Annotated in this window: 42 protein-coding genes and 1 pseudogene (1 of these 43 running past the window's edge); 16 read left to right on the top strand and 27 right to left on the bottom strand. The window is 73.4% G+C overall.

Going from position 1 to position 57,671, the window contains the following annotated elements:
* The 14 genes from ACGF5T_RS29645 to ACGF5T_RS29580 form a co-directional block, all read right to left on the bottom strand.
* Positions 1-363, bottom strand: partial view of a lytic murein transglycosylase gene (locus ACGF5T_RS29645; RefSeq protein WP_361018896.1) — the start only. The gene continues 894 nt to the left of window position 1, outside the view; only the first 363 of its 1,257 coding nucleotides appear in the window; the start codon lies at positions 361-363; its stop codon lies off the left edge, out of view.
* Between the two features lie 37 nt (positions 364-400).
* The gene (locus ACGF5T_RS29640; protein ID WP_366767829.1) at positions 401-1,243 is read right to left on the bottom strand and encodes a hypothetical protein; all 843 of its coding nucleotides are present in this window, start codon (positions 1,241-1,243) and stop codon (positions 401-403) included.
* Between the two features lie 26 nt (positions 1,244-1,269).
* Positions 1,270-1,818, bottom strand: a complete 549-nt coding sequence (locus ACGF5T_RS29635) for a hypothetical protein (protein ID WP_356610355.1) — start codon at positions 1,816-1,818, stop codon at positions 1,270-1,272.
* Positions 1,819-1,844: 26 nt separating this feature from the next.
* On the bottom strand, positions 1,845-2,639 hold the full coding sequence (locus tag ACGF5T_RS29630) for a hypothetical protein (protein WP_366767830.1): 795 nt from the start codon (positions 2,637-2,639) through the stop codon (positions 1,845-1,847).
* Entirely contained in the window at positions 2,636-3,154 is a 519-nt protein-coding gene (locus tag ACGF5T_RS29625; RefSeq protein WP_366767831.1) for a hypothetical protein, read from the bottom strand. Before ACGF5T_RS29625 ends, ACGF5T_RS29630 begins: the two co-directional genes overlap by 4 nt.
* Positions 3,151-4,440, bottom strand: coding sequence for an MCE family protein (locus tag ACGF5T_RS29620; RefSeq protein WP_366767832.1), 1,290 nt, complete (start codon positions 4,438-4,440; stop codon positions 3,151-3,153). The genes ACGF5T_RS29625 and ACGF5T_RS29620 overlap by 4 nt, the downstream gene beginning before the upstream one ends.
* Positions 4,437-5,621, bottom strand: coding sequence for an MCE family protein (locus ACGF5T_RS29615; RefSeq protein WP_392889809.1), 1,185 nt, complete (start codon positions 5,619-5,621; stop codon positions 4,437-4,439). The genes ACGF5T_RS29620 and ACGF5T_RS29615 overlap by 4 nt, the downstream gene beginning before the upstream one ends.
* Positions 5,622-5,725: 104 nt before the next feature.
* Positions 5,726-6,745 (bottom strand): MCE family protein, encoded by a 1,020-nt coding sequence (locus ACGF5T_RS29610; RefSeq protein WP_356610350.1) that lies wholly within the window; start codon positions 6,743-6,745, stop codon positions 5,726-5,728.
* Complete coding sequence (locus ACGF5T_RS29605; RefSeq protein WP_356610349.1) at positions 6,742-7,845, bottom strand: MCE family protein; 1,104 nt, start codon at positions 7,843-7,845, stop codon at positions 6,742-6,744. The genes ACGF5T_RS29610 and ACGF5T_RS29605 overlap by 4 nt, the downstream gene beginning before the upstream one ends.
* Positions 7,842-8,900, bottom strand: a complete 1,059-nt coding sequence (locus ACGF5T_RS29600) for an MlaD family protein (protein ID WP_356610348.1) — start codon at positions 8,898-8,900, stop codon at positions 7,842-7,844. Before ACGF5T_RS29600 ends, ACGF5T_RS29605 begins: the two co-directional genes overlap by 4 nt.
* Positions 8,897-10,159 carry an MCE family protein gene (locus ACGF5T_RS29595; RefSeq protein ID WP_356610347.1) on the bottom strand — a complete coding sequence of 421 codons (1,263 nt, stop codon included), beginning with the start codon at positions 10,157-10,159 and terminating at the stop codon, positions 8,897-8,899. The genes ACGF5T_RS29600 and ACGF5T_RS29595 overlap by 4 nt, the downstream gene beginning before the upstream one ends.
* 1 nt (position 10,160) lies before the next feature.
* Positions 10,161-10,967, bottom strand: a complete 807-nt coding sequence (locus tag ACGF5T_RS29590) for an ABC transporter permease (protein WP_356610346.1) — start codon at positions 10,965-10,967, stop codon at positions 10,161-10,163.
* Positions 10,968-10,972: 5 nt separating this feature from the next.
* Entirely contained in the window at positions 10,973-11,737 is a 765-nt protein-coding gene (locus ACGF5T_RS29585; RefSeq protein WP_053141558.1) for an ABC transporter permease, read from the bottom strand.
* A complete protein-coding gene (locus ACGF5T_RS29580) occupies positions 11,734-12,777 on the bottom strand; it encodes an ATP-binding cassette domain-containing protein (protein ID WP_356610345.1) in 1,044 nt (347 codons plus the stop codon). The genes ACGF5T_RS29585 and ACGF5T_RS29580 overlap by 4 nt, the downstream gene beginning before the upstream one ends.
* A gap of 730 nt (positions 12,778-13,507) precedes the next feature.
* On the opposite strand from ACGF5T_RS29580, the gene ACGF5T_RS29575 reads away from it, so the two are divergent.
* The 9 genes from ACGF5T_RS29575 to ACGF5T_RS29535 all read left to right on the top strand — a co-directional run bounded on the left by ACGF5T_RS29575 (position 13,508) and on the right by ACGF5T_RS29535 (position 22,513).
* Positions 13,508-14,140 carry a hypothetical protein gene (locus tag ACGF5T_RS29575; RefSeq protein ID WP_356610344.1) on the top strand — a complete coding sequence of 211 codons (633 nt, stop codon included), beginning with the start codon at positions 13,508-13,510 and terminating at the stop codon, positions 14,138-14,140.
* 114 nt (positions 14,141-14,254) lie between these two features.
* On the top strand, positions 14,255-15,835 hold the full coding sequence (locus ACGF5T_RS29570) for a DUF6801 domain-containing protein (RefSeq protein ID WP_366767834.1): 1,581 nt from the start codon (positions 14,255-14,257) through the stop codon (positions 15,833-15,835).
* A gap of 102 nt (positions 15,836-15,937) precedes the next feature.
* Positions 15,938-16,888, top strand: coding sequence for a hypothetical protein (locus tag ACGF5T_RS29565; RefSeq protein ID WP_356610342.1), 951 nt, complete (start codon positions 15,938-15,940; stop codon positions 16,886-16,888).
* A gap of 213 nt (positions 16,889-17,101) precedes the next feature.
* Positions 17,102-18,310: a helix-turn-helix domain-containing protein gene (locus tag ACGF5T_RS29560; RefSeq protein ID WP_356610341.1), complete on the top strand. Its 1,209-nt coding sequence runs from the start codon at positions 17,102-17,104 to the stop codon at positions 18,308-18,310.
* 327 nt (positions 18,311-18,637) lie between these two features.
* Entirely contained in the window at positions 18,638-19,144 is a 507-nt protein-coding gene (locus ACGF5T_RS29555; protein ID WP_366767835.1) for a DUF2617 family protein, read from the top strand.
* Positions 19,141-19,542, top strand: a complete 402-nt coding sequence (locus ACGF5T_RS29550; RefSeq protein ID WP_356610339.1) for a DUF4247 domain-containing protein — start codon at positions 19,141-19,143, stop codon at positions 19,540-19,542. Before ACGF5T_RS29555 ends, ACGF5T_RS29550 begins: the two co-directional genes overlap by 4 nt.
* A gap of 56 nt (positions 19,543-19,598) precedes the next feature.
* Positions 19,599-20,036 carry a DUF350 domain-containing protein gene (locus ACGF5T_RS29545; RefSeq protein ID WP_356610338.1) on the top strand — a complete coding sequence of 146 codons (438 nt, stop codon included), beginning with the start codon at positions 19,599-19,601 and terminating at the stop codon, positions 20,034-20,036.
* Between the two features lie 10 nt (positions 20,037-20,046).
* Positions 20,047-21,645, top strand: coding sequence for a polyamine aminopropyltransferase (locus tag ACGF5T_RS29540; RefSeq protein WP_361018922.1), 1,599 nt, complete (start codon positions 20,047-20,049; stop codon positions 21,643-21,645).
* 133 nt (positions 21,646-21,778) lie between these two features.
* Positions 21,779-22,513, top strand: a complete 735-nt coding sequence (locus ACGF5T_RS29535) for a D-Ala-D-Ala carboxypeptidase family metallohydrolase (protein ID WP_356610336.1) — start codon at positions 21,779-21,781, stop codon at positions 22,511-22,513.
* A 112-nt stretch (positions 22,514-22,625) separates the two neighbouring features.
* On the opposite strand, the gene cpt is transcribed toward ACGF5T_RS29535, so the two are convergent.
* The 9 genes from cpt to ACGF5T_RS29490 all read right to left on the bottom strand — a co-directional run bounded on the left by cpt (position 22,626) and on the right by ACGF5T_RS29490 (position 31,278).
* Entirely contained in the window at positions 22,626-23,156 is a 531-nt protein-coding gene (gene cpt, locus ACGF5T_RS29530; protein WP_366767848.1) for a chloramphenicol phosphotransferase CPT, read from the bottom strand.
* Between the two features lie 54 nt (positions 23,157-23,210).
* Positions 23,211-23,549, bottom strand: coding sequence for an STAS domain-containing protein (locus ACGF5T_RS29525; protein WP_366767836.1), 339 nt, complete (start codon positions 23,547-23,549; stop codon positions 23,211-23,213).
* Positions 23,546-24,832 carry a SpoIIE family protein phosphatase gene (locus ACGF5T_RS29520; protein ID WP_356610334.1) on the bottom strand — a complete coding sequence of 429 codons (1,287 nt, stop codon included), beginning with the start codon at positions 24,830-24,832 and terminating at the stop codon, positions 23,546-23,548. Before ACGF5T_RS29520 ends, ACGF5T_RS29525 begins: the two co-directional genes overlap by 4 nt.
* Positions 24,832-25,635, bottom strand: a complete 804-nt coding sequence (locus ACGF5T_RS29515) for an alpha/beta hydrolase (RefSeq protein ID WP_356610333.1) — start codon at positions 25,633-25,635, stop codon at positions 24,832-24,834. Before ACGF5T_RS29515 ends, ACGF5T_RS29520 begins: the two co-directional genes overlap by 1 nt.
* A gap of 131 nt (positions 25,636-25,766) precedes the next feature.
* Complete coding sequence (locus ACGF5T_RS29510; protein WP_366767837.1) at positions 25,767-26,123, bottom strand: STAS domain-containing protein; 357 nt, start codon at positions 26,121-26,123, stop codon at positions 25,767-25,769.
* Positions 26,124-26,252: 129 nt separating this feature from the next.
* Positions 26,253-27,011 carry an IclR family transcriptional regulator gene (locus tag ACGF5T_RS29505; protein ID WP_356610331.1) on the bottom strand — a complete coding sequence of 253 codons (759 nt, stop codon included), beginning with the start codon at positions 27,009-27,011 and terminating at the stop codon, positions 26,253-26,255.
* A 231-nt stretch (positions 27,012-27,242) separates the two neighbouring features.
* Entirely contained in the window at positions 27,243-27,515 is a 273-nt protein-coding gene (locus ACGF5T_RS29500; RefSeq protein WP_356610330.1) for a DUF4190 domain-containing protein, read from the bottom strand.
* Positions 27,516-27,663: 148 nt separating this feature from the next.
* Positions 27,664-29,580 carry an ABC transporter ATP-binding protein gene (locus tag ACGF5T_RS29495; protein ID WP_366767838.1) on the bottom strand — a complete coding sequence of 639 codons (1,917 nt, stop codon included), beginning with the start codon at positions 29,578-29,580 and terminating at the stop codon, positions 27,664-27,666.
* A gap of 168 nt (positions 29,581-29,748) precedes the next feature.
* A complete protein-coding gene (locus tag ACGF5T_RS29490; protein WP_356610328.1) occupies positions 29,749-31,278 on the bottom strand; it encodes a fused MFS/spermidine synthase in 1,530 nt (509 codons plus the stop codon).
* A gap of 222 nt (positions 31,279-31,500) precedes the next feature.
* Between ACGF5T_RS29490 and ACGF5T_RS29485 the strand changes: the two genes are divergently transcribed.
* The 5 genes from ACGF5T_RS29485 (at position 31,501) to ACGF5T_RS29465 (ending at position 35,966) form a co-directional block, all read left to right on the top strand.
* The gene (locus ACGF5T_RS29485; RefSeq protein ID WP_366767839.1) at positions 31,501-31,686 is read left to right on the top strand and encodes a hypothetical protein; all 186 of its coding nucleotides are present in this window, start codon (positions 31,501-31,503) and stop codon (positions 31,684-31,686) included.
* Positions 31,687-31,895: 209 nt separating this feature from the next.
* A complete protein-coding gene (locus tag ACGF5T_RS29480) occupies positions 31,896-33,254 on the top strand; it encodes an enolase C-terminal domain-like protein (RefSeq protein WP_356610326.1) in 1,359 nt (452 codons plus the stop codon).
* Positions 33,251-34,006, top strand: coding sequence for an SDR family oxidoreductase (locus tag ACGF5T_RS29475; protein ID WP_366767840.1), 756 nt, complete (start codon positions 33,251-33,253; stop codon positions 34,004-34,006). Before ACGF5T_RS29480 ends, ACGF5T_RS29475 begins: the two co-directional genes overlap by 4 nt.
* Positions 34,003-35,034, top strand: a complete 1,032-nt coding sequence (locus ACGF5T_RS29470; RefSeq protein WP_366767841.1) for an aldo/keto reductase — start codon at positions 34,003-34,005, stop codon at positions 35,032-35,034. Before ACGF5T_RS29475 ends, ACGF5T_RS29470 begins: the two co-directional genes overlap by 4 nt.
* Entirely contained in the window at positions 35,031-35,966 is a 936-nt protein-coding gene (locus ACGF5T_RS29465; protein WP_366767842.1) for an amidohydrolase family protein, read from the top strand. The genes ACGF5T_RS29470 and ACGF5T_RS29465 overlap by 4 nt, the downstream gene beginning before the upstream one ends.
* On the opposite strand, the gene ACGF5T_RS29460 is transcribed toward ACGF5T_RS29465, so the two are convergent.
* Positions 35,923-36,690, bottom strand: a complete 768-nt coding sequence (locus tag ACGF5T_RS29460) for a GntR family transcriptional regulator (RefSeq protein ID WP_366767843.1) — start codon at positions 36,688-36,690, stop codon at positions 35,923-35,925. The two genes, ACGF5T_RS29465 and ACGF5T_RS29460, sit on opposite strands and share 44 nt — an antisense overlap.
* Before the next feature lie 140 nt (positions 36,691-36,830).
* On the opposite strand from ACGF5T_RS29460, the gene ACGF5T_RS29455 reads away from it, so the two are divergent.
* Positions 36,831-37,697: a GNAT family N-acetyltransferase gene (locus ACGF5T_RS29455; RefSeq protein ID WP_361018940.1), complete on the top strand. Its 867-nt coding sequence runs from the start codon at positions 36,831-36,833 to the stop codon at positions 37,695-37,697.
* A gap of 28 nt (positions 37,698-37,725) precedes the next feature.
* Here ACGF5T_RS29455 and ACGF5T_RS29450 read toward each other — a convergent pair whose 3' ends face one another.
* On the bottom strand, positions 37,726-38,721 hold the full coding sequence (locus ACGF5T_RS29450; RefSeq protein ID WP_366767844.1) for a WYL domain-containing protein: 996 nt from the start codon (positions 38,719-38,721) through the stop codon (positions 37,726-37,728).
* Positions 38,722-38,857: 136 nt separating this feature from the next.
* On the opposite strand from ACGF5T_RS29450, the gene ACGF5T_RS29445 reads away from it, so the two are divergent.
* Entirely contained in the window at positions 38,858-39,253 is a 396-nt protein-coding gene (locus tag ACGF5T_RS29445; protein WP_366767845.1) for a RidA family protein, read from the top strand.
* 120 nt (positions 39,254-39,373) lie between these two features.
* On the opposite strand, the gene ACGF5T_RS29440 is transcribed toward ACGF5T_RS29445, so the two are convergent.
* Complete coding sequence (locus tag ACGF5T_RS29440; RefSeq protein WP_366767846.1) at positions 39,374-40,021, bottom strand: dihydrofolate reductase family protein; 648 nt, start codon at positions 40,019-40,021, stop codon at positions 39,374-39,376.
* A 238-nt stretch (positions 40,022-40,259) separates the two neighbouring features.
* Positions 40,260-57,653 (bottom strand): annotated as a pseudogene (locus ACGF5T_RS29435) (type I polyketide synthase); the annotation flags it as partial.
* Between the last annotated feature and the right edge of the window lie 18 nt (positions 57,654-57,671).

Below are 57,671 nucleotides of genomic sequence, written 5' to 3'. Positions count from 1 at the left end.
GCCCGGGTCCGTCCGGCCGACGGACTTCTCCGCGGCGCGGTAGGCGCGCAGCACGGTTCCCGGTATGCCGGACTCCGCACGCGTGCGGGCGGCCTGGCCGGCGCGCGGCGCGACGTTCGGGGTGACCAGCGGCGGCAGTTCGGTGTGGTACGAACCGTCGTCGGGCGGGGCGGGCTCGGCGCGGGGGAGGTCCGCGACCGGTGCGGCGGAGCGGGCCTCGGAGGCCGGACGGGCGCTCTCCTCCGGGGGGAGTCCGGGGGCTTGAGAGGCGGTCAGCGCCGCCACCGCGGTCACGGCGGCGGCGGTGGCCCGCAGACCCTGCCGGGTCCGGGCGGGTACGCGGCGGTCGCGCGTTTCGGGCATGGTCTGTCACTCCCTGGTGGTGAGGCGCGTACGGGGTTCAGCGGCCGAAGGTGTCGATGCCCGAGACGAGCCACCGACCGTCGCGTCGCTGGACGTCGACGGCGAACATCGCCCCGGCGTAGGTGCCGTCGTCCTCGGCCTTCTTGCCGCCCGCGGTGCTGACGCTGCTCTGGTCGGCGTAGACCAGGACGCGGGCCCGGTCGCCGTCGATGCGCTCGACCGCGCTGTCGGTGACCGTCGTGGTGATCACCGCCTTCTGCCGGTCGGCCTGGGTGCGGACGTCGCCGAACAGGTCCCGGTGCTGGGTGACGGCGCGGCCCGTCAGCCATTCCTTCGCGGCCTTGTCGAGGCCGTCGGGGTCGGCGTGGTCGTACGAGAAGAGCGCGGCGACGGCCTTGGCGGACTGCCCCTTGATCTCGCTGGTGCGGGCGGTGTCGGACAGGGCGGTGTTGCGGGCGGCCGCGGTGTCCCGGAGGGCCTCCGCCCGGGAGTGCGCCCAGCCGGCGAAGCCGCCGAGGACCAGCGTCAGCAGGCAGAGGATGAGGAGCGCGGTGCGGTGGCGGTGCGGGGCCGACGGGCGCGGGGGCGGCGCGTCCTTCGCTTCGGATGCGTCCTGCGCATCCGCTGCGTGCGGGGCGTCCGGTGGGTCCGCGGCCCCGCTCCGAGCGGGCGGGGACTTGCGGGCGGTGGTGACGGGGGCACCCGCCCGCGCCGGGCGGGGCCGGTCGAGCAGGGGGGCGCGCCCTTCGACGGATTCCGCGCCGGCCGGGGCCCGGGGGTTCCCGCGCTCCCGGGGCTCGTGCGTGTCCCCGGGAGCGCGCAGTGCCTCGCGGGCCTGGCGACGGCGGAGGTTGTTCAGGTGGTGCCGGGTCGTCGGCATGGTGGGTCGTCCTCTCCTCCGGCCGGTCAGCCGGCCGGTGTACCGCCGACGGGGGCCTGGCCCAGGGCGCTGAGCTTCCAGTCGCCACCGGTGCGGGTCAGTTCACCGAGCATGCGGCTGTCCTTGTCGGTGCTCGCGTCGCCCGGCGCCTTCACCGTCACCCGCAGGGCGACCAGGACCCGGGCGCGGCCGGCGCGGTCGTCGAGTTCGGTCAGGGCACCGGACAGCACCCGTGCCGTGGTGACCGTCTTGGCGCCCTTCACCTGGGTGGTGAACTCCTCGCGTCCGGAGACCAGTTGTTCGTGCAGGTCTCCGGTGGTCGAGGACTCCCAGAGGTCCAGTCCCTGGTCCAGCTTGCGGTGGTCCAGGGTGTTCAGGTTCTGCACGGCCTGCTCCCCGGCCGCGAGCGCCTCGTCGCGCTGCACGGCGTAGGCCGTCGTGTCGTCGTGGGCCGTCTCGTACCAGTCCCAGCCCGTCCACGCCGCGAAGCCCCCCGCCACCAGGGTGAGGACGAGGGCGAGGACCGTGACGGACCTCCCCCGGGGCCGGTCCTGTGATGCGGCCGCGCGCTGCACGAGTGCTCCCCTCCGCCGCTGTGCTTTCAGTGGGTCCTGATGTCGACGATCCGCCACTGGTCCTCCTCCCATCGCGCGGTGACCGTGAGTTGAGCCGCCGCGGAGGTGGTGCCGTCCTTGCCGCGGTGGGAGATCTGGTCGAGGAAGACCAGGAGCCGCGCCCGGTCGCCGTCGAGTTCGATCACTCCGGTGCGTACGGGCTGGGTGCTCAGGGTGACGCGCTGCTCGGCGAGGTCGGCGCGGATCCGTTCCATCAGGTCGGCGTACTGCCGGGCCGCCCGTCCGCCGAGGACGGTGCGTGCGGAACGCTCGGTCGCCTCGACACCGTCCGGTGTGTACGAGAAGACGCGGGCGAGGGCGTTGCCCACGTCTCCGGCCACCCGCGCACTCGCCGCGGTGTCGGTCAGCGCCGCGTTCTCGGCCGAGGGGGTGGACCGGAACTGGTGCGCGCCGTAGAAGAAGCCGCAGCCGGCGAGGAGGAGGGCGACGGCGCCCACCACGGGTGCGGCCCTGCGGAGCCGGCCCCGCCGAGGGCCACGGCGTCCCGTGGGCGGCGCCCCGGGGTCCTCGTCCCGCTCGGCGGCCGTGCCGGCCCCGGTGTCGTCGGCGTCTTCGGCGTCCTCGGTGTCGTCGGCGTCCCGGTCCGGCTCGGCCGCTGTGCCGGCCCCGGCCTTCACGGCGTCCCGGTCCGGCTCGGCCACCGTGTCGTCGTCGGGCCGTTCGCCCGCGTCCCCGGAAGCCACGTCCGCCTCGCCGCGGGGTGACGAGGGCTCGCCGGCGGCGGAGTCCCGCGCCCGCCTGATGTGCAGCAGCCGTGTCATCGGCCCTCCTCCTCCTCAGCCGTCCGCGCGAGCGGTATCGCGCTCAGTGCCTTGACCTTCCACTCGCCCGGACCCGTGCGGGCCAGGACCGCTTCCAGGCGTTTGCGGTCCGTGCTCGCCCGGGCGGCTCCGGCGGGCGTGACCTCGACGCGCACCGTCGCGATGAGCTTGGCGGTGCCGGCGCGCGTGTCGAGGGCCGTGAGGGCCGCCTCCGTGACCGTGCCCCGGGCCGAGGCGCCCTTCTCCGGTTTCGTGCGCCCGAGTTCGGCGCGCAGCGGGCCGGTCGCGGCGGTGCGCCAGGCCCGGATGCCCTCCTGGGCATGCGCCCGCGAGGAGGCGTCCAGCGTGTGGAGGACGGAGAGGCGCTCGCGTCCGTCGGCGAGCGCTTCGTCGCGTTCACGACCGTAGGCGAGCGAGTCGTCGCCGCGTGCCTGCGCGTAGGTCCACGCGCCGGCGCCGCAGAAGGCCAGGGACAGCGCCAGGGCCGCGCCGACGGCGATCCGGGCCCGCCTCACCGGCCGTCCTCCGCGTCGGCTCCGAGCAGCCCGGCCAGATCCGGGGCCGCGGCTCCGCCCACGTCCGGCAGCGCGAGGGCGCCCGGCAGCGGCCCTGCGGCGGACGTGCCCGTGGACGCCGACGGTTTGCCGCTGCCGGAGGGCAGGGAGCCGGGCCTGGCGGGTTCGGGTACCGGGCCGCCGCGGGGGGCGTTGGCCGAACCGCGCACGTTGACGCCGCTGCCGGGTGGGGCGGTGCAGGAGGCGCCGGTGTTGAGGGCAGGGGCCGTCCCCAGGTCCAGGCCGTTGCGGTAGCGGGTGCCGCCGTATCCGGCGGTGCACGGCAGGGGCTTGAAGAAGGTGACGGCCAGGCCCAGCTTCATCGTTCCTCCGTCGACGGCGGTGGCACCGGCGGAGACGGCCGCCGGGTACTTGACGAGCAGCTCCTCGATGCCGCGCTGCCGGGTGACGGCCACCTCCGAGGTGGTCAGGAGGTTGGCGAGCACGACGCCGAGACTGGGGTCGAGGTCCCTGAGGAGACCGCTGACCTGGGTCGCCGCGCCCGGGGTGACGGTGAGCAGGCGCCGCAGGTCCGCGTCGGAGCCCTTGAGGGCGCGGGCCAGCTCCGTCGCGCCGTCGGCGAAGCCGCGGATCGCCTCCGCCTCCTCGGCCTGGGTGCGCAGCACGGTCTCACCGTCGGTGAGCAGGCGCGTGGTGGAGGGCAGCGCCCTGTCGGCGGCCTCGACGAAGGCGCTGCCGTTGTCCAGCAGCGCCTGGAGGTCGTCGCCGTGTCCCTCGAAGGTCTTGCCGAACTCGTCGACGACCGTGCGCAGATCCTCCAGCGGCACCGAACGGGTGAGCGCGTCGACGCTGGTGAGGACGTCGGTGACGGGTGCGGGCACCTCCGTGTCGGGCAGCTCGATGCGGGTGCCGTCCGCCAGGTAGGGGCCCGAGTCGCTCTCGGGTTGCAGGTCGATGTACTGCTCGCCGACCGCGGAGAGCCCGGCCACGACGGCGCGTGTGTCGGCGGGGATGGAGGGGGCGGACTTCTTGATGCGCAGATGGGCGACCACGCCGTCGGCGGTGAGGTCGATCGGCCCGACCCGGCCCACCGACACGCCCCGGTAGGTGACGTCGGAGTGGGTGAACAGCCCTCCGGTGCGCGGAAGTTCGACGTCCACGGTGTAGTAGTCGGCGGCGCCTACGTACCGGCCGAGGTCCGCGTAGCGGATGCCGACGAAGCCGAGGACGAGGACGGCGATGACCAGGAAGGCGAGGTTCTTGAGCCGTACGGCGAGGGTGATCATCGCTGTGCCCCTCCGTTCTGGGACGGCGTCGGCACGGAGGGCAGGGGCAGGGGCGCGGAGGGGGTGGACTCGCTCGCGGCGCGGCGCTCGCTCTGCGGGGAGGCAGAGGGCGAGGGTGTGCTCCGGGGCACCAGCGGCGGGATGACCTGGGTGCCGGGGGCGGCCGTCATGTTCAGGTACACGTTGAGGTAGTCGCCCTTCACCCCGTTCAGCACCTCGTCGGTGAAGGGGTACGTCAGCAGCACCTCCAGGGAGTCGGGGAGGTCGGTGCCCGCGTCGGCGAGTGCCTTGAGGGTGGGCGCGATGGCTTTGAGGTCGGCGACCATGTCGTCCTTGCTCGCTTCCACGGTGGAGACGGCGACCCCGGAGAGCGTGTCCAGGGAGCGCAGCATGGTGAGCAGGGAGCCGCGCTGTTCGTGCAGGGTCTTCAGCCCGGGTGAGAGGTCGGTCAGGACGGTCCGCACGTCGTCCTTGCGGCCGGCCAGGGTGGAGGACAGGCGGTTGACGGCGTCCAGGGCGTCGGTGATGTCTCCCCGGTGGTCGTCGAGGTTGCCCACCAGCTTCTCGACGCGTTCGAGCATCGAGCGGACCTCGCCCTCGCGACCGCCGAGGGCCTTGTTCAGCTCCTGGGTGATGGTCTTGAGCTGGTTGACGCCGCCGCCGTTGAGGAGCAGGGACAGCGCGCCGAACACCTCCTCGACCTCGGTGTTGCGGCCGGTGCGGGCCAGCGGGATGACGGCGCCGTCGGCGAGCCGGGCCGCGGCGGCCGACGTGCCGGGCGCGCTGAGCTGGACGTACTTCTCGCCGAGCAGGCTGGACTGTTCGAGGCGGGCCGTGGCGTCGGCCGGCAGCCGTACGTCTCCGTTGATCTCCATGGTGACGCGGGCCGTCCAGGCGTCACCGTCGAGCCGGATGGCGGTGACCCGGCCGACCGCGACGTCGTTGACCTTGACCGCGGCCTGCGGCACGAGGCTGAGGACGTCGTCGAGTTCGGCGCTGACGGTGTACGGGTGGGAGCCGAGGTCGGCACCGCCCGGCAGGGGCAGGTCCTCGATGCCGCCGAAGCTCGGGGCCGTGGCGGAGAACGCGCCGAGGGCCAGGGCGAAGCCGAGTCCGAGGGCGAGGAGTCCGCCCAGTCCGGCGCCGACGGCCGTGGTGGTCGTGAGCGCTCCCCGCTTCACCGTGCCGTGGACCTCGACGCGGTCGGCCCGCTCGGTCTCCACCTGGTCCTCGCCCGGCGCCTCCACCGGGTCGCTCCCCCGGCCCCGGCGTCCCACGACGCGCTTCATCGGGCCCCCTCCCCCGAGTTCGCCGCGCCTCCGGTGACCGGCAGGGGCAGCAGGGGGCCGCCCATGCTGATCTCGTTGAGGTTGGCGCGGCCGTCGAGCATGCCGGTGCCGGTGTCGTAGGCGTTCACCACGTTGCCCGCGGCGAGCGGGGCGACGTCCAGGGCCTCTGCCAGGGACGCGCGCCGCCGGACGAGGGTCTCGGTGATCGGCACGAGCTTGTCGACGTTCTTCTTCAGCTCGCCCCGGTTGTCCTGGATGAAGGTCTTCACCTGGGCGAGGGCGGTACCGAGTTCCTCCAGGGCACCGGCCAGGTCGTCCTTGTTGTCGGCGAAGAAGCCCACGACGGTGTCCAGGCGCTCCTGGGCGGTGCGCACGTCGGTGTCCTTGTCCTTCAGCATGGTGGTGAAGGTCTGCAGGCTGCCCAGGGTGGCGAACAGGTCGTCGCTGGAGCCGTCGAGGGTCTTGGCGGCCTTGCCGAACTCCTCGATGCCGTCGCCGATCGCCGCGCCGTTGCCGTCGAGGTTGGCGGCGCCGGTCTTCAGCAGTTCGGACAGGGCGCCGGAGGAGTTGGCGCCCTCGGGCCCGAGGGCCTCGCTGAGGTCGGTGAGGGAGGCGTAGAGCTGGTCGATCTCGACGGGGGTGCGGTTGCGCGAGGCGGGCAGCACGGCGCCGTCGGCGAGGGCCCGTCCGGAGCGGTAGGCCGGGGTGAGCTGCACGTAGCGGTCGGCCACGACGCTGGGTGCGACGACCACGGCGCGTGCCGAGGCGGGGACCTGGACGCCCTCGTCGAGGGCGAGTTCGACCCGCACCCGGGTGCCCTGGGGCTCCACGGACTCCACCTCGCCGACACGGACGCCGAGGATGCGCAGGTCGGAGCCGGCGTAGATGCCGACGGCGCGGTCGAAGTAGGCGGTGACGCGGGTGCCGTCGTCGTCGAGGGCCCGGACCGTGGCCAGGCCGGCGGCGACCACGGCGAGGGCGATCGCTGCCGACAGGAGTCTTCTGCGTCTGCTCATCGCTCACCGCTCCCCGGGGCCGCCGCCTGCTGCTTCGGCGGCATGCACCCGTTCGTGGGCTGGGACTGTGCGGGCAGGTAGTCGCGGGGCACGACCCCGCAGAGGTAGCTGTCGAACCAGTGGCCGTTGCCCAGGGTGTTGCCGACCAGGCGGTAGTAGGGGCCGACCAGTGCGAGCGTCCGGTCCAGCTGCGTGCCGTTCTTCTCCAGGACGGTCGTGACCCGGCCGAGCGCCTTGAGGGTGGGCTCCAGTTGCTTGTCGTTGTCCTCGACCAGGCCGCCGAGTTCGGTGCCCAGGTCGCGGCTGCCGTCGAGGAGGGCGTCGATGGCGTCGCGGCGGTCGCGCAGCTCGCCGAGGAGCGGTCCCGCGTCCTCGATGAGGGTCTCGAAGCTGGACTTCTTGGTCTCCAGCGTCTTGGTGAACCGGGCACTGCCCTTGAGCAGTTCGGACAGTTCACGGTCGCGCTTGGACACGGACTTCGACAGGTCGGACAGGCCGGTGGCCGCCTTGCGGACGTGCGGTGGCGACTTCTCGAAGGTCTGGGAGATGGTCTCGAAACTCTCGGCGAGCCGCTGGGTGTCGATGGCGTCGACGGTGCCGCTGAGGTCCTGGAACGCCTGGGTGACGTCGTAGGGGGAGGTGGTGCGGGTCCGCGGGATGCGGGCGCCGGGGTCCTGCCGTCCCGAACCGAGGGGGTCGAGGGCCAGGTACTTGTCGCCGAGCAGCGTCTTGATGGCGATGGCGGCGGTGGTGCGGTCGCCGATCCAGGCGTCCTCGACCTCGAAGGTCACCTTCACCCGGTCGCCGTCGAGGGCGACGGAGGTGACCTCGCCGACCTTGACCCCGGCGACGCGCACCTCGTCGCCGTCGTCGAGGCCGGCCGCCTCGGTGAAGTCGGCGGTGTAGGTGGTGCCGCCGCCGGTCAGGGAGAGCCGGTCGGCGTTGTAGGCGAAGACGGTGAGCAGCGCCAGCAGCAGCAGACCGACGATCGCCACGGTGACGGGGTTGCGGTCCTTGACCGGCTTCAGGCGGGGTGCTCGGGGGCGGCGGGCCGTGGCCCGGCTCCCGGCGCCTCGGTCGGGGCGCGTCAGGGTGCTCATGCGCCGCACCTCGCTTCGGTGACCGCGATGCCGGTCGGCGCGTCCTCGCCGGTGGAGGTGGTCACGGGGCCCACACGCGCCTCGCACAGATAGAGGTTGAACCAGGAGCCGTACGAGGACAGGCGGCCGAGCGCGGTCATCTTGGCGGGGGTCCGGGCGAGGAAGTCCTCGATCTGCGGGGTGGCGTCGCCGAGGTTGCCGGAGAGCCGGCCCAGTTCGCGGATGTCCTGCTTGAGCGGTGCCCGACCCTCCTCGAGGAGGTCGGCGGTCACGGTGGTCAGGTCGCCCATGGCCGCGACGGCCTTGCCGAGCGGTTTGCGGTCCCCGTTGAAACCGGTGACGAGCTTCTGGAGGGTGTCCACGAGGTCGTCGAAGTCGGCCTCGCGGTCGTTGAGGGTGGTCAGGACCGTGTTGAGGTTCTTCACCACCTCGCCGATGACCTTGTCCTTGGCGGCGACCGTCGTGCTGACGGAGCCGATGTGCCGGATGAGGCTGTCGACGGTGCCGCCCTCGCCCTGGAGGACCTGGACGATGGAGCCGGCCAGCTCGTTGACGTCCTTCGGGGACAGACCCTCGAAGAGCGGCTTGAACCCGTTGAACAGCAGGGTCAGGTCGAGCGCGGGGGTGGTGCGGTCCAGCGGGATCGTGTCGCCGGCGTCGAGTGTCCCGGTGAGGTCGCCGCTGCCCCGGTCGAGGGCGATGTAGCGCTGCCCGACCATGTTGAGGTACTTCACCGCGGCGGTCGTCGAGCGGGGCAGCGTGCGGTCGTCGCGGACGCTGAAGGTGACCTGGGCGGTCCGCCGGTCGACGACGCGGACGTCGGTGACCTCGCCGACCTCGACGCCCGAGATGCGCACGCTGTCGCCGTCGGTGACGCCGGTGGCGTCGGTGAACAGCGCTCGGTAGGAGAGGCTGTCGTCGTCGACGCCGGTGCCGGAGACGCTCAGGCCGAGGACGGTCGTGGCCAGTGCGGTGACGACGAGGAAGGCGAGGGACTTCAGCAGTGGTCCGGTCAGTGGACGGCGCCGGGTGGGGGCGGAGCGGGCGGACGTCATCGCAGGGTCACCTCCGTGCCGCGCAGCGCCGGGCCCGCCAGGAGGCTGCTCCACTCGGGGAGGTCGGCGGGGGCCTTGCCGGTGGCGGGCGCGAGGAGTTCGTTGACGAGGTCGTTCTCCTGCGGGGAGTTGGCGGGGCCGAGGTCCTGGCCGGCCGACGCGGGCACCTGGGCCGCGGGCTTCGCGGAGACCCCCAGGTAGGGCACGGGGTAGCAGCGGGGGCCGCCGCCGGCGTCGTAGGAGGGGGTGTCGCTGCCGGGCCGGTAAGCGCCGCGGGAGGTCACGGTGGTGACGTCGACCCGCAGGCCGGGCCGGTCGGTGCCCTTGCCGAGGGCCTTGTCCATGGCCGGGACGAAGTCGGCGAGGGTGCGCAGGGTGCAGGGAAAGGCGGAGGAGTACTCGGCGAGGAGCTCCAGGGTCGGCCGGGAGGACGCGGAGAGCCGGATGATGTTGTCCCGGTTCTGCCGGAGGAAGGCGGTGACGTCCTCGGCCGTGCCGGTGGTGGCACCGAGGGTGCCGGCCAGCTCGCTCTCCTTCTCGGCCAGGGTGCCACTGGTGGTGGTGAAGTCGGTGAGGGCCGTGATGATGTCGGGCGCGGAGTCGGCGTACACGTGACTGACCTTCACCAGCTCTTTCAGGTCGCGGTTGAGGGTGGGCAGTTGGGGGTTGAACTCCCGCAGGTGGGAGTCGAGGAGGCTGAGGGTCTCCCCGAGCCGGTCGCCACGTCCCTCGAGTGCCTGGGAGACGGCGGAGAGGGTGGCCGAGAGCTTCTGCGGCTGGACCGCGGTGAGCATGGGCAGGACGTCGTCCAGCACCTGCTGGAGTTCCACGGCGCTCTCCGAGCGGTCCTGCGGGATGACGGCGCCGGCGGCCAGCGGCTGCGGTGAGGGCGCGGCGGGGGGCACCAGGGCGACGAAGCGCTCGCCGAAGAGGGTGGTGGGCAGCATCTGGGCGCGTACGTCGGCCGGGATGTCGTCGAGGGCGCCGGGTCGCAGGGCGAGGGTGAGCCGGGCGCCGTCGTCGGTGGCGTCGATCTCGCGGACCTCGCCGACGACGACACCGCGCAGCTTCACCTCGGCGCCCAGGTGCATCTCGTTGCCGACGCTCGCGGCCTCCACGACCACCGGGTCGGAGTCCGTGAACTTCTTCTGGTAGACGGCGATGGCGAGCCACACCAGCAGGGCGGGGACCACGAGGAACACCACGCCCGCGAGGCGGCGGCGCGCGGTGGCGCCCCGTGCCGTGTTCGCTGCGGTCATCTCAGCCCGCCACCTTCACGGTCGTGGTGGCGCCCCACAGGGCCAGCGACAGGAAGAAGTCGGTGACGCTGATCAGCACGATGGCGTTGCGCACCGACCGGCCGACGGCCGTGCCGACGCCGGCCGGGCCGCCGGTGGCGCGGTAGCCGTAGTAGCAGTGGGCGACGATCACCATCACGCTGAAGATGAACACCTTCAGGACGGACAGCAGCACGTCCGTGGGTGAGAGGAACAGGTTGAAGTAGTGGTCGTAGGTGCCCCGGGACTGGCCGTTGAAGAGGACCGTGACGTACCGGGAGGCCAGGTAGGAGGAGACCAGCCCGATGGCGTACAGGGGGATGATGGCGACGACGCCGGCGATGATGCGGGTGGTGACCAGGTAGGGCAGGGAGCGGATGCCCATGCCTTCGAGAGCGTCGACCTCCTCGTTGATGCGCATGGCGCCGAGTTGGGCGGTGAAGCCGGCGCCCACGGTCGCGGACAGGGCGAGTCCGGCGACGAGCGGCGCGATCTCGCGGGTGTTGAAGTAGGCGGAGACGAAGCCGGTGAAGGCAGCGGTGCCGATCTGGTCGAGGGCCGCGTAGCCCTGGAGGCCGACGACGGTGCCCGTGAACAGGGTCATCGCGATCATCACGCCGACGGTGCCGCCGACGACCCCGAGGCCACCGGTGCCGAAGGCGACCTCGGCGAGGAGCCGCTGCACCTCCTTGAGGTAGCGGTGCAGGGTCCGCGGGATCCACAGCAGGGAGCGGACGTAGAACAGGAGTTGGTCGCCGGAGCGGTCGAGCCAGACGAGCGGGGAGGCCACGGTCCTCAGCCTCCCTTCGGCGGGACGAGTTGGAGGTAGACGCCCGTCATCACCATGTTGACGAAGAACAGCAGCAGGAAGGTGATGACGACGGACTGGTTGACCGCGTCGCCGACGCCCTTGGGGCCGCCGCGCGGGTTCAGGCCCCGGTAGGCGGCGACGACGCCCGCGATGAACCCGAAGACCAGGGCCTTGAGTTCGCTGACGTACAGGTCGGGCAGCTGGGCGAGGGCGGAGAAGCTGGAGAGGTAGGCGCCGGGGGTGCCGTCCTGGAGGAAGACGTTGAAGACGTAGCCGCCGAGGATGCCGACCACGGAGACCAGGCCGTTGAGCAGGACCGCGACGCCCATGGTGGCCAGGACCCGGGGGACCACCAGGCGCTGCACCGGCGAGACGCCCATGACCTCCATGGCGTCCAGCTCCTCGCGGATGGTGCGCGAGCCGAGGTCGGCGCAGATGGCGGAGCCGGCCGCGCCCGCGATCAGCAGGGCGACGATCAGGGGGCTGGCCTGCTGCACGACGGCCAGTACGCTGGCGCCGCCGGTGAAGGACTGGGCGCCGAGCTGCTGGGTGAGCGAGCCGACCTGGAGGGCGATCACGGCGCCGAAGGGGATCGAGACCAGGGCCGCGGGCAGGATCGTGACGCTGGCGATGAACCAGAACTGCTCCACGAACTCCCGGAACTGGAACGGCCGCCGGAAGATCGCCCGGGCCACCTCGGCGGCGAGCGCGAAGAGCCGACCGGTCTGCCGCAGGGCACCGGTGATCATGCGCCGCTCCCGGTGGCCGGCATCCGGAGCGTCGGGGCGGTGGCGCCGGGTGTGCCGGTCGCGGTGGGCCCGGTGGCCGCGGGGGTCGCGTAGGTGCGTTCGATGGCGGTGCGGGCGGCGGGCGGCAGCCTGTCGAGCATGCCCAGCACCCGCTCCCGGCGCCGGGTGACGGCGCGGCGCGGCGGGAGCCCGGGGGACGGTTCCAGCTGGGGGGTGATCTCCCGGGGGCCGTCGGCGCCGCGCGGTCCGGCGGCCTCGGCGGCGAGGGTGGCGGCGTCCTTCTCCTCCGACATCCCGATCGGCCCCTCGCGGCGGCCGGCCAGGAACTGGGCCACGACCGGCTCCTCGCTGGTGAGGAGCACCTCGCGCGGGCCGAAGGTGACCAGTTCGCGCCGGAAGAGCATGCCCATGTTGTCGGGGACCGTGGCGGCGATGTCGAGGTTGTGGGTGACGATCAGCATCGTCGCGTCGATCTGCGCGTTCAGATCGATCAGGAGCTGGGACAGGTAGGCGGTGCGGACGGGGTCGAGTCCGGAGTCGGGTTCGTCGCACAGGATGATCTGCGGGTCGAGCACGAGCGCGCGGGCGAGTCCGGCCCGCTTGCGCATGCCGCCGCTGATCTCTCCGGGCAACTTGCCCTCGGCGCCCAGCAGACCGACGACCTCGATCCGCTCCATGACGATGCGGCGGATCTCCGCCTCTCTCTTCCGGGTGTGCTCGCGCAACGGAAAGGCGATGTTGTCGAAGAGGGACATGGAACCGAAAAGGGCGCCGTCCTGGAACATGAGCCCGAATTTCTTGCGGGTCTCGTAGATATCGCGCTCCGGGCTGTTCACCATGTCGACGCCGTCGATGAGGACACGGCCGCGCTCCGGTTTCAGCAGTCCGATGAGCGACTTGAGGAACACCGTCTTTCCGGTGCCGGACGGACCGAGCATGACGCTCACCTCTCCGGCCGGCAGGGTGAGGCTCACGTCCTGCCAGATCTTCTGCCTGCCGAAGGACTTGGTGAGGCCCTCGACCACTACTTCGATTCCCATATCACCTCCAAAGCAGGTGAGAGCGGTGCGTGCCGCGGAGCGCACGCCGAGTCGCTGCGCGGTGTGCTGACAACCGGTGGGATGCCGGCCTCCTCGCCTTTGTCACTGCGTGGACAAGTCGCGTCCGGCGCTTTGTCCGCCGGGTGCGGGGCAGGGTCGCGCGGCTCCGGGAGGGAGGAGCTCCGCGCGGCCCTGCCGACGGATGTCCGCCCCTGAAGGAGGGCAAGGCCGGAATACATCCATCGCGCCTCCTCGGCATGGGGGGGCACCCACCAGGAGATCAGCGCCGTGCCCGGCACGCTACGGCTGAGTAACCTGAGCGGGCAAGAGGAGGATCCGACTTTCCCGAAGGATTCGGTTGACCCATCGCACGTTTGTCAGCGCGGCGACAAATACGCGCCTTCTTCTTGTCACTCGGTGAGTACGGCGAGGCCGGCCGGAGCCCGTGGACCGTCCCCCACCTCCCCCGGAGCGGACCGGCTGCGAACCGTGCGCAGGCGCCTTACTTAGCAGCGGATGACTATGCCGGGCTCCGGACCGCTCACTTGAGGAACAGATATTTACCGTTCTCCAAAGAATCATGACCGACGCCATTGTTCGCCTAAGTTTCCCGCAAGTAACGTCGTGGCTCGCGGTCGATGATTTCCGGGCCGCACTGCGCCCGTCCCCACTCCACAGGTACGGGCGAGATCCCTCTCTGCCGGTCAATCCACAAGGGAGTCCCCACGTCATGAAGAAGTCCCTGTCAAGAATTGCCGTCGTGGCGGGCGCGGGTGTTGCCGCCTTCGCCATGACCGTCGCCCCCGCCTCGGCCGTCCCGTCGACGGTCTGGACCGTCACCCCGTCGCCGGCCAACTTCTCGGCGACCAACAGCGGGAACATCGTCCTGACCGCCAACATCCCGATGACGTGTACGACGTCCAGCGCCTCGGGCACCATGGCGAGCGCCACCGGCAACCCGGCGACCGTGGCCAGCATCAACGCCATCAACTTCGGCACCAGCGGCGCGCCGTGCACCAGCGTCCTGGGCAACGTCACGACCGTCGCGACCACGCCCTGGACCGTCGTCGCCCAGGACTACACCGCGGCCACCGGTGTGACCAAGGGCTACGTCGGCAACGTCAAGGCCAAGGTCACCGCCGGCGCCTGCGTGTTCAACGTGCAGGGCAAGGCCACCGCCACCTACACCAACTCGACCGGCATCCTCGCGGTCGCGAGTGTCAGCGGCGACCTGGTCGTCACCTCGGCCACCGGTTGCGGCTCCGTGGTCACCACCGCCACCAAGCCCACCTTCAAGGGCAACTACGCGGTCAAGGTCACGGGCACCAGCACCATCCCGAAGATCGTCGGGTCCAACCCGTAAGCAGGAGGGCGGCTCGCCGCCCGGCCGGTGATCCCGGCCGGACGTGCGGGCCGCCGGCACGCCGCGGCCGCCACCGGCCGTGCGGACCGTGGAACGACCCGAGCGGAGTGAGAGATGACAGGCCCCCGTACCGCCGTCCGACGGACGGTCCGCAGCCGCGCCCGCAGCGCGGCGATCGCCGCGTTCGTCGTGCTGGCGGCCACCGTGCCCGCGGCGGCGGGGGCGGTCGGTACGCAGGAGGTCGATGCCGCGCTGCCGTACACGTGCCTGTTCCCCTCCGGGCAGCAGCCCGCGACGGTCGAGGTCTCGGCGGTCTTCCCCGAGCGGGTGGCGCCCGGGGAACCGATCGAGCCCTCGGACGTGACCACGACCGTCGAGCTGCCGGAGCCGGCGGTGGCGGACCTCACGGCGCTGGGCGCTTCCGGCGTACGGGCCGCGACCCGGCTCTCGGTCGGCGTGGCGCAGGGCGAGGCCACCGCCGAGGCGACGTGGCGCGGCGGCACGGAGCCCACACAACTGACCGCGACCGGACCGCTGACGCTGACCGCGACGGGGGACGTGCCCTCGGTGACCGGCCAGGGGGCGGGCGAACTGACCATGACCGCCGGTGGCTTCGCCCTGGACCTGGCCCTGACCACACCGGACGGCGGCTCCACCGATCCCGCCTCGGTGACCGTCGACTGCACCCTCGCCGACGAGGCTCCGGACGGCGGACGGCTGGCCACCGTCCAGGTCGGCACGGACGAGGAAGGACCTACGGGCACCCCCAGCGGATCGCCTTCCGGGGCCCCCTCCGCCTCCGGGACGCCGGGAGAACCGACGGACGAACCGGCGGAGCGCCAGGGCGAACGCGCCCCGAAGGTCGCCGAGCCCGCGCCGGACGGCGCCGCCGCCGCCGAACGGAAGGCACCGCCCTGCAAGTACGACGACAAGTACCCGGCCGGCCCGATGTCCCTGAACGCCTACATCACCGGCTACTCGAACGTGAACAAGCTCGACGGTGCCGCGCTGGTCCCGCCGTTCTGCACGCTCATCACCCAGGGCGAGCCCGAGTTCGAGTTCTTCCCGGACTTCAGCGGCGCCTACATCAGGCAGCACTCCACCGCGGACCTGTACTACCAGCAGCGCAAGGAGACCCCGCCCTTCCAGGCGACCTTCCTCACCTTCGACTTCACTCCGACCACCGCCACGATGGTGCTGGAGCAGACGGGTCCGATGACCATCGACTCGAACGGCACCACCGACTTCCTCTTCACCAGCACGGACACCTACGTCCGCGCACCGGTCGTGCTGCGTGTGACGTCCCTGAAGGTGAACGGAACCCCGCTGGACGTGGGGACCGGGTGCCGGACGAGGACGTCCCTCGTCTCACCGGAACCGGACCCGGAGAAGTTCCCCGGCGACCACCTGGTCCTGCACGGCCGGGGCGAACAGGTCACCGGCGAACCCGCCACCGGCTACCTGCTGCTCTCCGGCGGTCCGCTGACCGGCGAGGTCACCATCCCGGCGTTCACGGGCTGCGGCACCGCGGAGGGCGAGAACCTCGACCGCCTGCTGACGGCCTCCGTCTCGGGCCCCGGCAACTACGTCAAGCAGATCCAGGGGCAGGCCTGTTACGTCTGGGCCGAGGAGCCCAACCCGGACGAGTGCACCCCCGACCGGCAGCCCCTGGAGATCCCGGTGGCCGAGCGCTGACCGCCCTCGCGCCGTACCGCCCCGTCCCCCCGGATCCGTCCGCACCCTTTCACGTACGGCTCCGCCCGCACCCTCCCATCCCCTGACACGGAAGGCCTCATCATGCGGTTCTCCCTCGGCGCCAGAGTCGCCACCACCGCCACCGCCCTCGGCACCGCCCTCGGCGCCTTCGCCTCCATGGGCACCGCGACCGCGGCGGCGGCCGCCGTGCCCAACGGCGAGTGGGCGCCCTTCACCCGCTGTCCCGTGGACGCTCCGGCGATGCTGGCCGCCGACGGTCTGGCCCGCACCCCGCAGTGTGTGGTCTCCACCTCGCCGAGCGGCTCCATCAAGCTGGGCAAGACCACCGTGACCACGGGCAGGACCAACCTCCAGATCGGCGTCGTCCAGAACTCCGACGGGACCAGCACCGTGGTGGCTCCCGCGGGCGGTGCCCTGGTCGCCGACTCCGCGACCGTCCCCGGCGGGCTGCTGGGGCTGATGTGCCCGAGCAACATCCCGGCGATCACGGCCATCTGCGAGCAGCTCAGCAACAGCACGCTCAACAAGATCACGGCGACGGTGGAGTCCGTGGGTGCCCCCTACGACTTCGACCAGACCGCCGGCATCCTGACCGACCAGCCGATCGTCGCCATCCCGGTCCGCATCCACCTGGAGAACCCGTTCCTCGGCAGCAAGTGCTACATCGGCACCGCGGCCAAGCCGATCGTGCTGCGCCCGGAGAACCGGCAGTTCCCCGAGTTCGGCATGTCGTTCTTCCGCGGTGACGGCACGGTCGCCGAGGACGGCGAGATGAGCCGCATCAACCTCACCGGGGCCACGCAGAACGACAGCTCCTTCGCCGTGCCCGGTGCCAGCGGCTGCGGGCTGGGTCTGTTCGGTCTGATCGACGCGGCGGTCAACGCCAAGACCGGGCTGCCCTCCGCCGCCGGGAACAACAGCCTGACGCTCAACAACGCCCAGACCCACCTCGCCGGCCTGAACGCCCCCGGCACGGTGGCCCCCGACGCGGGCAAGCACCTCTCGCGGAACTGGCACTCCGCCGTCGAGTAATGGCCGCGGGACGGCGATTCCCAGCCGTACCGGGAGCCCCGCCGCGTCCCACCGCATCTAAATGTGCACAGACTGTGTACGTCCCAACGAACTTGATTTAGCTTCAGCAGCCCAGCCACACATCACGTCAAGTCCGGTCGTGTGCCTCCTTCGTGAAGGACCGGGGCACACGACCGGTGCACCGTGGGCACCGGAGAGCAAGGGACGGCACTCATGCCTTCAACCACGCGGCCGCCGGAAGTCGGTGAACCGCTAGAACCGCTCCCCAAGGAGTTCGCCGCCTTCATGCGGCCCGAGTTACCCGGCCTGATGAAGGAGATCGGCGCCGAGGTCACCCGTGCCTACCCGGTGTACGGGCGGCTGCTCAACGGCCCCAACGCCGACGCCATCCGCCAAGGCGTCGAGCAGGCCCTGTACGCGTTCGTGGACCGCGTCGCCGATCCCGGCAAGAACGCCGCGCTCCGCGACGAACTGCTGCGCAGGTTCGGCCGGGTGGAAGCGTACGAGGGCCGCGAACTGGACACCCTCCAGGGGGCGTACCGGCTCGGCGCACGCATCGCGCTGCGCCGGGCGAGGGCCGTGGGCCAGCAGTACCGGCTCTCCCCCACCCTGATACTCGCCTTCGCCGACGCTCTGTTCGCCTACGTCGAGGAGCTGGAGCAGATCTCCCGCGAGGGGTACGTCGAGGTGCAGTCGCGGGCTTCGTCCGAGGTGCCGGCACTGCGCAGGCGGCTCCTCCACCTGATCCTCACCGGACCACCGCTGCCGCAGGCCCTGTCCGGGCTCTGCGAGGCGGCCGCCTGGCCGCTGCCGGCCGACGTCACCCTGGTGGCCCTGCGCCCGCCGCTCCCCGAGCACCTGCAGGCCGGGCTGGCCGACGACGTCCTCTTCGACCTGGACATCCCCCATCCGCACCTGCTGATACCCGGAGCCCTCACCCCCGAGCGGCTGGCCATGCTCGACGCCGCCCTGGCGGGCGCGCACGCCGTGCTGGGACTGACCGTGCCGCTGGCCCAGGCGGCCGACTCCGTCCGCTGGGCGCGCCGTGTGCTCAAGCTGATCGACGAGGGTGTGGTGGCCGACGCGCCCGTGGTCCGTTGCGAGGACCACCTGGTGACGCTGTGGCTGCTGTCGGACCCGGCGCTCGTGACCCATCTCGCGGCCGCGGAACTGGCCCCCATCGAGCAGCTGCCGGCCAGCCGCCGCGACCGGCTGGTGGAGACCCTGCGCGTGCACGTCTCAACGCGCGCGCCGGCGGAGCAGGTGGGCGAGATGCTGGGCGTGCACGCCCAGACCGTGCGCTACCGCCTGCGGAACCTGGACGCCCTCCTGGGCGACCGCCTCGCCGACCCCGACCACCGCTTCGCCCTGGAGGCCACGCTGCGCGCCCTGCACCTGCTCTCCCGCGAGACCGGGAAGTAGGGGCGGGTCGGGCCGACGGCCACCGGCGCGGCGTCACCCACCCGGTCGGCGGTGACCTGCGTGACGCCGGCGCGGACCGCGGGACCGGGCGTCGCCGTCGAGTGCCGGCCACCTCCCGCACGGAGTCGGCGGGTGGCCGGGCCCCTCGGCAACGAGCACGCAGCCCGGACACTTCACCGGCGGCGCACACCTGCGGCCTGCTCCCTCCCCGGGCGCGATGTACGCCCGCCGGGCGCACATCGTGAGGGCCCCACCGACCGGCCCCTGGCCCTCATGTGCCATACTCAGCGCCGCTCATAGCAATATCGGACCGGGGGGCCGCGCCGCGTGCACGCTGTATCTCTGCAAGCTCCCTATCTGGACACGGCCGCGGACCAGCTCTGCTTCTCGCTGGACCTGACCGAACGGCCCGCGCTGGCCGAACATGAGGTGCTCGTGGGGGGACTGGCCGTACGCATGAGACTGCTCGGTGCCTCGCACCAGGTCTTCGCCGGGCCGGTGCGGGAGACGGTGGCCTGTCTGCCACGGGCCGTGCGGGGGCTGCCCGCCCGGCACACCCGGCAGCTGGCCGGCTGGTCCTACGGCTTCGGCGCCACCACCGCCCGCCTGGGCCCCGACGAGTTCAGCGCGCGGGTGGCGGGGATCCTCGACCGGGTCGCCGACGCCGAGCACAGCCTGTGCGGAGTCTTCCCCGGTTCGCCCGAGGCGGTGACGGCGGTGGTCGTCGAGGCGTCCGCCGAGCCGTCCCCTGCCGGACTGGCGTGGCGCACCTGGCACACCTATCCGCAGGACGGGCACATCGTATCGACCCACACCCGGCTGGAGGCCCGATGAACAGCGCCCGACTCGTCCGCGGAGCGGTGGCGGCCACGCTGGTCGCGCTCCTGCTCTCGGCCTGCTCGAGCGACGGGGACGACGGCGTCCCCCGCTCCTGGATCCGCGACACCTACACCGTCAGCGGGTCCCGGTGGATCGACAAGGACAGTTCCCCGTCCCGGGTCTCCGACGCCATCCACAAGCACCGCAAGGCCCTCGACCGGTCCTCCGGGGGCGGCAAGCGTTTCCTGCGCTACGGCGACGACATGGTGACCGTCTCGCCGTACCGGGGCGGCAGCCTCATCGAGATCGAGGACTACCGCAACGGCTACCGGCGTCACCAGCAGCACCTCGTCAACTGGCCGAACCCGAACAGCCAGAGCTACCGCGGCGGCGGCCCCGGCGAAGGCAAGTGACACCGGCGCGCGCCACCGCCTCCCCACCCTGACAACGCCCCCAGAAAGGCAACCCAGTGACCGAGATATTCGAGTCGGCCGGCCAGGCCCTGCTCTACGGGGTCGTGGGCCTCGCCGTGATGGCCGTCGGCTTCGTCGCCCTCGACCTCGTCACCCCCGGCAAGCTCTTCCACGTGGTGTGGCGGGATCGCAACCGCGGGGCGGCCGTGCTGCTGGGCAGCCAGTCCGTCGCGGTGGGTCTGGTCATCATGGAGGCGATCCGGGCGAGCGAGTCGGAGAGGGGACTGGGCCAGGGGCTGCTCAGCACGCTCCTCTACGGCCTGGCAGGCGTCCTGGTGATGACGCTGGTCGGCATCGTGATCGGCATGCTCACTCCGGGTCAGATGGGCGCCGTCGCCCTCGAGGACGGCGACGACCGCCCGCACCCCGCCGCCTGGGTCCAGGCCGGCATGTATCTGGGCACCGCCTTCATGGTCGGCGCGGCCCTCTCCTAGGACCGCGCCCATGAGCTCCACCGCCCTCGGCGACCGCGACACCGCGACGCCTCAGAGCCCCCCGGCCGGCCGTCCGACCCGGGGGGCTCGGTTCCTCCTGCTGCTCGCCGTCTTCCTCTGCGCGGCCTGCGGCCTCGTCTACGAACTGGCCCTGACCGCGCTGGGCAGTTACCTCATCGGCAACTCGGTGCTGCAGACCTCCGTGGTCATCTCCGTGATGGTCTGCGCCATGGGCCTGGGCTCCCTGGCCGCGAAGCCGTTCCGCGACCACGCCGTCGTCGCGTTCGCGGTGCTGGAGGGGGCCCTGGCCCTGATCGGCGGCCTGTCCGTCCTCGGGCTGTACGCGGCCTTCGCCTGGCTCCAGCTCTACATGCCCGCGATGATCCTGGTGTCCCTGGTGATCGGCCTGCTGATCGGCGCCGAGATCCCGCTGCTGATGACCCTGCTCCAGCGGATCCGCCGGCAGGAGGCGAGCAGCGCCGTCGCCGACATGTTCGCCGTCGACTACATCGGCGCCCTCGTGGGCGGCCTGTGCTTCCCCCTGCTCCTGCTCCCGACCTTCGGCCAGCTGAAGGGCGCGCTGGTGGTCGGCGCGGTCAACGCCGTCGCCGGCGTCATCGTCGTGGTGTTCATCTTCCGGCGCGAGACCCGTCGCGCGGTGCGGGCCTGCCTGCTGGCCGGTGTCACCGCGGTGCTCGCCGTGCTCGGCACCGCGTACGTACTGGCGGACGACCTGGAGGTCACGGCACGGCAGCACATGTACGCCGACCCCATCGTGCACTCCGAGACCACGCAGTACCAGGACATCGTGATCACCCGCGCCACCGCTTTCACCGGCGACCCCGACCTGCGGCTCTTCCTCAACGGCGACCTCCAGTTCAGCTCGGTCGACGAGTACCGGTACCACGAGTCGCTGGTCCACCCCGCGTTGTCGGGCCGCCGCTCCCACGTACTGATCATGGGCGGGGGCGACGGGCTCGCGCTGCGCGAGGTGCTGCGCTACGACGACGTCGAGCACGTCACCCTGGTCGAACTGGACCCCGCCATGACCCGGTTGGCCCGGACCTACGAGCCCTTGCGCGAGCTGAACGGCGACGCGCTGGAGGACCCGCGGGTCGAGGTGGTCAACGCCGACGCCTTCACCTGGCTGCGGGACGCGCGACAGCGGTACGACTCGGTGGTCATCGACTTCCCCGACCCGGACTCGGCGTCGCTGGCGAAGCTGTACTCGGTGGAGTTCTACCATCTGCTCGGCCGGGTCCTGGAGCCGCAGGGCAAGGTCATGGTGCAGAGCGGATCGCCGTTCTTCGCCCCGAAGACGTACTGGTCGATCGCGAAGACGATCGAGGCGGCGGGATACGCGACGACGGAGTTCCAGGTCGACGTGCCGAGCTTCGGCAACTGGGGCTTCGTGCTCGCCGCCGACGGCACCGCTCCCCCGCCGCTGAGGCTCGCCGCGGACGTCCCGAAGCTGCGCTACCTGGACGACGCGGTCCTGCGCGCGGCGACCGTGTTCCCCGTCGACCGCCGTCGCGCCGACGTACGGCCGAGCACCCTGATGGACCCCGCGGTCCTCGAGTACGTCCTGGACGAGTGGCGCAACTACTGAACCCGCCGGCGGCGGTGGTCACGGCCGGCCGCCGGGACGGGGATCTCCTTTCCCGGCGGCGCCGTTGACGCGCGTAGCTCGTTGCCCCACGCTGGGCTTCGGTTGTTGTCGTCTCAACGGTCGGGAGGCCGGGATGATCAGACGCGTGTCACGCCTGCTTCTCTCTCTTGTCATGCTCACGTCCGGTGCGGTGGTCGGCGTGGGCGCCACCGCCGGCACCGCGCACGCCGACTCCTGCTACACGTGGAACCGCACCCTCTCCCAAGGGTCCTCGGGCAGCGACGTGACCCAGCTCCAGATCCGCGTAGCCGGGTGGGTGACCTCCGGTGAACGACTCTCCTACGACGGCCAGTACGGAGCGCGGACGGTCGCCGCGGTGAAGAAGTTCCAGGCCGCGTACGGCTTGAGTGCGGACGGGGTCGCCGGATCCGCGACCTTCAACAAGATCTACTCCCTGCAGGACGCCGACTGCACACCCGTCCACTTCACCTACGCCGAACTCAACAAGTGCAACTCCGACTGGTCCGGCGGCGCGGTCTCCGCGGCCACCGCCAAGTCGAACGCGCTGAAGACCATGTGGAAGCTGGAGGCGATGCGGCACGCCCTGGGCGATGTGCCCCTCACCGTCTCCAGCGGCTTCCGTTCCCGCGCGTGCAACAACGCGGTCGGCGGGTCCGCCACCAGCCGTCACCTGTACGGCGACGCGGCCGACCTGGTCGGCTCGCCGTCCCTGTGCCGGCTCGCCCAGCAGTCCAGGACCCACGGCTTCTCCGAGATCCTCGGCCCGGGCTACCCCGGCCACAACGACCACACCCACGTGGCCTTCGACCCGTCGCCCTACTGGTCGGCGCCCACCTGCGGCATCTGAACCGGCCAGGACCGGCAGGGGCGGGCAGGCGCTCGGCACAGGACCTGTGCCGGGCGCCTGCCCTCGTGCGCACCGGGCCCCAGGACCCTGCGTCGGGGCCGCCGACTGTCGATCACCCGACCCGGGCGGCGATGGTCCGCGCGCACTCCATCGCCTCGGTGTGCGTGGTGTCCACTTCCAGGTCGTAGCTCACGCCCCGGTGGACCGCTTCCGCCTGGGAGGCCGCCATGCCCACGGTCCGATCGCCTCGTGCGACCTCACGTCCCGCGGCCACCGCGGCGTCGCAGCGGACACCGACCCACAGCACGCCCAGTCCGCCCAGGGCGTCCTGCCACCGGCGCTGGGAGTCCGCGCCGCCGAGGAAGACCTCGTCGACGATGACCCGGGCGCCGGCTAGGGCCATGGCTGCGACACCTTCGATCCATGCCCGTTCCATGGTCCGGAAGGCCGGACCGACGAGCACCGAGCCGTCGGCCGCGAACTCGATCCCGCCGTCCGACGTCTGCATGGAGGCGGGCATCGCCTCGACCAGCGTGTCCGTGCCCAGGGCGAGCCAGGGAGCCGGCAGGACCGCCTGCAGGCACCGGATGATCCCGGACTTCCCCGAGCTGGAGCCACCGTTGAGAACGATCACCTGCGTCATCACGGCGCCAGAGTAGAGGCCTGGGACGGGCCGCGCTACGGGGTATCGGACCGGTCAGTGCCGCGAGGCCGCGTCGCTGTCGGGGAGGAGCCCGAAGACCTGGTCGAGGCCGACCATGCGCAGCACGCGGAGGGTGTGGTCGGGGACGGCGGCCAGTGCGACGTCGGCCCGGGCGGCCCGGGCGTGGTTGCGGGCGACGATCAGGGCGGTGATTCCGCTGGAGTCGCAGAACTCCATGCCGGCCAGATCCAGGACCAGGAGCTGGCCCGGCCGGAGGGTGAGCGTGGTGAGCAGTTCCCGCAGCCGGCCGGCGGTGGCGTAGTCGAGGTCGCCGAAGATCGACAGCACGGGCCCGGCCGGAGCTTCTCGGGTGGTGATCTTCACTGGGCTCATTCGGTGACTCGGGTCTGCGGGGCGGGGGCGGGGACACCCAGGGTGAGGAGGGCGGTGTCGTCGTCGAGGCCGTCGCCGAAACTGTCCAGCAGGCCGGTCAGGGCGTGCAGGACGGCCTGCGGGGACTCGCCGGCGTGGCCGGCGGCGAAGTCGAGCAGGGCCTCGTCCCCGAAGAGGCTGTTGCGGTCTTCGCCGGTGCGGGCCTCGGTCAGGCCGTCGGTGTACAGCACGAGGGAGTCCCCGGGACCGAGGACGGTCGTGGCGGTGACGAAGGTGGCGGTCGGCAGCACGCCCACGAGGAGGCCGCCGGGGGTGGGCAGGAAGTCCGCCGTCCCGTCCGCACGCAGGACGAGGGCGGGGGGATGCCCTCCGGAGCCGATGTGGACGCCGACCTGACCGGTGGCGGGATCGGGTTCGAGGACGCCGAAGACGACGGTGCAGTAGCGCGGGTCACCGCCGGTGTAGCGCTCGTGCAGGACCTGGTTGAGCGTCGTCAGGGCGGAGACGGGGTCCGGGTCGTGCACAGCGGCGGCGCGCAGGGTGTAGCGGGTCAGGGACGTGACCGCGGCGGCCTGGGGCCCCTTTCCGCACACGTCGCCGAGGAAGAAGGCGAAGCGCTTGCCGTCGAGGGGGAAGAGGTCGTAGAAGTCACCGCCGAGCCGGTCGGGCGAGGCGGTGCGGTAGTGCGCGGCCGCCTCCACACCGGGTACGGGCGGCAGGGTGGCCGGCAGCAGCGACTCCTGGAGCACGGCGAGCGCGTCCTGCAGCCGGGCGCGATCGGCCTCCGCCTCCTTGTGTGCCTCCTCCGCCGCCTTGCGGGCCCGCAGGAGCTCCTGCTCGTAGGCCCGGCGGTCCCGGGCGTCGAAGACGGTGGTGCGGATCAGCAGGGGCTCGCCGGTGCCGCCGTACTTGACGGCGGAGGAGACGAAGACGGGTATGCGGCCGCCGCCGGTCTGCTTCAGCTCCAGCGCCACCCCGCTGATCTCCCCCTGCATACGCAGCAGCGGCGCGAAGTGCGTCTCGTGGTAGAGCTTGCCGCCGACGGTCAGCAGGTCCGTGAACCGCATCCGGCCCACGACCTGCTCCCGCTCCAGTCCCAGCCAGTCCAGCAGCGTGCTGTTGATCTTGGCGATGACGCCGTCCATCAGCGTGGACAGGTACCCGCACGGCGCGCTCTCGTACAGCTCCTCGGCGCTGTCCTCCAGCAACGACGCGAACACCGCACCCGCCGCGTCCGGGTTCTCGCGGTCGTACGGGTCGGGTTGCTGGTCCGTGCGGCACATCACTGGAGACGCTCGAGGAACTCGACGATCGCCTCGTTGGTCGCCTCCGGGGCGGACAGGTGCGGGCAGTGCCCGGTGGCGTCCAGGGTGACCAGCTCCGAGCCCGGGATCGCTTGGTGGACGAAGGCGCCGACCTCGCGCGGAGCGATGGCGTCCTGGGTGCACTCCAGCACCAGCGTCGGCACCGTCACGGCCTTCAGGTCGTCCCGCGAGTCCGACAGGAACGTGGTGCGGGCGAAGACACGTGCCATGTCCGGGTCGGTGGCGCAGAAGCTGTTCTTCAGCTCCTCACCCAGCTCGGGCCGGTCCCCGTTGCCCATGATCACCGGTGCCATGGCGGCCGACCAGCCCAGATAGTTCGACTCCAGGGACGCCAGCAGCTCGTCGATGTCCTCGGCGCTGAAGCCGCCCCGGTAATCCCCGTCGTCCACGTAGCGGGGGGACGGCGCGACCATGACCAGCGCCCCGATCCGCTCCGGCACCATCGCGGCCGCCAGTACGCCGACCATCGCGCTCACCGAGTGCCCCACGAACACGGCGTCCCGCAGGTCGAGCGCCTCGCAGACCTCCACCACGTCCCGTGCGTAGCCGTCCAGCGTCGCGTAGCGGTCCTCGGAGAACGCGGTCAGGTCCGAGCGGCCCGAGCCCACGTAGTCGAAGAGCACCACGCGGTAGTCGCGCGCCAGGGCGGGCACCGTCAGCCGCCACATGTTCTGATCGCAGCCGAATCCGTGCGCCAGGACCACCGTGCGTCCCTCGGGGTTACCGGTGACCGTGACATTGTTCCTGCGATCGATATCCATACGCCCACTCTCTCAGGTCCCGAGCGCCTACCCGCACGGGCTCGTGTTACCCCACGTCATCCCCGCCTCCTTCGCACGCATCCCGCACACGGCCCGAGGGGCTCGACGCGGTGGCGCGGACGGCGCGGAGGTCAGTGACACGGGCGGGGCCAGTCGGCGAGCTCCTCGGCTCCGGCGGGCTGGGCGGTGGCCCGGTCCACGGAGTCGTGGAAGGAGTAGACGGAGCGCAGCCCGCCGAGGGAGAAGACGCGCAGCCGCCGCTCGTCGCCACAGGCGATGCGCAGCGAGCCGTGACGGGCCCGGATGTGCTTGGTGACCGCGACGATCATGCCGAGCCCGGCCGAGTCCAGGAACGGGGCACCGCACAGGTCCAGGACGAAGTGGCGATGGCCGTCGGCCAGCAGCCGGACCACCGCGGCCCGCACGACGGGGGCGAAGGCGATGTCGATCTCGCCGCTGGCGTCGACGACGGTCCAGCCGTTCGTCACGCGGCTTCCGACCGATCCGTACGATCCTACGAGGCCCTGCTCACACACGTATCTGTCCCTCACATCGCCGGCTGCATCCGTTCCCTCCAGGAGACAAGTCTCGTGGGCCCGGTCACAAGGGCGCCGTTTTCAGATGGTGAGCGAGAGTCCGCGGGACACGCGCTCCGCGGTCGCGACCAGCCGCGTCACGGCGGCTTCGAGGCGGTCGGTGCGTCCGGCCCGCACCGATATGCCGAGCGCGCCGATGGTGTCGCCCTGGCGGACGGGCACCGCCACGCACGCGGTGCCGAGGGCGTACTCCTCGACATCGGTGACGGCGGGCGCCTGTGCCGCGGCGTCGAGGCGTCGGAGCAGTTCCGCGCGGTAGGTGATGGTGCGCGGGGTGAGATCGTTGAGCGCGTGACGGGAGAGGTAGTCGGCGCGGGCCTCCGCGTCCAGGTCGCGCAGCACGCACTTTCCCAGCGCCGTGGCGTGTCCCGCGTCCTCGAAGCCGACCCACAGGTCCACGCGGGGGGCCTTCGGGCCGTCCACGATCTCCGCGACCCGGATCTCACCGTCCTCGTAGAAGGTCAGGTAGGCCGCGGCCGACAGTCCGTCGCGCAGCTCCGTGAGGGTCGGACGGACCCTGCTGAGGGCCGCCTGCTCGCGGCTCCCTCCGTGCAGCGCGCCCAGTTTCTCGCCGAGGACGAACGTGCCGTCGTCGAGTTTGCGCACGTAGCCGTCGTGCACCATCGTGCGCAGGAGGTGGTAGGTGGTGGCCGGCGCCAGCCCGGTCTCGCGTGCCAGCTGCTTGGCCGGGACGCCGCCCTCGTGCGCACCCACGGCTTCCATGAGCCGGAAGGCTCGCTGGACCGACGAGATGAGCGTGGGGCCGTCCTTGCCACCCATCTCTCCACCCTGCTCGCGCGCACCGCCGCCCGCAAGTCCGGCGGCGGGTACCGGGGCGGAGGTCGGGATGAGGCACGGGATCAGAGTCCCCCGCACGGCACGCGCGTCCGCCCCGGCCCGCCCGCGCCGCCTCCCGATCCGGGCCGGGCGCGGGGCCGGGCGAGGTCGGTCTGGCGGGCGGGGCGGCACCGGGGCGGGTGCGGGACGTGGGTGCGGCCGGAGGGGCCTGGGTCAGCCCACGTTCCAGGTGAAGCTACCGCCGTTGTTGGCCGCCACGGTGAACATGACGATCATGAGGATGATGTCGACCACTCCGAGGCCGATGGCCCACTTCGCCATCATGGAGCCGGTCTGACGCAGCGCGACGGCGCCGAAGATGATGGCCAGCGGGCCCAGGATGATCGGCAGCAGGAACAGGCCGACGATGCCGCAGACCAGTCCCGCGATGGCCAGTCCGCTCGTACGGCTCGTCTTGTGCGCGCTCGTTCGGCTGTAGGACGACATCGTTTTCTCCCCAACTGATGCGGTTGGTTTCCTTTGCTCCTTCGGTTCCCTCCTGGTTGCCCGTCCTGGCCGGTTCATGCCTGTCCGGGTGAACGTCAAATACATCCGTGCGGACGGGAGTTGCCCGGCGCCGGTGCGGACCGTCCGGTCACACCGCTCCGGGACCGGAGCCGGCCCGGCGTGCCAGGGGGCGGCCGGTGCCGGGCGGCGGCCCGAGCGGTGCCGGCAGGCCGACGACTCCGCCCATGGGCGGGACCTCGTCCGGTTCCGGGTCGGCGCTCTCGCCGAGGAAGCCGCCCGACTGGTGCTGCCACAGCTTGGCGTAGGCCCCCGCCGAGGCGAGCAGTTCCGCGTGGGTGCCCTGCTCGACGACGCTGCCGTGGTCGAGCACGACCAGCCGGTCCATGCCGGCCACGGTGCTCAGCCGGTGGGCGACGACGAGGGCCGTACGTCCCTCCATCAGCCGCCACAGAGCGTCCTGGACGAGGAGCTCGCTCTCCGAGTCCAGCGCGCTGGTCGCCTCGTCGAGCAGCAGGACCGGGGCGTCCCGCAGCAGTGCCCTGGCCAGTGCGACCCGTTGGCGCTGGCCGCCGGACAGCTTCACCCCCCGCTCCCCCACCAGCGTGGCGAAGCCCTCCGGGAGCTGCTCCGCGAACTCGGTGACGTGCGCGGCCGCGGCGGCGGCGTGGATCTCCCGGTCGGTGGCGCCGGGCCGGGCGAAGGCGATGTTGTCCCGCAGGGTGCGGTGGAACATCGCCGGTTCCTGCGGCACGTAGGCGATCAGTGAGCGCAGCTCGGCCTGGCGGAGCCGGCTGATGTCCTGGCCGCCGATCAGGATGCGGCCGGCGTCGATGTCCGCCATCCTCAGCAGGAGCCGGGTGAGGGTCGTCTTGCCGCCGCCGGACCTGCCGACGAGCCCGACCCGTGCGCCGCCGGGAACGTCCAGGTCCAGGCCCCGGAAGATCGGTTTCGCTCCGGCGTGCGCGAAGGTCACCGCCTCGAAGCGGAGGCCGGCGTCGCCCGGTGCGAGGGGTTCGGGGTCGGCCGGGTCCAGCACGGTGGGAGGTGCCAGCAGCAGCTCGGTGAACTGCGCGGCCTCGGTCATCGAGCTCTCCAGACGCCGGTAGATCTGGTTGAACTCGAACATGATCTGGGTCGCGTTGGAGTAGTAGGTGAAGGCGACGACGATCCCCTCCACTCCCTGGCCCGACCCGGCGAAGGCGATGGCCACCAGGAGACCCAGCACGTTCGTCAGCACGGACATGGGGGCGACCAGCGTGTCGACGCGCAGGTTGCCGTAGTCCCACGACTTCAGCGTCAGGCGCCGCGATTCCGCGACGCGGCTGCGGTGTTCGTCGGCCTCCCGGCGCTCGGCCGCGAACGCCCGGATGGTCTCCATGTTCACGAGACTGTCGGCGACGTGTCCGGAGACCCGGGCGACCGCCACCTCGCGCTCGTTGACGAGGGCCTGCCGGCGGCGGATGAGCGGCGCGGCGGCCACCACCGTCAGTGCGATCATCAGGAGCAGGCCGACGACGAGCAGCGGTTCGTAGTGCCAGAGCACGACGGCGCCGAAGACCAGGGGCACGAGGCTGCCGATGATCCGGTACGTCAGGGTGTCGACGAAGTCCTCGAAGCGCCTGCCGAAGCTCAGCACCCGTTTCGTCAGGGAGCCGGCGAAGTTGTCGTGGAAGAACGCCGCGTCCTTGGCGAGGAGTTCGTCCATGCCGAGCACGTACAGGTGTTCCGCGCCACAGGCGTCGACGCGGTTCAGGCAGTGCTGCCCGATGCGCCACACGGCCTCGGCGAGCAGCAGCACGGCACCGAACCCGAGGACGTACGGCAGCGCCGAGGCGAGGGTGATACCGCCGTCGGCGGCCTGGCCCGCCAGTTTGGCGACGAGCAGGGGGGCGACGTAGCGGATGCCGATGTTGCCGACGGCCGGAAGCAGCAGGGCGGGCAGTGCCGTTCGTCGTTGTCGCAGCAGTTCCATGCCGTAGTGGCGCAGCGCGAGAACCACCGCGCTCCTGCCCGGCGTCGGCCTTTGGGTGTCTTTCGTCGCCATCACACTCCCGAGGGTGGGGAGTCAGAAGTCTCCCGTCGCGTGACGACGGCAGTCCAGGCATTTACCGCGGACGGGCGACAATCGGACACCCGTGGCGCCCGGGAGAACCCTCGCACGCCCGACGGGGTTCGGGACCCGTGCGCTGTCGGGTTCGGCGTCCTCCGCCGCTCACTTGCCCGAACCGATGGGCTGGAGAAGCTGGTCGACAGGCGCGTGGTCGTCGGTGAGCGGTCGGGCGTCGCCGGTCCAGGCGCTGAGGGCACCGCCGGTGACGATCTTCCACCCGGTCCGCCGGGCGTCCAGCGCCTCCCGCACCGCGCGCGGGTCGAGCGGCCGGCCGGAGGCGAGGAGCACCAGGTTGCCCCCGTCGGGCGTGACGGTCGGGTCCAGGCCGATGTCGGCCGGTTCGCCCACGAGGGCGACGTGGTCGAAGGTCGCGTCCAGGGTGGCCGCTTCGGCGCGGGCGAAGGCCATGTCGCCGTGGTCGATCAGGTTGGCGACGTACAGGCCGTCCTCGTCGAGCACCCGCCGGACGTCCGTCATCGCCTCCACCGTGGTGAGGTGCCACGGCACGCTGACGCCCCCGAAGGCGTCCCCGACGACGAGGTCACGGCTGCCGGTGTCCAGTCGCCGCAGGCCGAGCCTGCCGTCCTCGGTGCGCACGTCGATACCGGCCTGCGGCTGCGCACCGAGCAGCTCGCGGTTGACGCGCACGACCCCGCCGTCGATCTCGGACACCAGGCTCCGCGTTCCGGGCCGCGCGGCCGCGAGGTACCGGGGGAAGGTGAGCCCACCCCCGCCCAAGTGGTGGGCGACGAGCGGCTCCTCCTCGGGGAACGCGGCGTCGACCACCGCGGCGAAGGCGCGCACGTACGCGAACTTCAGGTAGGTCGGGTCGTCGAGGTCGACGTAGGAGTGCCGCACGCCGTCCAGCACGAGGGTGCGTCCGCCGTCCCGGCCGGGATCGGCGACGACCCGCGCACAGTGGTACTTGGTCTCCGTGTCGCAGCCGCCGGGCGCGACGACGGCGGCGAGGCCGCCGGCCAGGACCACGAGCGCCAGGGCGGGGGTGCCGCTCCACCCGCGGGTGCGCCACCCGACCAGCGCCGAGCCGAGCACCAGCAGGGTTCCGAGACCGATCAGGATGCCGCTGACCGGCCAGCGCGACACGAGGACGAAGCCGGTCAGCACGGTGCCGACGATGGCACCGACCGTACCGACGCCGGACAGCCGGCCGACGACCGCCCCGGTCTCCGCGAGGCTGGTCAGACGCAGCTTGGTCACGATCGGCGTCACCGCGGACAGCAGGGCGCCCGGCACGAGGATGGTCAGCGACGCGATCAGCAGCAGCGCCGCCGGCGCCCATTCCGCGGTGGTGCGCAGCACCGCGGGGGTGAGGGCCACGACCACGCCCGAGAGCCCGAGGCAGGGACCCATGAGCCGACGTGGATCGACCTGGTCGGCGAGGCGCCCGCCGAGCCAGGAGCCGAGGGCGATCGCGGTGAGGGCGATCCCGATCACCATGGTGCTGGTCTCGAGGGTGAGACCGAGATAGGGAGCCAGCAGCCGCAGGGCGACGATCTCGACCACGAGCACGGCGGCCGAGGATCCGAACACCAACCCGGCAGCGGTGCGGGGGCCCGGACCACGACTGCGCGGCGCGCCGTCGGTGGCGGACAGGGAGGACGAAGCGGTCACGGGCCACATCCTCGCACGAGGCGGTCACGGGGCGGTCACGGAACGTGAGCCGCCGGCAGCGCGGACGACGCGGCTCGGCCGTCCGACCGGCCGGTCGGCAGGGGGAGATGACGACGGAGGGCCCCTCCGTGCCGGACCATTGCGGCACTTCGCACGCACCGGCTGCCCCGGCGGCGGAGCCTCGGGATCGGCGACCGTCGACCTGCCACCCGCGACCCCGGCGTGATCCACACCGCCCTGACCCGCCTGCCCCTGGCGTGGCGCCGTCTCGACGCCAACCTCGCCGGCCGGACCGGTGTCGCCGGGATCATGACCCCGCCCGCGGCCCGCACCGCGGTCGCCCTGGCCGCACGGCTGCCGGGAAGGGCGGCGCGCACCCCGGTGCCCTCCGCCCCCGCCGCTTCGTAGGCACCGTGCAGAGCCCCGTGCCGGGTGCGGCATTCCTATACGATTCCGCGTCCGCCCGGGGCTCGACGACGGTGATCCTGGCACAGGCCTTGACGTGAATACTGACTCTGACCGAGCATCACGACAACTGAATCCTATGGGATCCGGTGGGGCGTCCCGGCGGTGAGGCGAGGGACCGTCGGCGTCGGACCGGACGCGTGAAGAGGGCGATGGACAGCAACCGCACGCCGCGCATCACGGACGTCGAGGTCGTCGACATCCGCTTCCCCACCTCACGCGAACTCGACGGCTCCGACGCGATGAACCCCGACCCCGACTACTCGGCCGCCTACGTCGTCCTGCGCACCGACGCGGCCCCGGGACCGGGCGGACCACTGGAGGGGCACGCCTTCGCGTTCACCATCGGACGCGGCAACGAGGTGCAGACGGCGGCCGTCGCCGCGCTGCGCGAGCACGTCGTCGGTCGGTCCGTGGACGCCGTGTGCGCCGACCCCGCCGTGGTGAGCCGGGCCCTGAACGGTGACAGCCAACTGCGCTGGCTGGGCCCGGAGAAGGGCGTGATGCACATGGCGGTCGGCGCCGTCGTCAACGCCGTCTGGGACCTGGCGGCCAGGCGGGCCGGCCGGCCGGTGTGGAAGCTCCTCTCGGACGCCGAACCGGAATGGCTCGCCGACCAGGTGGACTACCGCTACATCGAGGACGCGCTCAGCCGTGCGGACGCCGTCGCGCTGCTCCGCGCGGGCAAGGAGGGCGCCGCCGACCGCGAGGCGCTGCTGCTCTCCCGCGGGTACCCGGCGTACACCACCTCCCCCGGCTGGCTCGGCTACTCCGACCACAAGCTCGTGCGACTGGCGAAGCAGGCCGTCGCCGACGGCTTCACCCAGATCAAGCTCAAGGTGGGTGCCGACCTCGCCGACGACGTCCGCAGGCTGCGCGCGGCCCGCGCGGCGGTCGGCCCGGACATCCGCATCGCCGTCGACGCCAACCAGCGGTGGAACATCGGTGAGGCCGTCGAGTGGACCAACGCGCTGGCCGACAGCGATCCGTACTGGATCGAGGAGCCCACCAGCCCCGACGACGTCCTCGGCCACGCGGCCGTACGCCGGGGCGTGGCACCCGTCAAGGTCGCCACCGGGGAACACGTGCACAACCGCGTCGTCTTCAAGCAGCTGCTGCAGGCCGACGCGATCGACGTGGTGCAGATCGACGCGGCACGCGTGGGCGGCGTCAACGAGAATCTGGCCGTACTGCTGCTCGCCGCCGCGTTCGGCGTCCCGGTCTGCCCGCACGCGGGCGGCGTCGGCCTGTGCGAACTGGTGCGCCACCTGGCGATGTTCGACTTCGTCGCCCTGAGCGGCACGACCGACGACCGGGTCATCGAGTACGTCGACCACCTGCACGAGCACTTCGAGGATCCCGCGGTCGTCTCCGACGGTCACTACACGGCGCCCACGATGCCCGGCTTCTCGTCCCGGATGCGGCCGGAGACGATCAGCACGTACCGCTATCCCGACGGCTCCTTCTGGGCCGCCGACCTCGCCGGCCAGGGGAAGGACCTCCGCACATGAGCGAACTGTCGGGGCGCACGGCCCTGGTGACCGGCGGCGCCTCCGGCATCGGCCGGGCCACCGCGGACCTGCTGGCCGCCCGCGGCGCCGACGTCGCCGTGCTCGACCTCGACCCGTCCCCGGTCGGCGGGCCGCTGCGCGGCTACGTCGCCGATGTGTCCGACGACGCCTCCGTGCGCGCCGCCGTCACCGCCGCCGCCGACGCCCTCGGCGGCATCGACATCCTGGTCAACAACGCCGGCATCGGGGCCACGGGCACGGTCGAGGACAATGACGACGCCGAGTGGCACCGGGTCCTCGACGTCAACGTCCTCGGCATCGTCCGGACCACCCGGGCCGCCCTGCCCCACCTGCGCGCCTCCGCGTACGCGGCCGTCGTCAACACGTGCTCGATCGCGGCCACCGCCGGACTCCCGCAGCGCGCCCTGTACAGCGCGAGCAAGGGCGCCGTGCAGGCGCTCACCCTCGCCATGGCGGCCGACCACGTCCGCGAGGGCATCCGCGTCAACTGCGTGAACCCCGGGACGGTGGACACCCCGTGGGTGGGGCGCCTCCTCGAACGGGCGGCGGACCCCGCCGCCGAGCGGGCCGCGCTCGACGCCCGCCAGCCCGTGGGCCGCCTGATCTCCGCCGCCGAGGTCGCCGCCGCGATCGTGTACCTGGCGAGCCCGGCCGCGGCCGGTGTCACGGGCACGTCCCTCGCCGTGGACGGCGGCATGCAGGGACTGCGGATGCGCCCGGAGGGACGATGACGGCGGGGGGTGCGGGGGGTGCCGCGGCGGGCGCGCTGCCGGCTCGGACCCTGGGCCGCGCTCAGGTCCCCGTCACCGCACTCGGTTTCGGCGCCGCCGCGATCGCCGGTCTGTACGAGGAGGTGGGCGACGACGAGGCGGCGGCCACCGTGGAGGCCGCCTGGGACGCGGGCGTCCGCTACTTCGACACCGCCCCCCACTACGGCCTCGGCCTGTCGGAGCGCCGGCTGGGCGCGGTCCTCGGCACCAAGGACCGGGACAGCTACACCCTGTCCACCAAGGTGGGCAGGGTGCTCGACCCGTACGACGGAGGCGGCGACGACCTGGCGCACGGTTTCGCCGGTCCTGCCACCCACCGGCGGCGGTGGGACTTCAGCCGCGACGGTGTACGCCGCTCGCTGGAGGACAGTCTCACCCGCCTCGGGACGGACCGCGTGGACCTGGTCCTGCTCCACGACCCCGACGGGCACGAGGAGCAAGCGTTCCGGGAGGCCTATCCGGCGCTGGAGGAGCTGCGGTCGCAGGGCGTGGTCCGGGCGATCGGCGCGGGCATGAACCAGAGCCGGATGCTGACGCGTTTCCTGACGGACACGGACGTGGACGCCGTCCTCTGCGCCGGCCGCTACACCCTGCTCGAACAGGGCGCGCTGGAGGCGCTGCTGCCCGCCGCGGGCGCGAGGGGCCGGAGTGTGATCGTCGGCGGCGTGTTCAACTCCGGGCTGCTGGCGGCCCCCGCCCCCGGGGCCACGTACGACTACGCTCCGGCGCCCGGTGAGGTGCTGCGCCGGGCGGAGCGGCTGCGCGAGGCCACCGAGGCGCACGGCGTGCCCCTGCGTCGCGCCGCGCTGCGGTTCCCCTTCGGGCACCCCTCGGTCGCCTCGGTGCTCGTCGGCGCGCGCTCCGCGGACCAGGTCCGGGACGCCGTCGCGCAGTACCGCGGGCCGGTCCCCGGAGCCTTGTGGGACGGCCTGCGCGCCCAGGGGCTGCTGAGCGGCGACGTGCCGGTGCCGACAGGGGGCGAAGCGTGAACGTCGTCGACGCCCACCACCACCTCTGGGACCTCGCCGTACGCGACCAGGAATGGCTGGACGGCCCCGAATACGCGCCGCTGCGCCGGTCCTTCGCGCCGGCGGAGCTGGAGGCCGAGGCACGGGCGTCGGGGGTGACGGCCACCGTGCTGGTGGAGACGGTGAACGCGGCGGAGGAGACACCGGAGTTGCTGGCCCTGGCCGCGGGCAGCGAGCTGATCGCGGCGGTCGTCGGCTGGACCGATCTGACGGCGCCCGGTGTCGCCGAGGAGCTGGCCCGGCTCGCCTCGCTGCCCGGGGGCGCCTTCCTGCGCGGTGTCCGCCACCAGGTCCAGGGGGAGCCCGACCCCGACTGGCTGACCCGTCCGGAGGTCCTGCGCGGCCTGCGTGCCGTCGCCGCCGCCGGGCTCGTCCACGACCTGGTGGTGCGACCACACCAGTTGCCCGCGGCGACCCGCGCGGCCGCCGCCGTGCCCGGGCTCACCTTCGTCCTGGACCATCTCGGCAAGCCGCCGATCGCCTCGGGGACACGGGAGCCCTGGGCGCGACGGGTGCGGGAACTGGCCGCTCTGCCGAACACGGTGTGCAAGCTGTCCGGCATGGTGACCGAGGCCGACCGGGCCTCGTGGACGGTCGCCAACCTCAAGCCGTACGCCGACACCGTGCTCGACGCCTTCGGCCCCCGACGCGTCATGTTCGGCTCGGACTGGCCGGTGTGCACCCTCGCCGCGCGTTACGGCGAGGTCGTCGCCTCGGCACGGGAGCTGACGGCGGAGCTGGACCCGGCCGCACGGGCCGAGGTGTGGTCCGGCACCGCGACGCGCGTGTACCGCCTGGCCGGTGCGCCCGCCGGGCGGGCGACGCCCGGAACAACCCCTGCCGGGCCCGTCATCCCTCCAGCCGACCGAGCTGGCGCTCCAGGCTGCGGGTGAGGTGTTCGGCCATGGCCTCGGCCGCGCGTTCGGCCCGGCGGCGCAGGATCGCCCGCACCACCCGCTCGTGCTCGTCCGGGGTCGGATCGCCCGCGTCCTGGGAGCTGTTCAGGCGGAAGATGTGCAGGTGCGCGTGGAGTCGCTCCACCGCGTCCGCGAGCAGCGGCCGGCGCGCGGCCCCGGCGACGACCTCGTGGAAGTGCTGGTCGAGGGCGGCGAAGTCGCGGTACGACGCGTAGGGCCCGCCGGGACCGGGGTGGGCCCGCATGGCCTCCAGCGTCTCCTCCAGGGCGTCGAGTTGCCCTTCGTCGGCGTGCAGCGCGGCCAGCGCGGCGGCACGCGGTTCCAGGAGCAGCCGCATCTCGAACAGCTCCTCCACTCCCCGGCGGGTCAGCAGGGCCGTCGCCCGGTACCCGGACAGGGAGCGCTTGACGACGAGGCCGTCGGCCTCCAGCCGGGCCAGCGCCTCGCGCACGGGCGTCGGTGAGACGTTGAGCGTACGGGCCAGTGCCTCGATGCCGACCCGCGCGCCCGGGGCGATCTCGTGGTCCATCACCCGGGCCTTGATGTCCTCGTACACGCTGTCGGACAACACCTGGCGGACCGGCGCCGGTGCGGCCGGGTCACGCGTATCGCCCGCCCAGCCCTTCCCGCCCGCGTCCGCCGCCCCGGCCGCGCCGACGGAGCCGCCGGAGCCGCGGACGGACGGGTCGTGTGCCGGCATCGGGGTCTCCTTGAACTCGGTGCGCTGCCCGGCGGCAGTTTATCGAGGGGGGCGCGCACCGTGGCTGCTCTGTGGAGGCCTTCGGCCCGGGAATGGCGAGCACGTGTTCCCGGGCCGTGGGGCGTCCGGGAGCATGAGGCATGATCTCGGATGACTGGCACCTCACCCAGGACGTCGACGCGTTCCTCGCCCGGGCCGGCGGCTTCCTGCGCTCGCGCCCCGCCCTGCACAACACCCCGCTGACGGACATCGAGAAGCTGCGCACGCGCGCAGCGGCCGACCACGACGGCGACGTCCCCGTCTTCGGCCTGCTGGAGTCGGACGGCGCGGTGCGCGCCGTCTTCTACCGCACTCCGCGCGGTCGCCTGGGCCTCACCCCCCTGTCCCATGAGCAGGCCGACGCCCTCGGCGCTCACCTGGCCGCCCTCGGTCACCGCCCTTCCGACGTCATCGCCGACCACGACACCGCCGGTGCCTTCGCCGACGCGTGGCAGCGGCACACGGGCGCTTCCGCGGTGCCCTTCTGGCGGACGCACCTCTACCGCCTCGGCACGCTCACGCCGCCGCGGCCGCACCCGGAGGGCCGGGGGCGCGCAGCCGGCGGGGAGGACCGGGAGCAGGTCGTGGGCTGGTGCCGCGAGTTCTGCGTCGCCGTCGGGGAACAGCGGTCCCTCGACCTGATCGACGCCGGCTCCTGGGACGACTCACGCTTCGGCGACCGGCACTTCACCTTCTGGGAGGACCCGGACGGCACCCCGGTCTCCATGGCGGCCGCGACCTCGGTCGTCGGCGGCATGGTCCGGGTGGACCCCGTCTACACCCCGGTCCACCGCAGGGGCCGCGGCTACGCGGGGGCCGTGACGGTCGCGGCGAGCAGGGCCGCGCTGGCCGCGGGCGCGACGGACGTCGTCCTGTTCACCGACCCCGACAACCCGACCAGCAACGCCCTCTACCGGCGCCTCGGGTACGTCCGCATCGCCGACTTCGCCGGGTACCGGTTCTCCTGAGGCGCCGGCTGCCGGTCGGCGCCTGAGGTCAAGCGCCGGATGCCGGTCCGTAGCGGGTGGCCATCTCGGCGGCGCGGCGGCGCAGGGAGGTGCGCAACGACTCCGGGGTCAGGGCCTCCGCGGCCGTGCCGAGCTGCCAGAGCGCCCACTCGGCATGGCGCAGGTCCTGGAAGGTCGCCTCGAGCCGCAGCCGGCCGTCCGGTTCCGGGCCCGGGCTCGGTTCCGGGCCCGCGGCGCGGACCACTACGGCGGTGTTCAGCAGGTCCTCCCTCCGCTCCGGGTTCAGCCGCATCAGCACGGCGATGTGGTCGCCGGACAGGAACCGCGCGCAGCGTTCCCGCCAGACCCGGTCCAGATCGACCCGGTCCGGTCGCTGTGCCGGCTCGGGCAGTTCCTCGGCGGCCAGGATCCGGGACAGCCGGTAGGTGCGGTCCGCGCCGGACCGCGTGGCCAGCAGGTAGCCCCGGTCCCGCACGGTGACCAGGCCGATCGGGTCGACCGTGCGCCACTGCGGTGCCCGGTCCACGGCCGCGTAGTGGAGGCGGAGTTTGCGGCCCGTGAGGACCGCGCGCCGGATCTCGGCCATCGTGCTGCCCGGCACCTCCTCCGTGGGCGTCCGGCGGGAGAGGAGGTCGGTCTCCGGTGCGACGAGGATGCGTGCGGCCGCGTCGCTCACGGCGGTCTGGTGGCTCTCGGGCAGGGCGTCGACCACCTTGCGCGTCGCCGAGGCGAGCGCCGAGCCGAGACCGAAGGCCTGCTCGCCGCGTGCGGACCCGGCGGTCAGCAGGGCGAGGGCCTCTTCGTGGTTCAGTCCGGTGAGCTCGGTCCGGAAGCCGGGCAACAGCGCGAACCCGCCGTGCCGGCCGCGTTCGGCGTAGACCGGGACGCCGGCCGCGGACAGCGCCTCGATGTCACGCAGCACGGTGCGGGTGGACACCTCCAGCTCGCGGGCCAGCGTGCCCGCGGTCAGCCGGCCGCGCTGACGGAGCAGCAGCACCAGGGAGACCAGCCTGTCGGCGCGCATGGGGGGACCTTATCCAATACATGACCATCGGTGTCATGAATGGTCGGCAGGCTCTGGAGCAGCGGCGTCCACGAGGGCGGCGACCACGCCGCTGGGCGTACGCATGCCCGATCGAGCGACAGGAGTCGATGTGACAGTGGAACGAACGGCAGTCAACCCGGTGACGTGGTCGGTGGCGAGGGGGTTCAACCAGGGCGAGCTCGTCTCCGGGCACACCCGGACCCTGTACTGCTCCGGCCAGACCGCGATGAGCGGCGACGGGGAGCCCCTGCACGACGGCGACATGGCCGCGCAGCTGGCGCTGAGCCTGGACAACCTGGAGGCCGTGCTCGGACGGGGCGGCATGTCCCTCGCCAACCTGGTCCGGCTGGGAGTCTTCACGACCGACGTCGATCTGCTGATGCCGCGGTACGGCGTGCTGGCGTCGCGGCTGGGAGCCGCCGGGGTGGCCCCGGCCACCACGCTGCTCGAGGTGAGGCGGCTGGCGGTGCCGGGCCAGCTGGTCGAGCTGGAGGGAACGGCGGTCGCGTGACCCGGCCCCGCCTGCCGCCGGGCGCGGTCCCGCCGGCGAGAGCGGCAGGCGGGTGGGCCGTGGTCGGCTCCGTCGCGGCCGGTCCCCGTTCTTCCCTGGGGAGAACCGGAGCCCGCGCCGTCACTTCCGCCAGAACAGGTGGTGCACCACCCCGCTGGGACTGGGGACCACGTCGAGGTGGAAGCGGTCGGTCAGCTCGTCCGGGGACTCCCACAGGCGGGCACCGGAGCCGAGCGTGATCGTCGGAGCCACCACCACGTGCAGGGTGTCCACCAGGCCCGCCTCCAGGAAGGCGCGGATGGTGGTGGCACCGCCACCGAGGCGGACGTCCTTGCCCTGGGCGGCCTCCTTCGCCCGGGCCAGGACCTTGGCGGGGTCGTCGTCGACGAAGTGGAAGGTGGTGTCCGAGAGGGTGAAGGAGGGGCGGACGTGGTGGGTCATGACGAAGACCGGGGTGTGGAACGGCGGCTCGTCGCCCCACCAGCCCTGCCACTCCTCGTTCTCCCAGGGGCCGCGCTGGGGGCCGAACTTGTTGCGGCCCATGATCTCGGCGCCGACGTGGTGGTCGTGATCGCGGATGAAGTAGTCGTCCAGTCCGCGGCTGCCGCCCGGCTCCGTCCGCATCTTCCAGCTGGCCGTGGTGCCGGCCCAGCTCATCAGGCTCAGCGGATCGGCATGGCCGAAGGGCCGCTCCAGGCTCTGCCCCTCACCCGCGCCGAATCCGTCACTCGAGACGGTGAAGTTCTGGACCCGCAGCAACTGCGTCATGGCGCTACCCGCTCCCGTTCGGTGATCTCCGACCATCGCTGCCGGAAGGGTAGACCCGCGGGCCCGGAGGATGTCATCGCCGTGCCCGCGGCACCTCCGCGTTCCCGTCCGTCCGCTGCGCACCGGCCGCGAAGCGACTGAGGAGCGAGGCGGGCACGTACGCGTCGTCGGTCCCGGGCGGCGGCCCTCGTCCGCGCCCCGTGCTCGTGAGCCCGGTGCTCCTCAGCCCTGTCTCGGATCAGTCGAGTGCTCCGTCTCCGAGCTGGTCGCGGATCAGGTTGATCAGCTCGTCGTCGTCGGCGGCCTGGATGCGGTCGGTCGCGGCGCTGTCCGCGGCGGCCGGCCGGTCGGCGGTCCACTTGTCGAGGAACGCCTGCAGGCGGACGGTGACCCGCGCCCTGGACAGTCCGTCCGGCGGCGAGTCGGCCATCGCCGCCTCCAGGGTGTCCAGTGCCCCGATGAGCGGCTCGACGTCGGTGACCGGATCGCCGCCGGGCAGCGTGTCGTGCAGGTGGTCGGCGAGGGCGGCCGGCGTCGGGTGGTCGAAGACGATCGTCGACGGCAGCGGCGTACCGCACCGGCGGGCCAGCAGGTCCCGGAACTCGACGGCGGTCAGCGAGTCGAACCCGAGGTCCCGGAAGGGGCGGGCACCGTCGATCCGCTCGTCCGCGTCGTAGCGGAGGACGACGACGAGCGCGCTTCTGATCAGCTCCGTCAGTTCGGCCAGCCGCTCGGCGGTGCTCAGCGTGGCGAGTCGGTCCCGTAGCCCGGTGTCGGCCTCCTGCTCGGCGGGTGTCCCGGTCGGCGCTGCGGTGTCGGCGGCCTCGGGCAGTTCGCGCAGCAGCGGGCTCGGTCTGCCGGAGGTGAACGCCGGGGTGAACCGGGCCCAGTCCACATCGGCGACGGTCACGTTCGTCTCGCCGCCGTCGACCGCCTGGGCCAGCGCGGCGATCGCCAGGGCCGGGTCGAGCGGTGTCAGGCCGCGGCGGCGCAGGAACTCCTCCGCCTCTCCGGACACCGCCATGCCGGCGCCGGCCCACGGGCCCCAGGCCACCGAGACGGCGGCCAGTTTCCGGTCCGCGCGGCTCTGGGCGAGCGCGTCCAGATAGGCGTTGCCGGCCGCGTAGAGCGCCTGGCCGCCGCTGCCCCAGGTGGCGGCGATGGAGGAGAAGAGCACGAACAGCTCCAGATCGGCGTCCCTGGTGAGCTGGTCCAGATGGGCCGCGCCGAGCACCTTGCCGTCGGTGGTCTCCGCGATGTCCGCGAGTCCGGTGGTCTCCACCGGGCCGGACCGGGCGACGCCGGCGGCGTGGACCACGCCGAGCAGGGGGCGGTCGGCCGGTACGGCGGTGAGGAGTTCCGCCACCGCGTCCCGGTCGGCGACGTCGCAGGGGGCGACCGTGGCATCCGCGCCCAGGGCCTTCAGCTCGGCGAGCAGTGCGTCGGCTCCCGGTGCGCGCGCACCGCGACGGCTGGTGAGCAGCAGGTGCGACACGCCGCGTCCGGCGAGCCACCGCGCGACCGAGGCGCCGAGTGCTCCGGTACCGCCGGTGATTAGGACCGTGCCCGGTCGGGACGGCGTCCAGGGCGTGGTGGCGGGGTCCGGTCGGTCGGCCCGGACCAGGCGCCGGGCGTGGACCCGGCCGTCGCGCAGGGCGAGTTGGTCCTCGTGGGAGTCTCCGCGCAGTACGGCGGCCAGCCGGGTCAGGTCCTGGTCGCCGTCCGTGGACAGGTCGACCAGGCCGCCCCAGCGCTGCGGGTGTTCCAGCGCCACGGCCTGCCCGAAGCCCCACAGCCGCGCGTGCTCGGCCCGGGTGACCCGGTCCGCCGCGTCGACCGCGACGGCGCCGCGGGTCAGGGTCCACAGCGGAGCGGCGCACCCGGCGTCGCCGAGGGCCTGGACGAGGGTGAGGGCCACCGCCAGCTCGGCCCGGTCGCCCGCCGGGTGCACGACTCCGCGCAGGTCGCCCGCCATCGCCGTGCCGATCCGGGCGGCCAGCTCGTCCCGGTCGGGACGGGTCGCGTCGACCGTCAGGGGGACGACGTGGGCGGCGGCCGCGCGGAGGGCTTCCCCGACGTCGCCGCCGTCCTCGTCGCCCGCCTCGGTGACCAGGAGCCAGGTGCCGTCCAGGGGGGCGTCCGGTACGGCGACCGGTGTCCACTCCACCCGGTAGCGCCAGCCGTCCAGCGCCGCGTGCTGCCGTGCCTGCCGTCGCCAGGACGACAGGGCCGGCAGCACCGCCGCGAGCGCGTCCGGTCGTGCGGCCAGCCGCAGGGCGCTCGCCACCTCGGTCACGTCCTCGCGCTCCACCGCTGCCCAGAACCGGGACTCGACCGCATCCTGGGCCGGTGCCGGTTCCGGTGCCGAGGTCGCCGGCTCCGGCCAGTACCGGTCACGCTGGAACGCGTACGTGGGCAGGGCGATCCGTCGGCCGTGCGCGGGCACCGCCGCCGCCCAGTCGACGTCCACGCCCACCGCCCAGATCCGGCCCAGCGCCTCCCACGCCGTGCGCACCTCGTCGCGGTCCCGCCGCAGGACCGGGGCGAAAGCGCCGGTCGCGCCGGACCGGCGGGTCATCGCGCAGAGCACGCCGTCCGGGCCGAGTTCCACGAAGCGGGTGACGCCCTGTTCGGTCAGCTGTCGTACTCCGTCGGCGAACCGTACGGTCTCGCGTACCTGCCGCACCCAGTAGTCGGGGCCGGTCAGGTCCGCGCCCGCCGTCGCGGGGATCACGGGGATCCGGGGCTCGGCGAACGTCATCGCCTCCACGACCTCGGCGAACTCGGCCAGCATCGGCTCCATCAGGGCCGAGTGGAAGGCGTGCGACACCGTGAGACGACTGGTCCTGCGGCCCTCGGCCGACCACTTCGCGGCATACTCCTCGACCACCGCGGCCGCACCCGAGACCACGAGCGACGACGGGCCGTTCACCGCGGCGATGTCCAGCCGGCCCCGTACGCCGTCGAGGATCTCGGCCTCGGTCGCCTCGACCGCGAGCATCGCGCCGCCGGCGGGCAGTGCCTGCATCAACTGACCGCGCTTCGCGACCAGTTCGCAGGCGTCCTCGAGTGAGAGGACTCCAGCGCAGTGGGCGGCGGCGATCTCCCCGACCGAGTGGCCGAGCAGGACGTCGGGGACCACGCCGAAGGACTCCAGCAGCCGGAAGACGGCCACCTCGACGGCGAACAGGCCGGCTTGGGCCCATACGGTCCGGTCGAGCCCCTCGCCGTCGAACACCACGTCCCGCACGGGACGTTCGTACTTCAGGTCCAGCTCGGCACAGACCGCGTCGAAGGCGTCGGCGTAGGCCGGGAAGGCCTCGTACAGCTCCCTTCCCATGCCGGCCCGTTGGGCACCCTGCCCGGTGAACAGGAACGCCGTACGGCCCTCGCCGGTCGTCTCCGAGATCAGGTCGGCGGACGGTGCGCCGTCGGCCAGTGCGGCGAGGCCGGCGAGCAGGTCGGCGCGGCCGGTGCCCATGACCACCGCGCGGTGCTCGAGGTCGGCCCGGGCCAGCAGGGACCGGGCGACGTCCGCCGGGGCCGCCTCCGGCTGTGCGGTCAGGGCCGCGTGCAGCCTCCTCGCCTGTGCGGCGAGCGCGGTGGCGGACCGGCCGGACACCAGCCAGGGCGGTGTCGTCCCGTCGCTCGGGCGCTCGTGCGGGGCGGCCTCGTCCGCCGGGACGGGTTCGGCCTCCAGGATGATGTGGGCGTTGGTGCCGCTGATGCCGAACGAGGAGACGCCCGCCCGGCGCGGGCGGCCCGCCTCGGGCCACGGCCGGGCCCGGGTCAGCAGCTCCACCGCGCCGGCCGACCAGTCCACCTGCTCGGTGGGATGATCGGCGTGCAGGGTGGGCGGCAGCATGCCGTGCCGCAGCGCCAGCACCATCTTGATCACGCCGGCGACACCGGCGGCCGCCTGGGTGTGGCCCAGGTTCGACTTGATCGAGCCGAGCCACAGCGGCCGGTCGGCGTCCCGGTCCTGGCCGTAGGTCGCCAGCAGCGCCTGTGCCTCGATCGGGTCGCCGAGCCTGGTGCCGGTCCCGTGTGCCTCGACCGCGTCGACCTCCGACGGCGCCAGTCGCGCGTCCGCCAGGGCCTGGCGGATGACCCGCTGCTGGGAGGGCCCGTTGGGGGCGGTCAGGCCGTTCGAGGCGCCGTCCTGGTTGACCGCGCTGCCCCGTACCAGCGCGAGGACCTGGTGCCCGTTGCGGCGGGCGTCCGCCAGCCGCTCGACCAGCAGTACGCCGACGCCCTCGCCCCAGCCCGTGCCGTCCGCGTCGGCCGAGAAGGCCTTGCAGCGGCCGTCGTCCGCCAGGCCGCCCTGCCGGGCGAACTCGGTGAACGCCGTCTCGGTGGACATTACCGACACACCGCCGGCGAGCGCCAGATCGCACTCGCCGCGCCGCAGGGCCTGCGCGGCCAGATGGAGCGCCACCAGCGACGACGAGCACGCCGTGTCGACGGTGACCGCCGGCCCTTCCAGACCGAAGGCGTAGGACACCCGGCCGGACAGCACCGCCGCCGCGTTGCCGGTGGCCGCGTGGGCGTCCAGGCCCTCGTCGGCGGATGCGGCCAGCACCACCGGGTAGTCCTGTCCGTTGGTGCCGACGAACATCCCGACGGAGCGACCGCGTACCGCGCGCGGGTCCACTCCGGCGGACTCGAAGGTCTCCCACACCGTCTCGAGGAGCAGCCGCTGCTGCGGGTCCATCGCCAGCGCCTCGCGCGGGCTGATCCCGAACAGGCCCGCGTCGAACTCCGCGGCGCCGTCGACGAATCCGCCGCGCAGCGCGGGGAGGCCGGGGAGCGCGGCGAGGTCCCAGCCCCGGTCGGTGGGGAACGTCGTCATGGCGTCCACCCCGCCGATGAGCAGGTCCCACAGGTCCTCGGGGGAACCGACGCCGCCGGGCAGGCGGCACGCCATGCCGACCAGCGCCAACGGCTCGTCCGTCTCGGCGGCGGCTCCCGTCGCGGTCGCGGGGACGACGGCCGGTGCGGGCACCTGTTCGCCGCCGAACAGTTCCTCGCCGAGGTACCGCGCCAGCTCCGCCGGGGTCGGCCGGTCGAAGACCAGGGAGGCGGGCAACCGCAGCCCGGTCCGTACGCCGGCCAGGTTCCGGAACTCGACGGCGGCGAGCGAGTCGAAGCCGAGGTCCCGGAACGCCTGGCCGACGCCGACCGCCTCCGCCGAGCCGTGGCCCAGCACCGTCGCCGCCCACGAGCGGACCGCCTCCAGCAGCAGCGCGCCGCGCCGAGCCGCCGGTGCCGCCGTCAGCTCCGCCCGGAACTCCGTGGCCGGGTCGGCCTCGGCGGCCGGGGTACGGGCGGACGCCGCTTCGGGCAGTTCGGTCAGCAGGGCGCTGGGGCGCGCGCCGGTCAGCCCGGCCGCGAACAGCGGCCAGTCGATGTCGGCGATCACCGGGTCTTGGTCACCGGGGACCAGGGCACCCGCCAGCGCCGCGACGGCGAGTTCGGGGTCCAGCGGCGACAGGCCACCGCGCCGCAGCCGGTCGGCGACCGCCTGGTCGTCGGCCGCCATACCGTCCTGCGCCCAGGGGCCCCAGGCGACCGAGACCCCGGGCAGCCCGCGGTCCCGGCGGCCGTGCATCCACGCGTCGACGAAGGCGTTGGCGGCGGCGTAGTTGCCCTGTCCGGCGCTGCCCACCGTTCCGGCGAGCGAGGAGAACGCCACGAAGAACTCCGGTTCCGCTCCCCGGGTCGCCTCGTCCAGGGCGACCAGTCCGGACACCTTGGCGGCCAGCACCGTCTCGAAGCGTTCCGGGGTGAGCGCGTCGAGCGTGCCGTCGTCCAGTACCCCGGCGGCGTGCACCACACCGATCAGCGGCTGTTCGGCCGGGAGCCGCTCCAGGGCGCCGGACACTGCCGCGCGGTCGGTGACATCGCCGGTCTCGACCGTGACCCGGGTCCCCGCGTCGGCCAGTTCGGCGACCAGCTCGGCCACCCCCGGAGCCCGCCGACCCCGTCGGCCCATCAGGACCACGTGGGGTACGCCCCGGTCGGCGAGCCAGCGGGCGACCGCCGCGCCGAGCGCTCCGGTGCCACCGGTCACCAGCACGGAGCCGGGCCGCGACGGCGACCACGGGGTGCTGCCGGCGGACTCGGCGCGCACCAGGCGACGGCCGTACACGCCGGCCGCGCGTACCGCCACCTGGTCCTCACCGGTCCCGCCGGCGAGGACGGCGGCGAGGCGTGCCCCGGCTCTGGCGTCCAGCACGGGCGGCAGGTCGAGGAGGCCGCCCCACCGGTCGGGCTGTTCCAGTGCCGCCACCCGGCCGAGTCCCCAGAGCTGCGCCGGCACCGCGGCGGGCGACGCATCCGACCGTCCGACCGAGACGGCGCCGCTGGTCAACGCCCACAGGGGGGCGTCGATTCCGGCGTCGCCGAGCGCCTGGAGCAGGCACAGGGTCAGGCGAAGGCCGGCGGACGGCCCGGTGCGAGGCGTCCCGTCGTCCGCCCAGGCCGCGAGGGAGACCACCCCGCTCACCGGTCCGGCCTCGGCGAGCTGGACGGCGAGGGCCGCCCGGTCCGTGCCGACGGGGACGAGGTGGACGGCCTCGGCGCCGGCGCCGACCAGCGCGGAGGACACCTCCTGGGCGGGCGCGGGGGCCGGCGGGGACTGCGGGACGACCACCAGCCAGCGGCCGGTCAGTACCGGGGTCGGGGACAGGTCGGTGATCGGACGCCAGGTCGCGAGGTAGCGCCAGGAGTCGATCGCGGACTCCTTCCGCCGCTGTCGCCGCCACGAGGAGAGCATGGGCAGCGCCGCGCCGAGCACGTCCAGGGTGCGGGGGTCGTCCAGGAGGTCGGCGAGGGCGTCGATGTCCTCGTGCTCGACCGCGTCCCAGAAGCGGGAGTCCGTCGTACGGGCGGGCGGTTGCGCGGCGGCGGTGACGGCGCGCGGCCAATACCTGTCGCGCTGGAACGGGTAGGTGGGCAGGGCGACCCGGCGGCCGCCGGGTGCCGTGGTCGACCAGTCGGCGTCCGCGCCGTCGGTCCACAGCCGGGCCAGGGCGAGCAACGCGGTGACGGTGTCGTCCCGGTCGGCTCGCAGGAGCGGGACGCACACGGCGTCGGCGTCGGTCTGCCGGGCCATCCCGCACAGCACTCCGTCCGGGCCCAGCTCCACCAGGCGGGTCACGCCGTCGAGCCGCAGCCACTCGACCCCGTCGGCGAACCGCACCGTCTCGCGGACCTGTCGTACCCAGTAGTCGGGGCTGGACAGGAGTCCGGGTTCGGCGGGCCGGCCGGTCAGGTCGGACACGACGGGGATGCGGGGCTCGGCGAAGTCCGTCTTCTCCAGCACGGCGGCGAACTCGGCGAGCATCGGTTCCATCAGTGCCGAGTGGAACGCGTGCGACACGGTCAGCCGGCGCGTACGACGCCCCTGGTCGCGCCAGCGGGCGGCGAACTCCTCGACCGTTTCGGCCGCGCCGGACACCACCACCGACGACGGGCCGTTCACCGCCGCGACGTCCAGCCGGTCCCCGATCGCCTCGACGACCTCGGCCTCGGTCACCTCCACCGCGAGCATCGCGCCGCCGGCGGGCAGGGCCTGCATCAGCCGCCCGCGTGCCGCCACGAGTCGGCAGGCGTCCGGCAGCGAGAACACCCCGGCGCAGTGCGCGGCGGCCACCTCGCCGATCGAGTGGCCGAGCAGCACGTCCGGGACCACGCCCCAGGACTCCAGCAGCCGGAACGCCGCGACCTCCACGGCGAACAGTCCGGCCTGCGCCCACACCGTCCGGTCCAGGCCGGTGCCGTCGAACACCACGTCCCGCACCGGGTGGTCCAGGTGCGGTTCCAGTTCGGCGCAGACCGCGTCGAACGCGTCCGCGTACACCGGGAACGTCTCGTACAGTCCACGTCCCATGCCCGTGCGCTGCGCGCCCTGGCCGGTGAACAGGAAAGCGGTTCGCCCCCGCGTCGCTACCGCCGACACCGCCTGGGCGGCGGTCCTGCCGTCGGCGAGCGCGGCGAGCCCGGCGAGGAGTTCGTCCCGGTCGGTGCCGACGACCACCGCCCGATGGTCCAGGGCGGCCCGGGTGGTGGCCAGCGACCAGGCCACGTCGTACGGGTCGACCTGGGGGTCGGCCACCAGCCCCCGCAGGAGCGCGGCCTGGGCCCGCAGACCGTCGGCGGTCTTGGCGGACAGCGTCCAGCCCAGGGGGCGCGGGGCACGCGGGGGTGCGGACGCTGCGTCGGGCGCCGGTGCGCCCTCCAGCAGGACGTGCGCGTTGGTGCCGCTGATGCCGAACGACGACACCCCGGCCCGGCGCGGGCGGTCGGTGACCGTCCAGGGCCGGGCCTCGGTGAGCAGCCGCACCGCGCCGGCGGACCAGTCGACGTGCGGGGTCGGCTCGTCCACGTGGAGGGTGGCGGGGAGCACGCCGTGTCGCATGGCCATGACCATCTTGATCACGCCCGCCACGCCCGAGGCCGCCTGGGTGTGGCCGATGTTGGACTTGACGGAGCCCAGCCACAGCGGGTGGTCCTCGTCCCGGCCCTGTCCGTACGTCGCCAGCAGCGCCTGCGCCTCGATGGGATCGCCCAGGCGGGTTCCGGTGCCGTGTGCCTCGACGACGTCGACCTCGTCCGGAGCCAGGCCCGCGACGGCCAGCGCCTGGCGGATGACGCGCTGTTGGGACGGACCGTTGGGTGCGGTCAGACCGTTGGACGCGCCGTCCTGGTTGACCGCGCTGCCGCGTACCACCGCGAGGACGTCGTGGCCGTTGCGGCGGGCGTCGGAGAGGCGCTCCAACACCAGGACGCCCACGCCCTCGCCCCAGCCGGTGCCGTCCGCGCCGCCCGCGAACGACTTGCAGCGCCCGTCGGAGGCCAGTCCGTCCTGCCGGGCGAACTCGGCGAACGCCGCGGGCGACACCATGACCGTCACCCCGCCGGCCAGCGCCAGCTCGCACTCCCCGTTGCGCAGCGCCTGCGCCGCCCAGTGCAGCGCCACCAGCGACGAGGAGCACGCGGTGTCGACGGTGACCGCGGGTCCCTCCAGGCCGAAGGTGTACGCCACCCGGCCGGAGATCACGCTGTTGGCAGTGCCGGCCAGCAGATACCCGCCGGCGCCTTCAAGGCCGTCGCCCGGACCCCCGTATCCGGAGGAGGAGGCGCCGGCGAAGACGCCGACCGGCCGGCCGCGCAGTGAACGCGGATTCAGTCCGGCGGACTCGAACGCTTCCCAGGAGGCTTCGAGCAGCAGCCGCTGCTGGGGGTCCATCGCGAGCGCCTCGCGCGGGCCGATCCCGAACAGACCGGCGTCGAACTCCGTGGCCCCGTCCACGAATCCGCCCCGTGCGGCCGCTCCGGCCACGACGTCCCGCGGCCACGCGCGGTCGGCCGGGAACTCGGCGGTGCCGTCGACACCGTGGGCGACGAGGTCCCACAGCTGCTGGGCGTCGCGCACCCCGCCCGGGTAGCGGGCGCTCATGCCGACGATCGCGATCGGTTCGTCCGCGGCGCCGACGGCGGTGGTCGTGCCGGCGAGCGTGCCGGTCGGCTCCAGGAGTCCGGCGGACAGGTGCTCGGCCAGCGCGGTGGGGTTGGGGTGGTCGAAGACCAGGGTGGCGGGCAGGGTCAGCCCGGTGTCCGCGCCGAGCAGGTTGCGCAGCTCGACGGCGGTGAGCGAGTCGAAACCGGCGTCGCGGAAGGACCGGTCCGGCTCGATCGCCTCCGCGGAGGCATGCCCGAGCGAGACGGCCGCACGGGCCCGGATCAGGTCGAGCAGCATGCCGTGGCGGCGGCTCTCGGGTGCCGCGACCAGCTCGTCGCGGAAGGTCGAGCCGCGGTCGGCGGCGACGGTCGCCGGTGCCAACGCCTGTACAGCGTCCGGCAGTTCGGTGAGCAGAGCGCTGTCCCGGCCGGAGGTGAAGGCGGGCGCGAACCGCTCCCAGTCCACGTCGGCGACGGTCACACAGCTCTCGTCGAGGTCCACCGCGCGTTCCAGCGCGCGCACGGCGAGGTCCGGTGCCATGGCGACCAGGCCGTGGCGGTACAGGTACTCCTCGGCCCCGCCCTGCGTGGCCATCCCCTCGCCCTCCCACGGCCCCCAGGCCACGGAGGTGCCGCTGCGTCCGTGCGCCCGCCGCCGCTCGACGAGCGCGTCGAGGTGGGCGTTGGCGGCCGCGTAGACGCCCTGGCCGCCGCTGCCCCAGGTGGCCGCGATCGAGGAGAAGACCACGAACAGGTCCAGGTCCGTCTCACGGGTCAGCTCGTCGAGATGAGCCGCGCCCGTCACCTTGGCGTCCAGGACGCGGGCGATCTCGGCCTCGTCGGTGTCGGCGAGCGGTACGGCCTGTGCGGCGCCGGCCGCGTGCACGACGCCGGTCAGGGGGTGCTCTTCGGGGATCGCGTCCAGGACGGCCGCCAGCGCCGTCCGGTCGGTGACGTCACAGGCGACGACGGTCGCCTCGCAGCCGTGCGCGGCCAGTTCGGCGACCAGTTCGGTGGTGCCCGGCGTGTCGGCGCCGCGACGTCCGAGCAGGACCAGGCGCGGTGCTCCTCGTTCGGCCAGCCGGCGCGCCACCCGCTTGCCGAGGGCTCCGGTGCCGCCGGTGATGAGGACGGTCCCGGAGGGCGTGTACGGGGTGCCGGTCGGCTCGTCGGCGGCGGCGCGTACCAGACGGCGGCCGTACGCGCCGGAGGTCCGTACGGCGACCTGGTCCTCGCCCGTGCCACCGGCCAGTACGGAGACCAGGACGCGGGCGGCGCGGGCGTCGATGTCGGCCGGGAGGTCGATCAGACCGCCCCAGCGGCGCGGCTGTTCCAGTGCCGCCACCCGCCCGAGGCCCCAGGCCTGCGCCTGGGCCACCTCGCGCAGCGGATCGGAGCGGCCGATCGACACCGCCCCGCTGGTGAGCATCCACACCGGCGCGTCCAGCCCCGCCTCGTCCAACTGCCGCAGCAGCGCCACCGACTCGGTGACGACGGCGGACGTCGGGGCCAGGGCGACGACTCCGGCGACGGTGGCACAGGCGTGGGCGCCCCGCGGGTCGGCCTCCCGGTCCAGGGGGGCGACCTCGGCTCCGGCGGCGCGCAGTGCCTCGGCGAGGCGGGCGGCCGGTTCGGCGTCGGACGGGGTGGCAGCGACCAGCCAGGTGCCGGACAGGGTGGCGGTGGTGCCGGTGAGGTGGTGGAGCGGGGTCCAGGTGACGCGGTAGCGCCACGAGCCGATCACCGACTCCTGGCGGCGGGAGCGCCGCCACCGGGAGAGTGCGGGGACCAGGGCGTCCAGGGGGGTGGTGGCGTCGGGCAGGCCGAGGGTGTCGGCGAGTCCGGCCGGATCCTCGCGGTCGACGGCCGCCCAGAACCGTGCCTCGTCCGCGTCGGCGGGTGCGGCCGGGTCGACCGCCGCCGGCTCCGGCCAGTACCGCTCCCGCTGGAAGGCGTACGTCGGCAGGGCGACCCGGCGCCCGGCGGGCAACACCGCCGGCCAGTGGACCTCCGCACCGGCGGCCCACAGCCGGCCGAGCGCGGCCAGGGCGGTCTCGTGCTCGTCCCGGTCACGGCGCAGCACCGGCGCGAACACGGCGTCACCGGCGCTCTGCTGCGCCATCCCGCAGAGCACCCCGTCGGGGCCGACCTCGACGAACCGGGTGACGCCGCGTGCGGTCGCCTCCCGTACGGCGTCGGCGAACCGGACGGTGCCGCGTACCTGGCGCACCCAGTACCCGGGGGTGGACGGCTGCCCGCCCTCCGTCGCGGCGACCAGGGGGATACGGGGTTCGGAGTAGGCCACCGACTCCGCGGCCGAGGCGAAGTCCGCCAGCATGGGCTCCATCAGGGTCGAGTGGAAGGCGTGCGACACCGTGAGACGACTGGTCCTGCGCCCCTCCCCCGACCACTTCGCGGCGAACTCGTCGACGGTCGCGGCGTCACCGGAGACCACCACCGACGTCGGTCCGTTCACCGCCGCGACGTCCAGCCGGCCCCGTACGTCCTCGACCACCTCCGCCTCGGTCGCCCGCACCGCCAGCATCGCCCCGCCGGCGGGCAGTGCCTGCATCAGCCGGCCCCGTGCGGCGACGAGCGCACACGCGTCGGCGAGTGAGAACACGCCCGCGCAGTGGGCGGCCGCGATCTCACCGACCGAGTGGCCCACCAACACGTCGGGGACCACACCCCAGGACTCCAGCAGCCGGAACACCGCGACCTCGACCGCGAACAACCCGGCCTGCGTCCAGACGGTCCGATCGAGGTCGACGCCGTCGAAGACCACGTCGCGTACTGGGCGTTCCAGGTGCCGGTCGAGTTCCGCGCAGACCGCGTCGAAGGCCTCGGCGAACACCGGGTACGCCTGGTACAGCCCTCGTCCCATGCCGGCCCGTTGCGCGCCCTGGCCGGTGAAGAGGAACGCCGTGCGCCCCTCGGCGACCGCGCCCGAGACCACGTGCGCGGCGGGGTCGCCGGAGGCCAGCGCGGTCAGCCCCGCCACCAGGGCGCCGTGGTCGTCGCCGACGATCGCCGCGCGGTGGTCCAGCGCGGTCCTGGTGGTGGCCAGTGACCAGGCCACGTCGTGCGCTCCGGCCTGCGACGCGGAGAGGGCGGTCGCCAGTCGTGCCGCCTGGGCGCGCAGGCCCTCGGGGGTGTGCGCGGAGACCAGCCAGCTGACCGGGCCGGGCGTGGGCACAGGCGTGGGCGTGGCGTCGGAGGGCGTGGGTCCCGCGGCCTCCAGGATGACGTGGGCGTTGGTGCCGCTGATGCCGAACGACGACACGCCGGCCCGGTGCGGCCGGTCGGACAGCGGCCACGGGCGGGGCTCGGTGAGCAGTTCGACCGCGCCGGTCGACCAGTCGACGTGCGGGGTGGGCTGATCCGCGTGCAGAGTCGGCGGCAGCACCCCGTTCCGCATCGCCAGCACCATCTTGATGACGCCCGCGACGCCGGCGGCGGCCTGGGTGTGGCCGATGTTGGACTTCACCGAACCGAGCCACAGCGGACGGTCCGCGTCGCGGCCCTGTCCGTACGTGGCGAGCAGCGCCTGCGCCTCGATCGGGTCGCCGAGCCTGGTGCCGGTGCCGTGCGCCTCGACCGCGTCGACGTCCGACGGCGCGAGCCGCGCGTTCGCCAGCGCCTGACGGATCACCCGCTCCTGGGAGGGGCCGTTCGGTGCCGTCAGGCCGTTGGACGCACCGTCCTGGTTGACCGCGCTGCCCCGCACCACGGCCAGGACCTCGTGGCCGAGCCGCTCCGCGTCCGACAACCGCTCCACGAGCAGCAGGCCGACGCCCTCGGACATTCCGGTGCCGTCCGCTTCGGCGGAGAAGGCCTTGCAGCGTCCGTCCGACGCCAGACCGCGCTGGCGGTCGAACTCGGTGATCACACCCGGGGTCGCGAGGACGGTCACCCCGCCGGCGAGCGCCATCCCGCACTCGCCGTTGCGCAGTGCCTGCACGGCCAGGTGGAGCGCCACCAGCGACGAGGAGCAGGCGGTGTCGACGGTGACGGCCGGTCCTTCGAGGCCGAAGGTGTACGCCAGCCGGCCGGACGCCACGCTGGTCGCGGTGCCGGTCATCAGATGCCCGAGGGCGTTGTCCGTCAGGCGCATGCCGTGGCCGTACTGCGCGTGCGCGGCGCCGATGAACACGCCGGTGGAGGAGCCGTGCGCGTCCGAGGTCGCGATACCGGCGGACTCGAACGCCTCCCAGGCGGTTTCGAGCAGCAGTCGTTGCTGCGGGTCCATGGCGAGGGCCTCGCGCGGCGAGATCCCGAAGAGGGCGGCGTCGAAGTGCGTGGCCTCGTCCAGGAACCCGCCGCGCGCCGCCTCGGCGCCGACGAGGTCCCGCGGCCAGCCCCGGTCGGCCGGGAAGCCGGAGGTCGCGTCCAGACCCTCGCTGACCAGCGGCCACAGGTCGGCCGGCGAGGCGACTCCGCCGGGCAGTCGGCAGGCCATGCCGACGATCGCGATGGGTTCGCCGGGTGCGGCGGCGGTCGCCCTGGGCGTCGCCGGTACGGGGGCGGGCTCGCCGCCCAGGCGGGTGCCGAGGTGTTCGGCGAGCGCGGTGGGCGTCGGGTGGTCGAAGACGAGGGTGGCGGGGAGCCGGAGCCCGGTCGCGGTGTTGAGCCGGTTGCGGAGTTCGACCGCGGTGAGCGAGTCGAAGCCGAGGTCGCGGAAGGCCTGGCGGACGCCGACGGCGTCGGTCCGGGCGTGGCCCAGCACGGTCGCCGCGTTGCCTCGGACGAGGTCGAGGAGGAGGTCGCGCCGGTCGGTGGCGGAGAGTCCGTGCAGCCGGGTGGCGAGGGCGTTGTGGGTTTCCTCGTTCCGGCCGGCCGCGCGTCGGCCGGCCGGGCGGATCAGGCCGCGCAGCAGGGCGGGGACCTCGCTGCTCCGGGTGAGGTCGAGGGGGAGGGGCAGCAGGTGCGGGGTGTGTGTCGCGGCCGCGACGTCGAAGAGCGCCAGGCCCTGCTCGGTGCCGAGGGTGGCGCCCGTCCGGCTCCCGGTCGGGGTGGCGTCGCCGAGGAGGTGGCCGGTCATGGTGCTGGCCTGCTGCCAGAGGCCCCAGCCGAGGGACTGGGCGGGCAGTCCGCGGGCGCGGCGGTAGGAGGCGAGCCCGTCGAGGAAGCTGTTGGCGGCCGCGTAGTTGGCCTGGCCGCCGGTGCCGAGGGTGGCCGAGGCGGAGGAGTAGAGCACGAACAGGGCGAGGTCGGTGTCCAGGGTGAGGTCGTGCAGATGGACGGCGGCGTCCACCTTGGGGCGGAGCACCGCCGCGACCCGCTCGGGGGTCATCGACTCGAAGACGCCGTCGTCGAGGACGCCGGCCGCGTGGATCACTCCGGTCAGCGGATGCCGGTCCGGTATCGCCGCCAGTACGTCGGCCAGCGCGCTGCGGTCGGCGGCGTCGCAGGCCACCACGGTCGCCCGGGCGCCCGCGGCACGCAGGTCGGCGAGGAGTTCGGTCGCGTCGGTGCCGTCCGCGCCCCGGCGGCTGAGCAGCAGGATGTTCCGTGCCCCGTGTGCTGTGACCAGGTGCCGGGCGAGCAGGCCGCCGAGCGTGCCGGTGCCGCCGGTGATGAGGACCGTGCCGTCGGGGTCGAGCGGCGTCGGGACCGTGAGCACGTTCTTGCCCACGTGCCGGGCCTGGCTGAGGTGCCGGAAGGCGGACACCGCGTCCCGTACGTCCCAGGCGGTGACCGGCAGCATGTCCAGGGTCCCGGCGTCGAACAGGGCGAGGACCTCGGCGAGGATCTCCCGTATCCGGTCGGCGCCGGCCTCGGCGGGGTTGAACGCCTGGTAGCGCACGCCCGGGTGGTCGGCCGCGACCTGTGCGGCGTCGCGGAGGTCGGTGCGGCTCAGGTCGGCGAACCGGCCGCCGTCGCCGAGGAGCCGCAGGGACGCGTCGACGAACTCGCCGGCGAGCGAGTTCAGCACCACGTCCACGCCCCGGCCGTCGCTCGCGGCGCGGAAACGCTGCTCGAACGCGAGGTCCCGGGAGGAGGCGATGTGCGCGTCGTCCAGGCCGGCGGCGCGCAGGGTGTCCCACTTGCCGGGCTTGGCGGTGCCGAAGACCTCCAGGCCGAGGTGGCGGCCGAGTTGTACCGCTGCCATGCCGACGCCGCCGGCGGCGGAGTGCACGAGCACCGACTCGCCCGGCCGGGCGCGGGCCACGTCCACCAGCCCGTAGTACGCGGTGGCGAACACGACCGGTACGGCGGCCGCCTGGGCGAAGGTCCAGCCGGCGGGCACGGGGGCCAGCAGTCGCCGGTCGGTGACCGCGCGGGAGGCGATGCCGCCGGTGAAGAAGCCGAACACCCGGTCGCCCACGGCGAGGTCGTGCACCTCGGGGCCGACCTCGGTCACGACGCCGGCCGCCTCGGCGCCCATCTGTGCCCGGTCCGGGTACATGCCGAGGGTGATCAGGACGTCGCGGAAGTTGACACCGGCGGCGCGTACGGCCACCCGCACCTGGCCGGTGGTCAGCGGGGCGTCGGCGTCGGGCGCGGGGAGCATGGTCAGGTGGTCGAGGGTTCCCTCGTCGGTGACGTCCAGTCGCCAGGCGGCGGGTCCCGCGGGCAGGGGCAGGCCGTCGTCGGCGGGCGGGCGGACGAGACGGGGTGCGCGGGCCCGGCCGTCGCGTATCGCGACCTGTGGTTCGTCGTCGGTGACGGCCCAGTTCGGCCAGATGTCGCCGTCGGTGCCGGCGGGGTCGCGGTCCAGCAGGAGGATACGGCCTGGGTGTTCGGACTGGGCGGAGCGCAGCAGGCCCCAGACCGCCGCCCCGGCGAGGTCGGTGACCGTCTGGCCGGGCACGGCGGGGACGGCCCCGCGGGTGACGACCACCAGACGGGTGTCGAGGTACCGGTCGTCGGCGAGCCAGCCCTGGACGGTGCGGAGCACGTCCTGGGTGGTGCGGTGGACGGTGTCGGCCGACAGGGGCGCGTCGGGCGCGGGTCGGGGGAGGGTGAGGAGGGCGACGGGGGGCGGCGGCGTGTCGTGTGCCGGGGGCGGTCCGTCGGGGTCGAGGCGCGCCCATGCGGAGGGGTCGGGCGGAGTGTTGCCGGGGGCGGGGTCGGGCAGCGCGGTCCAGTCGACGGCGAACAGGGCCTCGCGCAGGTGCTGTTCACCGACCTGCCGCAGGGCGTCGGGGGTGATGTCGCGCAGTACGAGGGCGTCGACGGTGACGACGGGTGCGCCGGTGGGGTCGGTGGCTCGTACGTTCAGGCCGTCGGGGGTGGTGGTGAGGGCGACGCGGAGTACGGTCGCCTCGGTGGCGTGGAGTGTGACGCCGTGCCAGGCGAAGGGGAGTCGGGTGCCGGAGTCGGCGTCGGCGGTGACCGCGACGGCGTGCAGGGCCGCGTCCAGCAGTGCCGGATGGATGCCGAAACCCGCGGCGTCGACCGCTTCGGGCAGTTCCACCTCGGCGAGGACGGTGTCCCCGTCGCGCCATGCGGCTCGTAGGCCCTGGAACGCTGGGCCGTAGCCGTAGCCGGCCTCCGCGAGTCCGTCGTAGAAGCCGGCCAGGTCCACGGGACGTGAGCCGGGCGGCGGCCACGTCGTCGGCTCCGTGGGCGCGTCCGCGCCGGACTCGCCGAGCAGTCCGGTCGCGTGGCACACCCATGGGGCGTCGTCGGAGGGGCGGGAGCACACCTCGACGGAGCGGTCGCCGGAATCGTCGGGCGCCCCGATGCCGACCTGGAGCGCGACACCGGCCCGGGCGGAGAGCAGGAGCGGTGTCCGCAGCACCAGTTCCCGCAGGAACCCGCAGCCCATCTGGTCACCGGCGCGCAGTGCCAGCTCCGCGAACGCGGTACCGGGGACCAAGACCTGGCCTCGCACCGCGTGGTCCTGGAGCCAGGGGTGCGACGACTGCGACAACCGCCCCGTCAGCACCGCACCGCCGCTCGGCAGGACGACGGCCGCGCCCAGGATCGCGTGGCGCAGGCCCTGTTGCCCCACCGCGGACACGTCACCGGACATCACGGGGCGCGGCCAGTAGCGTTCACGTTGGAAGGCGTAGGCCGGCAGTTCCACGCGGCGTCCGGTGGGGACGACGGAGGACCAGTCGACCCCGGCTCCCGCCACCCATGCCTCGCCCAGAGCCGTCAGGAAACGCTCCTGACCCCCCTCACCACGACGCAGCGAACCCACCACCACGGCATCCACACCCGCGGCCTCAGCCGT

It is taken from the genome of Streptomyces sp. NPDC047853 (assembly GCF_043204535.1).
GTDB lineage: Bacteria > Actinomycetota > Actinomycetes > Streptomycetales > Streptomycetaceae > Streptomyces.
Note: the sequence above shows the minus strand (reverse complement) of the source record. Positions and strands in the feature narration are given on the sequence as shown.

Coding starts and splice junctions, on each gene's coding strand:
- ACGF5T_RS29640 (WP_366767829.1), bottom strand. CDS start 1,243: ATGCCGACGACCCGGCACCACCTGAACAACCTCCGCCGTCGCCAGGCC.
- ACGF5T_RS29630 (WP_366767830.1), bottom strand. CDS start 2,639: ATGACACGGCTGCTGCACATCAGGCGGGCGCGGGACTCCGCCGCCGGC.
- ACGF5T_RS29620 (WP_366767832.1), bottom strand. CDS start 4,440: ATGATCACCCTCGCCGTACGGCTCAAGAACCTCGCCTTCCTGGTCATC.
- ACGF5T_RS29610 (WP_356610350.1), bottom strand. CDS start 6,745: ATGAGCAGACGCAGAAGACTCCTGTCGGCAGCGATCGCCCTCGCCGTG.
- ACGF5T_RS29605 (WP_356610349.1), bottom strand. CDS start 7,845: ATGAGCACCCTGACGCGCCCCGACCGAGGCGCCGGGAGCCGGGCCACG.
- ACGF5T_RS29600 (WP_356610348.1), bottom strand. CDS start 8,900: ATGACGTCCGCCCGCTCCGCCCCCACCCGGCGCCGTCCACTGACCGGA.
- ACGF5T_RS29595 (WP_356610347.1), bottom strand. CDS start 10,159: ATGACCGCAGCGAACACGGCACGGGGCGCCACCGCGCGCCGCCGCCTC.
- ACGF5T_RS29585 (WP_053141558.1), bottom strand. CDS start 11,737: ATGATCACCGGTGCCCTGCGGCAGACCGGTCGGCTCTTCGCGCTCGCC.
- ACGF5T_RS29580 (WP_356610345.1), bottom strand. CDS start 12,777: ATGGGAATCGAAGTAGTGGTCGAGGGCCTCACCAAGTCCTTCGGCAGG.
- ACGF5T_RS29575 (WP_356610344.1), top strand. CDS start 13,508: ATGAAGAAGTCCCTGTCAAGAATTGCCGTCGTGGCGGGCGCGGGTGTT.
- ACGF5T_RS29570 (WP_366767834.1), top strand. CDS start 14,255: ATGACAGGCCCCCGTACCGCCGTCCGACGGACGGTCCGCAGCCGCGCC.
- ACGF5T_RS29565 (WP_356610342.1), top strand. CDS start 15,938: ATGCGGTTCTCCCTCGGCGCCAGAGTCGCCACCACCGCCACCGCCCTC.
- ACGF5T_RS29560 (WP_356610341.1), top strand. CDS start 17,102: ATGCCTTCAACCACGCGGCCGCCGGAAGTCGGTGAACCGCTAGAACCG.
- ACGF5T_RS29550 (WP_356610339.1), top strand. CDS start 19,141: ATGAACAGCGCCCGACTCGTCCGCGGAGCGGTGGCGGCCACGCTGGTC.
- ACGF5T_RS29540 (WP_361018922.1), top strand. CDS start 20,047: ATGAGCTCCACCGCCCTCGGCGACCGCGACACCGCGACGCCTCAGAGC.
- ACGF5T_RS29535 (WP_356610336.1), top strand. CDS start 21,779: ATGATCAGACGCGTGTCACGCCTGCTTCTCTCTCTTGTCATGCTCACG.
- cpt (WP_366767848.1), bottom strand. CDS start 23,156: ATGACGCAGGTGATCGTTCTCAACGGTGGCTCCAGCTCGGGGAAGTCC.
- ACGF5T_RS29525 (WP_366767836.1), bottom strand. CDS start 23,549: ATGAGCCCAGTGAAGATCACCACCCGAGAAGCTCCGGCCGGGCCCGTG.
- ACGF5T_RS29520 (WP_356610334.1), bottom strand. CDS start 24,832: ATGTGCCGCACGGACCAGCAACCCGACCCGTACGACCGCGAGAACCCG.
- ACGF5T_RS29515 (WP_356610333.1), bottom strand. CDS start 25,635: ATGGATATCGATCGCAGGAACAATGTCACGGTCACCGGTAACCCCGAG.
- ACGF5T_RS29505 (WP_356610331.1), bottom strand. CDS start 27,011: ATGGGTGGCAAGGACGGCCCCACGCTCATCTCGTCGGTCCAGCGAGCC.
- ACGF5T_RS29500 (WP_356610330.1), bottom strand. CDS start 27,515: ATGTCGTCCTACAGCCGAACGAGCGCGCACAAGACGAGCCGTACGAGC.
- ACGF5T_RS29495 (WP_366767838.1), bottom strand. CDS start 29,580: ATGGCGACGAAAGACACCCAAAGGCCGACGCCGGGCAGGAGCGCGGTG.
- ACGF5T_RS29480 (WP_356610326.1), top strand. CDS start 31,896: ATGGACAGCAACCGCACGCCGCGCATCACGGACGTCGAGGTCGTCGAC.
- ACGF5T_RS29475 (WP_366767840.1), top strand. CDS start 33,251: ATGAGCGAACTGTCGGGGCGCACGGCCCTGGTGACCGGCGGCGCCTCC.
- ACGF5T_RS29470 (WP_366767841.1), top strand. CDS start 34,003: ATGACGGCGGGGGGTGCGGGGGGTGCCGCGGCGGGCGCGCTGCCGGCT.
- ACGF5T_RS29460 (WP_366767843.1), bottom strand. CDS start 36,690: ATGCCGGCACACGACCCGTCCGTCCGCGGCTCCGGCGGCTCCGTCGGC.
- ACGF5T_RS29455 (WP_361018940.1), top strand. CDS start 36,831: ATGATCTCGGATGACTGGCACCTCACCCAGGACGTCGACGCGTTCCTC.
- ACGF5T_RS29450 (WP_366767844.1), bottom strand. CDS start 38,721: ATGCGCGCCGACAGGCTGGTCTCCCTGGTGCTGCTGCTCCGTCAGCGC.
- ACGF5T_RS29440 (WP_366767846.1), bottom strand. CDS start 40,021: ATGACGCAGTTGCTGCGGGTCCAGAACTTCACCGTCTCGAGTGACGGA.